The organism is Ensifer sp. Root127, from assembly GCF_001425225.1.
Lineage (GTDB): Bacteria > Pseudomonadota > Alphaproteobacteria > Rhizobiales > Rhizobiaceae > Ensifer > Ensifer canadensis.
In genome coordinates, this window is the sequence record NZ_LMDX01000021.1 from 1 (window position 1) to 57671 (window position 57671).

Here is a 57671-nt window from a genome sequence, read left to right on the forward strand (position 1 = left end):
CACCGGCCACACCACCATCTTCGTCACCCATGACCAGGAAGAGGCGCTGGAGCTTGCCGACCGGGTGGTGGTGATGAGCAAGGGCACGATCGAACAGGTCGGCACTCCCGACGAGATCTACGACCATCCGGTCTCGCCGTTCGTCTACGGCTTTATCGGCCAGTCGAACGCGCTGGCCGTCACCTTGCAAAACGGCGAGATCTGGTTTGAGGACCGGCCGATCGGCCTCAGAGCCCCGACCGAGCCCGATGGCCCGGCCACCCTCTACTTCCGCCCGCACGACATCGAGCTGATCGATGGCTGCGGCGGCTGTCTTGCCGGCCTGGTCACCGCCAGCCGCCGCGTTGCCGGCACCCGCCATCTCGAACTCGACCTCGGCCGCAACCACCCGCATGCCGAAATCGAACTGCCGCCCGAACGCACCACAGCACAGGATCGCGCAAGGGTCGCATTCCGCCCGACTAAGTGGAAACTGTTCAGGGATGAGAAGGCAGTCGGCGAACTGGCGAGCGCAGACGTCGACGCGGAAACGCAGGTCCAACAATTTGAACTGGCGCGTACCGGCACCTGACGGCTTCTCAACCGTCCGATCCCACCCTGGTTTCAAGCCGTTTCCCGTTTCTGCCGAGATGCGCTACAGCACCTCATGCGGTGAGAGAAGCGGGAGACGAGGCGCATGTCCGTTATTGAAGATCTGAAACAGGCACTCGGCGATGCCGTGCTGACCGGCACTGACATCGGCGAGCGCTATCGCAGCGACGCCAGCCTCACCGGACGTTATCTTCCGAAGGCCGTCATCCGCCCTTCCAACACAGAGGAAGTCGCAGCGACCCTCCGCATATGCAACGCCCATGGCCAGGCGGTCGTCGTACAAGGTGGGCTGACCGGCCTTGCCGGCGGCGCGAACCCGGACGAGGACGCGATTTCCATCTCGCTCGAACGCCTGACCGGCGTTGAGGAAATCGATCCGCTTTCCGCAACCATGACCGTCCTTGCCGGCACGCCGCTCGAGGTCGCCCAGCGCGCCGCCGACGATGCAGGCTTCCTGTTGCCGATCGACCTCGGCGCACGCGGCTCGTGCCAGATCGGAGGCAATCTCGCCACCAATGCCGGCGGCATCCGCGTCATCGGCCATGGCGTCACGCGTGACAACGTCCTGGGGCTTGAAACCGTGCTTGCCGATGGCACGATCCTCTCGTCGCTCAGCAAGATGATCAAGAACAACACCGGCTATGATCTGCGCCAGTATTTCATCGGTTCGGAGGGCACGCTCGGCGTCATCACGCGCGCCGTCCTGCGGTTGAAGCCGCGGCCGTTCGGACGGCTGACGGCGCTCTGCGCGCTTCAGACCTATGACCAGGTCGTCGCCTTCCTGACGCGAGCGCAAAGAGGACTTCCTGGCCTCTCGGCCTTCGAGGCCATGTGGGAAGACTATTTTCACTTCAACTGTGAGGCGGAGGGACAGCGCTTTTTCGAGACGTCCCCCGCCTTTGCGGTGATCCTGGAACAGGATGTCCAAGGCCACGAGACCGACAGCGAGGAATTTGAGACCTTCCTCGGCGCCGCGCTGGAAGACGATGTCATCGTCAATGCTCTGATCGCCCAGTCGGACAAAGAAAGCCGGCTGTTCTGGCAGGTGCGCGAGGGCCACGCGATGGACCGTCTGCTGCCGGCGCTGATCAATCTCGACGTCAGCCTGCCGATCGGCGAAATCGGCCGCTTCGCAGCGGAATGCGGGCCGGCGCTCGCCGCCCGTTTCCCGCAGGCGCACATCTCCTTCTTCGGTCATGTTGCCGACAGCAATCTGCATATCGCCTTTTCCACGCCGGGAAGCGACGAGCACACACAGCACGCGGTCGACGGCATCGTCTATGACATCGTTCGCCGTTATCGCGGCTCGATCTCCGCCGAACATGGCATCGGCACCTTGAAGCGGGAGTTCCTCGGCCATTCTCGAAGTGCGGCTGAGCTTGAAGTCATGCGCCGGATCAAGCACGCGCTTGACCCGAAGGGCATCCTGAACCCCGGTAAGGTTCTTTGACGCACGCGAATCGGCTTTAAAGCCAGGACGCCGGTGCCCTCGGCTAACGGCTCACGGAAGCGGTACCTGTCGCCAGGAGGGCTCGCGCCGCTCGAAGAAGGCGGCAACGCCTTCGCGCGCCTCATCGGACTCCCAGCAATCGGCAAGCTGCTCGATCGTCGCGGCAATAGTCTCTTCGGTGATCGGCTGTCCGAGCGAACGGGCAAGCCGTTTCGCCCGTCCGGTCGCACCGGGCGCCGTCTGGAGATAGGGTTCGACCTCGGCCGCAATTGCCGCATCAAGCGCATCGGGGGCAGCAATGGCCGTCACCAGACCGGCATCCCTTGCCTCTTCGGCGCTGAACAGGCGTGCGGACATGAACAGAGGCCGCGCCCTGCCCTCGCCGATGCGGGCAACGACGTAGGGGCTGATGGTCGCCGGAATGAGGCCGAGCCGGGTTTCGGTCAGGCCGAAGCGCGCATCGGACGACGCAATGACGGCATCGCAGATGCTCATGAGGCCGACGCCGCCGCCGAAGGCATTGCCGTGCACCCGTGCGATGACCGGCTTGGCGATCTCGTTCAGCGCCTTGAACATCAACGCCAGACGGGTCGCCTCGGCGATCCGGGTCGGCCGGTCCGCGTCGAACTGCTCGCGCATCCAGCCAAGATCGCCGCCGGCGCAGAAACTGCGGCCTTCGGCATCGAGCACCACGACGCGGACGGTGACATCCGCTGACAGTCGCTCCGCCGCCTCAGTCAGTTCACCGATCATGATTGCGGAGAGCGCGTTGTGCTTCTGCGGCTGTGCCAGCGTCAGCCGGGCGACGCCCTTCGCATCGACGGCGTATCGGATCGTTTCGAACATCAGCCAGCACTCCTCAGCGATCGTGCGAAAGCGGCGGCATCTTCAAGCCTTGCCGCATCCAGCCCCGTCGAAAACCCGCGCCCGGTGACAAAGGCGTTGACATCAAGCGTATCGACATTCCCTGCCGCACCCGGCGCATAGGGGCAGCCGCCAAGGCCACCGGCCGAAGCGTCGAAGACACGCAAGCCGCGCTCGAGCGCGACCCCGATATTGTCGAGCGCCCGCCCGGAGGTGTCGTGAAAATGGCCCGCTAGTCGCGCGGGTGGCACATGAGCCAATACGGCCACCAACATCGCATCGACCGCCTCGGGCGTGCCGCGCCCGATCGTGTCGCCAAGGCTGATCTCGTAACAACCAAGCACCATCAAGGCGGCGGCCACTTGGGCAGCGCTCTCCGGCGCAATCGCGCCTTCATAGGGGCACTCGACGACACAGCTGACATAACCTCGCAACGGCACCGCACTGGCGCGGCAGGCTTCGGCGACCGGGCGAAAGCGCTCGATGCTTTCGGCGATTGAGCAATTGATGTTCTTCTGCGAAAAGGTCTCAGACGCCGAGGCGAAGATCGCAACCTCGTCGGCCTTGGCCGCCAGAGCCGCATCGAAGCCCTGCATGTTCGGCGTCAGCGCCGCGTAGCGTGTACCCGGTCGACGCTTTATCCCGGCCATCACCGCCGACGCATCCGCCATTTGCGGCATCCATTTCGGGCTGACGAAGCTCGTCACTTCGATGCGCTCATAACCGCAACCCGATAGCAGATCGACGAGGTGGATCTTGTCGACCGTATCGACAAGCCGCTTCTCGTTCTGCAGGCCGTCGCGTGGCGCCATTTCGACAATCGTCACATGCTCCGGCACCGACGCGCTCATTCGCTGCGCTCCGGCTGCAGCACGACGAGGATCGCGCCGGCGCTCACCTGTTCGCCTGGCGATACCAGCGCGCTCTCGATGACGCCCGCACGCGACGCTGCCAGCGTCAGCTCCATTTTCATCGCTTCCATCACCACGAGCGGTTGGCCCTTCGTGACCACGTCGCCGGCGCGAACATGGATGAGCTTGACGATGCCGGGCATCGGAGCGGCAAGCTCGTCCTCCGCCGCCTCACCGGCGTGGGCGGTGGCGAGCGCATCGGGAAGGCGAAGAACGAAGGTCTCGCCACTCACGAAGAGCGTGATGGTTTCATGCTCGCGCAGGAAGCGGAAGACGCGTTGCTCGCCGGAGATCTCCACACGGGCGCCATCGTCGAACCGATCGAGCACAAGCACCGGAAAGGTGCTTTCGCCAGCCCGCACTGCGAACTGATCGCGCCCGCGCGCGGCAAGCGTGACGACCGATCGCCCGCCGGCGTGGTCGACGGCAATGCTTCTATGAGCATCCCCCCAGATCTGCCAGTGACCGAGCGACGACCAGGGATCGTCGGATTTCATCGGCTGCAGCACGCCGGTGGCGGCGATCGCCGCCAGTGCCAGCGCCTCGTCACTCGGCACCACAGGCGTCGTCAATTGATCGATTGCCCGGTCGATAAGGCCGGTATCCGGCCGCCCGGCGCGAAACTCAGGCTCTGCAGCGAGGCGGGCCAAGAAATCGAGATTGGTGATGGTACCGCCGATACGGCAGGCTTTGAGGGCGCTCTCCAGCCGCGCCAGCGCCGACGAGCGGCTCGGCCCGTGTACGATCAGCTTGGCGATCAGCGGGTCGTAGTAGGGGGCGATGACGTCGCCCTGCCGGACGCCGGCATCGACGCGGACGCCGTCTACAGGAAAATCGAGCGTTGCGAGCCGCCCGGTTGCCGGCAGGAAGCCGCGCGCCGGATCCTCGGCATAGATCCGTGCCTCGAACGCCCAGCCATCAATGGCGATTTCATTCTGTCGCTTTGGCAGGGCCTCGCCGACAGCGGCGCGCAACTGCCACTCGACGAGGTCAATGCCGGTGATCGCCTCGGTGACCGGATGCTCCACCTGAAGCCGGGTGTTCATTTCCATGAAATAGAACTGGTCCGGCCAGAGCCCGTTGGTGACATCGGCGATGAATTCGACCGTGCCCGCACCGACATAGCCGATGGCGCGCGCAGCCTTGACCGCGGCCTCGCCCATGGCGCGGCGAACCTCCGCCGTCATGCCGGGCGCCGGCGCCTCCTCGATCACTTTCTGATGGCGGCGCTGCAGCGAGCAGTCGCGCTCGAACAGATGCAGGATATTGCCGTGGCGGTCGCCGAAGACCTGGACTTCGATGTGACGCGGCTTGGTCAGGTATTTCTCGATGAGCACCGCGCCGTCGCCGAAGGCGGCTTCGGCTTCGCGGCGCGCTGCTTCAAGGGCCGCAGCAAACTCGTGCGGCTGCTCGACCTTGCGCATCCCCTTGCCGCCGCCACCGGCGCGCGCCTTGATGAGTACGGGAAAGCCGACGTCAGCCGCCCGGTCCGCCAGGAAGGATGGCTCCTGCTCGTCGCCGTGATAACCGGGGACAACAGGCACGCCGGCCTGTTGCATCAGCGCCTTGGCCGCATCCTTCAGCCCCATCGCGCGAATTGCTTCCGGCGACGGGCCGACGAAAGTCATGCCCGCGGCCTCGACCGCCTCGGCAAAATTGGCGTTTTCCGACAGGAAACCGTAGCCCGGGTGAATGGCATCCGCGTTGACGGACCGGGCCGCAGCCACGATCCGCTCGATCGAAAGATAGCTCTCGGAGGCCGTTGGCGGTCCGATGCGGATCGCCTCGTCAGCCAACGTCACATGTAAAGCGTCGACATCGGCATCGGAATAAACGGCGACAGTGCGGATGCCCAGGCGCCGGGCCGTGCGGATGACGCGGCAGGCGATCTCACCGCGGTTGGCAATCAGAAGCTTTGAAAACATCGGCATATGGCCCGCCCTATTGTGCCGCGATCACTTCGACTTCGAGCAACCAGCCAGAATCGAAGATGCCGGCAATCACCACGGTCATCGCCGGCGCGAGCGGACCGAGATATTCGGCACGGGCCGCGCGGTTGGCCATGGTGTGGTTGCGATCGGCGAGAAAGGTCGTCACCTTGACGATATCGGCCTTGCTCATGCCGGCGGCCTTCAATTGGGCGTCAATGTTCAGCCAGACCTGGCGCGCCTGTGCCTCGAAGCCGTCGGGCAGCACGTCGTCGGAATTGAGCGGCACCTGGCCGCTCACGAAAACCAGCCGCTCGAAACTCTCGAGCCGCACGGCTTGCGAATAGCCGCCGCGCGGTTGCGGCGCATTCTTGGCGTTGACGTTTTCGCGCTTCATCGCGATCTCCCTACATTCTGAACAGGCCGAAACGCGTATCTTCTATTGGCGCATTGAGCGCCGCCGACAGGGACAACCCGAGAACGTCGCGGCTCTTGCGCGGGTCGATGACGCCGTCGTCCCAGAGCCGGGCCGAGGCATAAAGCGGATGGCTCTGGCGCTCGAAGAGATCGAGAACCGGCTGCCGGAACTTGGCTTCCTCTTCCTCGTTCCAGGGCGTTCCGGCGCGCTTCAGCGCCTCGCCGCGCACCGTCGACAACACGCCGGCCGCCTGTTCGCCGCCCATTACAGAAATCCGGCTGTTGGGCCAGGTCCAGAGGAACCGCGGCGAGAAGGCGCGACCGCACATGCCGTAGTTGCCGGCACCGAACGATCCGCCGACCAGCATGGTGACTTTCGGCACCTGCGCCGTCGCCACGGCCGTGACCAGCTTGGCGCCGTGCTTGGCGATGCCTTCGGTCTCATATTTGCGGCCGACCATGAAGCCGGTGATGTTTTGCAGGAACACCAGCGGGATCTTGCGCTGGGCGCAAAGCTCGACGAAGTGCGCACCCTTCAGCGCCGATTCCGAAAAAAGCACGCCATTGTTGGCGATGATGCCGACTGGAACGCCGTGGACATGCGCGAAACCGCAGACCAGCGTGGTGCCGTAGCGCGCCTTGAACTCGTCGAAGCGGGAGCCATCGACAAGACGGGCGATGACTTCGCGGATGTCATAGGGCGTGCGCAGGTCCGCCGGCACGATGCCGGCGATCTCCTGCGGATCGTAAAGCGGCGGCTCCGGGCTCTGCAATTCCACCGACGTCGGTTTGCGGCGGTTGAGTGCGGCGACCGCACGACGGGCAAGCGCCAGCGCATGCGCATCATCGCGCGCCATATGGTCGGCAACACCGGAGAGACGCGTGTGTACGTCAGCGCCGCCAAGGTCCTCGGCCGAGACCACTTCACCGGTCGCTGCGCGCACCAGCGGCGGGCCGGCCAGGAAGATCGTGCCCTGACCCTCGACGATGATCGTCTCGTCCGACATGGCCGGCACATAGGCGCCGCCTGCGGTGCACGATCCCATGACAACGGCGATCTGCGGAATTCCGGCCGCCGACATATTGGCCTGGTTGTAAAAGATCCGACCGAAATGCTCACGGTCGGGGAAGACCTCGTCCTGGTTCGGCAGGTTGGCGCCGCCGGAATCGACCAGGTAGATGCACGGCAACTGGTTCTCGGCGGCAATCTCCTGCGCACGCAGATGCTTCTTGACCGTCATGGGATAATAGGTCCCGCCTTTGACGGTCGGGTCGTTGCAAACGATCATGCATTCGCGGCCGGACACCCGGCCGATACCGGTGATGAGACCCGCTGCCGGCGCATCGCCGTTATACATGCCGTGTGCGGCCGTCGAGCAGATTTCGAGGAAGGGCGTTGCCGGGTCGATCAGCGAGGCGACGCGGTCGCGCGGCAGCAGTTTGCCGCGGCTGACATGGCGCTCGCGCGCCGTCTCGCCTCCACCGCCGGCCGCCATCTTGACGGCGTCCTCCACAGTCGTAATCGCCTCCGCCATCGCCGCCTGATTGGCCTTGAACACGTCGGACGAGGGCGAGATGTGAGATTTCAGAACAGTCATGAAGTCCTCATTCGATCGAGCCTGATTGTGGCTTCGGAGGTCTACCCTGGCGTCTATCTGGTCTCGGTGAACAGCTCGCGGCCGATCAGCATGCGGCGGATTTCACTGGTTCCGGCACCGATCTCGTAGAGCTTGGCGTCACGCAACAGCCGCCCGGCCGGATAGTCGTTGGTGTAGCCGTTGCCGCCGAGCGCCTGGATGGCTTCGAGCGCCAGCGCCGTTGCCTTCTCGGCCGCATAAAGAATACAGCCGGCCGCGTCCTTGCGGGTGGTCTCACCACGATCGCAGGCTGCAGCCACCGCATAGACATAGGCCCGCGCCGCGTTCGCCGTCACATACATGTCGGCGAGCTTGCCCTGCATGAGCTGGAACTCGCCGATCGCCTGGCCAAACTGCTTGCGCTCGTGGAGATAGGGGACGACGACGTCAAGGCAAGCGGACATGATGCCGAGCGGTCCGGCGGACAGGACGACACGCTCATAGTCGAGGCCCGACATCAGCACGCGGACACCGCCGCCTTCGTTGCCGAGAATATTTTCGGCCGGCACCTCGCAATCCCGGAAGATCAACTCGCAGGTGTTCGAGCCGCGCATGCCGAGCTTGTCGAGCTTCTGGCCGGTGGAAAAGCCGGCAAAGTCTTTTTCGACGAGGAAGGCGGTAATTCCACGCGGACCGGCACTTGGGTCCGTCTTGGCGTAGACGACCAGCACGTCCGCATCCGGGCCGTTGGTAATCCACATCTTGCCACCGTTGAGAACGTAGCGGTCGCCGCGCTTCTCGGCCCGAAGCGTCATGGAAACGACGTCGGAGCCCGCTCCCGGTTCGGACATGGCGAGTGCGCCGACATGTTCGCCGGAGATCAGCTTCGGCAGATAGCGCGCCTTCTGCGCCTCGTTACCGTTGCGGCTGATCTGGTTGACGCAGAGATTGGAATGGGCGCCGTAGCTCAAGCCCACGGAGGCGGAGGCGCGGCTGATCTCTTCCATGGCGACGCAATGGGCGACATAGCCCATGCCCGCACCGCCATAGGCCTCGTCGGCGGTGATGCCGAGCAGCCCGAGATCTCCCATCTCACGCCAGAGTGGCGTCGGGAAAGCGTTGTTGCGATCGGTTTCCGCCGCCAGCGGCGCGATACGCTCAGTCGCAAAACGGCGCACGCTATCGCGCAACGCGTCAATGTCCTCGCCGAGCGCGAAGCTCAATCCGCCCTGAAACATCTCTCGTCTCCTCCCCTCGACCCTATCAGTGATCTCCTCACCACCAACTGGCCGGTCTGCGCTCCATCCTCTACGCGCAACGCGGCGATTGCAATGATATCAACGCCGCGATGTCGAGCGACGATAACACCGCGTCCCGCTAATTTCCTTCCAAAGAGGAAATCCGGGAAGCACGATCTGCAAAGTTTAGGAACGTTTGGCGATACATCCGCTGCGCGAAGCTGCTTCGGCCAATCTGGCTCGCGGCAACTGTCGTGTCGCGACGGAATCGCGTGCGAAGCGTTTACTTGTTCGGCCAGATTTCCTGCGCCTTGCCGACATCGGCAAGGCCGCGCTGCGCGTCGCGATTGCCGGTGGCAGCGACTGCCTCGAAGATGCGCCGGGCTTCGGCGTAATACTTGAGATTGAGATAGGCGTAGCCGCGCAGCACCATCAGGTCGGACCGCTGCGTCGAGATCTGCCCCAACTGATCAAGGAAAATCAGCGTTTCGCGATAACGTTTGGCATCGAAAGCGGCAATCGCCCGGTCGGCGAGGATCGCGCTCTGGAGTTCTTCGGCGCGACCACGGCTCTGTGTTGATTTCGTAGCGGCGACCGCGGCCTTGTTGGTCAGCCCGGCCCTGAGATAGGCGAGGCTTTGTCCGTAGGCAGCATCCTCGCGCATTTGTGATGCCGGCGCCTGCAGGGCGACCTCGAAGGCTTCGGCCGCTTCCAGCGGGCGGTTCAGATCCATCAGGCACCAGCCGCGCGTCAGCGCCGCCTGCGGCGACAACCGCGCCGGGTTGATGGTCGTCCGGCATCCCGTTACCGCCCTGCCGGCCGCTTGTGGTCGGCGAGCAACGGCAACCGGCTGCTCGACCACATAGCGTGTCGTCGTTCGTGGCGCGGCCTCCGTCACGACTGCAGGTGACCTTCGCTCCGCATCAGCTATCGGTGCCGGCTCTCGCGCAAGCGGCTGTTGTTGCCGGGCGATGGCGTCGCGCCGTTCCTCCTCGGTCTCGCCGAGGAGGGCGATGCGCTCCGAGCGCCCCGCCCAGAGCCGCTGGATCTCGGCGACGCCGGCAGCATCGCCCAGCTGGTTGCGGCTGAGCGCCAGGCCATAGGCCGAAGGTTCGTCATCGGGCTTCCAGCGAAGCCCGGTGGCAAACCATTGTGCGGCCGTCGCCGGTTGTTCCATGGCACTGGCATACCAGCCGAACTGCTGCGCCGTGGCCGGATCACGCCCTTTGGTCGTCTCCTGCGCGATCCGGGTCAGTACTTCCTCGCTCAGCGTGACCGGTGGCTCGATCGCCAGCAGGTTTGCCGTCGCGGCAAAATAGGTCGCCTTGGCATCGGCCGACGTATCGCGCCAGGGATACAGTACTTTTTCCGCATCCTCATGCGCCTTGCGGGCGATCAAGGTCAGCGCCAGGCCTTGCGACGCGGAGGCTGAATCTTCCTTGTCGTGGGCGCGACGGAACCATTGTTCGGCGGCGCTGATATTCTCCCGGCGAAGCTGGTACCAGCCCAGGAGCAGCGCGTCACTCGCCATGCCCTCGGTTTCGACCAAGCGTTCGAGGCGCTGGATATATTTGGGATCGACCGCCAGCTTGCCATCCGCGTCGCCTTCCGCAACGAAGCGGCGCGCCAGGTCGTCGCGAATGCTTTCGAACTCGGCAGCGCCTCCAGGTGCTGTCCGTTCGTGGGCCAAAATCTCCTGTGCCATCTCATAGGGCAGTCCGGATACCGCCTTCTGCACCGTCGCCAGCCGCTCCGGAGCGTTCTCGCAATTCTTCAGCACGTAGAGATAGGCGTCTCGGGCGCGATCGGGACGTTTGGTCTCGGTGAAGGCACCCGCCACCCGCCACAGCACATCCACTTCCGAGCACGTCAACAGGCTCGGCGTGCTCGCCGCAACCTCGATGACCGTCTCGTACTGCTTGAGGTCGGAGGCATTCACCAGGCGCGCCCGCGCTTCGGCGACGCTCAGCCGCTCGAGCAGATCGGCCGGCGGTTTCCAGGCGGCCTCGCTTGCCTGGCGCTCGGCGATCGCCTTTCGAACCTCGGCGTAGCGCCCCTCCGAATAGAGCTGCCACATCGTTTCGAGCTGGACATCCTTGTTACGCGGAACCGCAAGTGGGTCCTTGGGCGGCGTCCAATCGGGATAGAGCGCCCTCAGCCGTGATATCTCGGCCTGCAGTCGAGCGGTATCACCCTTGCTGGCGAAGTAGCGCAGTGCCGATTCGTCTACCACCGGCGCCGTTGCCTGCGACCGCCTCGCATCGGCGGGCTGCGTATTCTGCGTGACCTGCCGAAACTCAGGCGCTGCGCCTCTCGAACCTCTGTCCACGACACCGAACGACGCCTCGTCGGGAAGCGCGCCTCCGTCAGGGCCCGTCGCTGGCGCACCGGCGTTGCCGGCCAAATTCTTGCGCAGAAGCCCATCGTCGGTAAATCCGACAATCCCGACCGCCGTGAGGATGATTCCGGCGATGACAACGGTTGAGGACTTCATAGACACTCCGGACGCTTCTCCTTCGCATAAGACAACCCGAGGAGGTGCAGTGTCGAAGGGTAATATTGCGTCGGGCTGAACACCTTGACGCTGTCGGGCAACGGAGCCCGCTCCATGAGACAGGCCAGAATATGGTTAACAAATTGATAACCGGGGTCCGTCAGCGTCGCCCGAACAGCCCCCGTCGTTACGTCGCTGATGAGCAATTCGCCATTGGCACCAAGCATGCCCTGCCGCAATCTTGAAAGCAATTCGGCGTCATCGATGTCTGCCCGAACCAGGTAGAGCGGAATGCGCAGCGAATTGTAGCCGAATTCCGCCGGGAAGCCCTGCGCCGCCTTCAGGCGCGTTTTGGCGCTGATCCAATCGGCCGGCATCTTTCGCGGGCCGAGCTGCAGTTGATCAAGCATCTTGCGACCATCATTCGCCAGCGCCGCCCATATCGGCGAAGGCGCGACCCGATCAAGGACAGGGAAGGCCTCGAAGATCCAGTAGGAAGGGTTGACGACGGGACCGTCTTCGCGATCGGTTGCGGAAAAACCGGCAACCCCCGGCAGCAGCAAGGTTCGGCCGCCGTAGTCGATCACGGTCCGGTCGAGGATTGCTTTCGCGATCTTGGAGGCCGCCGAGAGGTAGTCCTTTCGCTTCCACCGTTCGCCGGCAAGCGTCAGCGCATAGGCGATCAGGATATCGCCGTCGGTCGCATTGTTGATATCGATCACATGCGGCTTTTCGCTCGGGCTCCATTTCCAGGCGGCAAGTCCGTCGTCGCGCAAAAGCAGCTCGCGACGGGTAAAGGACCAGATCAGCTCGAAATCGGCAGCGCTGCCGGCAAGCACCGCCAGCCACAAACCATAACCTTGTCCCTCGCTGTGGCTGATGCCGCCGTTACCGTCATCGATAATGCGCCCACCGGGATCGAGGAACTTTGTCTTATACTTCTGCCAATCCTCGGCGCTCACGGTCTCGCCCCGTCCCTGGGCTGCCGCGCGCGTCTGAGGCAGAGCGACGACAAGAGCCAGGGTGAGGAGAAGAACCGTGCGCCAGATCATGGGCGGCGCCCGAGCCGACTGAGCATGGATGACGTGGCGAGGCCCAGCAGCACCGATAGTGTTACGAGCAGCACGGCGTAGAAAAGAATGTTGCTCGACAGCCAGTTGGCAATGATCAGCCGGTAATTGCCAAACGAGGCCGGCCTTGTCTGCACGAAACTGAAATTGGCGACCGGCACCACCTTGACGGCGTTGGTTGCCGGCTCGTAGGTCGAGATGTGCCCGGCGATCTCTCGCCATTGATCGATGTCGGCAAGTGCCGACACCCCATCGCTCAACTGTTTGGCGGACGGCGCTGCAACCAGCGTCCACGTGGCGTCATCCGTGGGGTTTGCCCCTTGAGCGAGGAGCAAGGTTGCCGTTTCCGGAGGGACAAAATCGCTTTGTTCCTGCGGCAGAATGCGTAGCGAACTCAGGGAGATGTCGAACTCCTGCTTTACCCAATCCTGAAGAGCCGTGATCTGGGTGCGCCAGGCGCCGCCACTCAGGCGCGTCTGCCATTCATCGATCGCCTTCTGGGTATCCGCGCCGCGCCCGACGGCCTGTGCGCTGCCCCAGGACATCTGGCGGCTGGGATCGATACCGACTTGCGTCAGCACAGTTTTCGGCAATTCGGGCAACGTACCGATGAAGAGCGCATTGCGCGTGCCAGCGGCCAAAGGCGAGGCAATCATCTCGACCGCGATCGGCCTCCCGCCGGCCACCGCCAACCGTGCCAGGAACGTGGCTGCGGCCGACAAGGTGTCGGCATCGGCCCGGTCAATGAAGAGCGGGATCACGCCGGCGCTGTTGCGGTAGGGTGCCGCCGCGCCCGACATCGCGGCGAGATTGGGCCGCCGACCGATCCGCGCGAAGTTGGGCATATGAAGTTCGGACGTGTCGAACAGTGCAAAACGCGGATCCGTCGAGGCTGGCGCACCCGGCGCACAGGCCTTGTCCTGCTCCGTCAAAAGCACGGCCTCGAGCTCGATCAGGTTGGGCCCGGGCTTGAAATGGCGCATGGTCACATTGATCGGCAAATGCCGCAGGATGCCGCCGGTCGCCGAATCGAACGGGACCGTCGAGGCGATGTTGCCGTTGACATAGATGTCGATCCGGCTGCCGGGCCGCACCGTCTCGGTATAGGCCGCATCCAGCAGGATCGTCGCCTCGCCATAGGCGTCCGCATAGAAATCCGACGGGACCGCCACCGAAAACCTGGATCGGAAGCGGCGACCGGTGAATTCACTGGTCTCGACGCCGAGCTCGGAGAAGCGCAAGCGCGCGTTGCCGGCAACGACAGGTGTTTCCGGCAAGAGCCAACGTTCGGTGTTGATGACGTCGCGAGGGACATCGCTCGGCCGGTCCATTGGCTCGGCGACAGCCTCGATTGCGGCCTGAACGGCCGGCCAGTCGGGGCCGCTGAGAACCAGAACCGGTGCATTCGTCTCGCCATCGCGGACGAAGGCCGCGACCGACCCGCTGGCAGCGCCATCGGGCAGCGAAGGGAGCAGCGGCGATACCTCATCGACGGTGCCAGCAACCACGGTCAACTCACCGGGCTTGCCCAGCTCCGGCAGTCCTTCGCTGAGAAAGACCCGCTGCGCCGGCATATGGCCGCGCAGGGCCAAGCCCTGTGCAAGCCGCATCAGGCTTGCAGCGCGGCTCGGCTGCTGCATTCCCGGAACGACAAGATTGAACTGCGTGTGTCCCCTGTCGTCCAGACCGACGGCGCGGATATCGTCCACGCTCGCAAATGCCGCGCTCTGCGCATCCGCAAAGCTGATGAAAGCCGTCTCCGGCGCGATTTCGGTCCAGAGTTCATAGGTGGATTCGATGGTGCAGTCGGTACGGTGGTGCTGCTGCGCCCGAAACCTGATGTCATTGGAACCGGCCCGCAGCAGACCGGCAGGCAGTGCGTAACTCCGGGTCTCGGCGGTGCCCGACGCCTTGATCGGCCCCTCGCCGACCAGCTCGCCGTTGACGAAAACCGAAAGGGACGAAGCCTCCGGCGCGATCACGATCGCATTCTGATAACCGAAATTCAACGTTGCAGCCGATTGTGCCTGGGCCGGCGTCAGATACATCGACCAGGCGCGTTCGTCGACCTCACCGGTGAGCGACAGCGCGCTGAAGGGAATGATGTACCGCCTGAAACCATCGGGCTCGCCGCCAACCGCTGCGGGACTGCTTGCGTCCGCGCCGGGCTCGCTGGTCGGCTGGCCCTCATCCGTCCCTTCCGGCAGTTCGATAGGCGGCTCGACGGCCGGCCGCTCCGGCGACATGTCGAACGGGTTCGACTGCGCGAACGTCTGTGTCGTCGCGGCAAGGAACATGATGAGGAGGGCAACCAGCATCCGGTTCATCGCCGCGCCTCCGCTTGCCTGTCGGAGGAGCGCAAGCTGCGCGCGAAATAGATCAGGCCGCGGCTCATCTGATAGAAAGCCAGCCACAGGAACCAGGCCGTGCCTGCGACCAGTCCTGGGTTTCCGCGCCGCGCCCTCTGGAATTCGCTCCATTGCTGGGAGTTCGCAAAGATCAGATCCGCCACCAGACTGTGGTGACGCGCGACCTGCGGCAGATAACGGCAGCCGATCGTGGTGATGTCGCCGGCACTCTCCTTGTTCTTGATCGCGACCGGCAAGGTCTCGGAGGTGCCATCGCCACTATAGGGCTCGAAACGAATGAGCCCGTCCGTGTCGACAGGTAGCGTCGCCGCATCGACGCCATAGACCTGAATTCGGGCGCCGTTGGCCGATACGTCTTCGATCGTTGCCGGATACCATTGATCTGCGACACCGAATTCGCAGCGCCGGCTGACCTTCACGCGCCGCGATGACGCCTTTTCCCCGCGTTCCGAGACCACGCCGAGCGCGCAGCCCGCCATGATCAGATTGAGGAGGTTCCAACCTCCCACGACCAGGGTTACGTCAGCCTTGTAGGGCTCGGTGTAGACCCGGTAGACCGTCATCAGAAGGGCGATGAAAAGCACGGCGAAGATGACGAAGAACGGTCGGCTGATTTCCGACAGGCGGCTCTCCAGGATCGACTCGTCCTTGGCCGTCACCTTGAAGGTCGGCCGGCTCGGGCGCATCAGGACCGAGATGACCGCCGGCAGCAGATGCACGGTCTGAGCATATTCGTAGAGTTCCGAGATCCACGGCCAACGGAAGGCGCCGTAGAGATAGTTCTGCATCATCAGATTCACGAGCATGTAGGCGAGCGTATAGGCAAGGAACTCACCACCCGACGCGGTGAAGATTTCCAGGTCGAAGAACAGATAGAACAGCGGCGCAAACAGAAAGATCGTGCGCGACACCGGGAAGAGCCAGAACAGCGTCGACGACATGTAGCAAAGCCGCTGCGGGATCGACAGCCCGCGCTTGAACAGCGGAAAACGGAACAACAGGATCTGCATCATGCCCTGCGCCCAGCGACTGCGCTGGCCGATGAAGCTGGCAAAGGTTGCCGGTTGTAGCCCGGCGATCAGCGGCCGATCGACATAGATGCTGTTCCAGCCGCGGCCGTGCAGCGCCAGCGCCGTTTCGCAGTCCTCGGTGATGCTCATGCCGCTGAAGCCGTCGGTATCATCGAGCGCCTTGCGCCGGAGCACGGCAGCCGAGCCGCAGAAGAAGGCCGCGTTCCACTTGTCGAGGCCGCGCTGGATGATGCCGTAGAACATTTCGTTCTCACTCGGCATCTTTTCGAAGGTTCGCAGATTGCGCTCGAGCGGATCAGGATTGAGAAAGAAGTGCGGCGTCTGCACCAGGAAAAGCTTCGGGTCGCTTTCGAAATAGCCCACCGTTTCCAACAGGAAATCGCGAGCTGGCGCGTGGTCGGCGTCAAAGACGGCGATCAACTCGCCGTCTGAATGCAGCATGCCGTTGTTGAGATTACCGGCCTTGGCATGTTCGTTGCGCTCGCGGGTCAGGTAGCGCGCACCGAGATCGTCGCAGAGAGCCTGCAATTCCATATGCCGGGCCGAGGCGCGCTGCGCCTCCACCAGATTCATCGAGTAGCGCTTTTGCTGGGTGCCGCCATCATCAAGCAGCCAAACCTGCAGCTTGTCGGCCGGGTAATCCATGCCTTTGGCGGCAGCCAGCGTATTGGCCAGCAACCCTGCATCCTCGTTATAGGACGGCACGAAGACGTCGACCTTCGGAAACGCCCCCGGCGAGATGGCCTTGGCCTTGCGTGGCGGCAGCGGCATCGCGACGACGAACAAGCTCAGTGATAGCATCATCACGCTGTACATTTCTGCGAGATAGAGCAGGAAGCCGGGAATGAAGTTCTCAAGCTGGTTCAACGGCGGCAGCGTGCTGGTCGTGCGCCAGTAGACATAGCGAAGCACGATAGCCGTTCCGAAGGCGAGCGCGATCAGGCGCCAGCGACCTTCGGCCTTGATGAGCTTCAGTATCGCCATGAACGTAACGACGAGCACGCTCACGATCAGCTGGGTCTGAAGATTGACCGGCAATGTGATGACGGCAATGACGCAAAGGGAGAAAAACGCCCACGCTGCAACGGGACCGATCTTGCTCATTCATTCTGCCTTCCAGCATTCGGCATCATGCCACTGGTATCGCTTGACCTGACTTCATCTGGGCTTTTGCAAGCCCGATACGAGCCCATACCAAACGATGGTTAGGAGCTGATTAAGGACAATTGCCCCCCGCCGGTGCATCGCAGGCAGGTAACGGCACAATCACGGTCGCTCCAGTCTTTGCCGCGCCACCCGGTTCCGGCAACCTAATCGAATTCGCCGTCGCCGGCACGGCGACTGGCTGCTGACGCGCCGGTTGCTCGACGCGGACCACGCGCCTGGTCGGCGCAGGCGCCGTCATCACGGTCACGGGTCGCGTGTCGGTGGGCGCCGGCTCCTTGCGGTAAATCGGGTTGCCAACGCGGCCGATGCCCGCCTCCAGCGGCGGCGGGGCGCCGTAAGGGTTCCAGGCGGGGTCGCCGAATGTGCCGACGATCGTATAGCCATAGACGGGCGCGAGAAGGTCGTTTTCGCTTGCGCCAGTTGCGCAATAGCGGAAGCGGATCTGAATGGTGCCGTAGCCTTTAAGGGGAGAACGATGATTTTCCGCCCCGCGGATCTGCTGCCAGGCAAAAATGCAGGCGTCGCCGCCGCGGCCACGACCATAGGCATAACCGAAGGGCCCGTAATTGTTCTGCAGAAAGTCCGACGACTGCGCCAACGACACACCGGGAAGCGCACGCCGCGCCTGCCGCATCATCTCGGAACTCCTAACCGCCACGTAGCCGCTGCTCTTCTGCTGGTCGAACCTGGTCTCCATCGGCCCGAAGAATTGCGCGCGCAGGAAGTTCTGCCCCGGCGTCGCGGCCGAAGTGTAGAGGTAGATATCCTGCTCGATGGCGTTGGTTCTTCGCCGCTCGACCACATTCAGAACGGCGGGCCCGCCGGGCGGCGGCAGGATCAGCGCATTCTCGGCCGGAACGATCGTCGCATTGGTCGGCGTGCCGACGTCATTGTGCGTCGCGCAGCCGGACATGAGGAGGCCTGCCGCAAGCAGAGTTGCAGGCGCGACCACGCCCAGCGGCTTGTTGGTGATCGTGGAGCGGTCGTTCGATACGTCGAATCGCCTGCTGAAAAATCGTCCTGCCATGCCCGAGCATTAGGTGATTCAGGCAATTTCGCAAACCCGCAAAGGATAGGGGATGGCTTTTCGAGCTCTGGTGGTGGTGTGACCGTTGCAGCTATTACCGTTGGCACCGTAGCGGCCCGCGAAAATGCGTCCATCAGCAGTCGCCAACTCGGGCATTCCGGCGCCACCTACAGCGCCATTTCAGATCAGCCGCCGCGAGCCCGCCGCAATGTTGAAAAAGGCGACATAAACGGCTCTATCGCCGAATAGTTGGCGCACCTCATATACAAAGACTGCGTGAAAATCGGAAAAATACCCAAATAAATTCTCTCACAACATAGGTAATAATAGAAAACATCAGGCGCGACGCAATCCATGAAGATTTGCAATAGTCAGATGTTTACTTATTAATATCCGAAGCGCAGGATGGAAAAACTTTCTGCGTACAAATTATTTGGCGACGCTCATCTGTGACAGAAATCCGCGCCGAGATTTACGCTGGAATAGATTTGATCCGCCTGATCGAATTCTTGAATGAGCCAAAGCCTCTGCTGCGGGTTCCTTTGAGGCATTTTCGTCATCGCAGCGCGCTGCCCGCACCTTCCGGCGGCCGTCGCAAGCAGAGTGAAAATTGGAGCTCGCCATGAGAAACCTACTTCCCGCCCGTTTCCATGACTACGATTTCACCCCCATCTTCGTGGGTGCCGGGTTTACTCTCGCGATCGCCGTCATCGCCTACGGCTCCTTGTTTGGTCGCATCCTCTAGCGAGGCGCACCAACGGCGCGACGTCACCGGCAGGGCAAGCAGCAGACCTGTTTATGCGATCTGCGCCTTCAGGGTTGCTCGCATCAAGACGGCTAGCGGTACTGCCGGTTCACGGTCGGGACTGGCGCACTCGACGGTACCGTTCCGACACCCCGGTCGGAGTTGACACAGCAATTGCTGGAGATCCAGATGCCGATGGCGAAAGCGGTCTAGCGCGACCCGAAACCGGAATCAGATGACGCCGCATTGTTCGACAAACCCAGGCCGTCGAGTGCGGCAAGCGTTGCCTTGATCACGTCGGCAGCGGGCTGATCGACATCAACGACGACCGTCAGGGGCTCGCCGATCGGTTCTTCAAGCGTCGCCAGTTGCGTGTCGAGCAGCGATGCCGGCATGAAATGCCCTTCGCGATGCTGCATCCGGCCGGCGAGAACATCGCGGCGGCCATGGAGATAAACGAAGACAAGATCTCCCCCTGCACTCTCGCGCAACAGATCGCGATAGCTCCGCTTCAACGCCGAGCACGAAACGACGAGCGGGTCGGCGCTCGAGGAAAGCTGCCGTCCGATCTCACGGAGCCAGGGCCATCTGTCCTCATCGGTGAGCGGGATGCCGACGGACATCTTGGCGATATTGGCTTGCGGGTGCAAAGCATCGCCTTCGATGAAGCGATAGCCAAAGGCCCGCGCCACCGCCTCGCCGACAGAAGTCTTGCCGCTGCCGGAAACGCCCATGACGACAATCGAGCAAGGGAACTTCGGCGCATGACCACGGGATGACATGTCGGGGCTCGCCATGGATCGCTCGTCTCTCCGGTGCTGATTGCGACTGACATCGCTGATAGCGCCGCCCCATCAACGACACAAGGCCAGCTGACGCTCGTGCGGTTCCCGTTGAGACGGAACCGCGGCAACGCTCTCCAGCGCCGTGCGTCCTATTAGACGCGCAAAGGTCACTGTAGCACCTTGATTTGCTGCCTGTTTTTACGCATTTCCTAGGACGGAAAACCGTTTCGCACTTTTCCTGGAAATTCCTAGCTGGCGACCCGCGGGCGGGCGATGTCGTTGACACCCTCATCATCGGGTGCCTGGCCATAGCTCATCCGGCGCATCTGGGCGATGACCCGCTCCATCTCATCGTCGGGCAGAACCGGCGGCTCGCCGAGCGTCAGGGCCTGGACATACATGCGCGAGAGGGTCTCGATTTCGATCGCCATCCACAATGCCGATTCCAGCGTCTTGCCGAGCGAGATCTGACCATGCTGACCGAGCAGGCAGGCGGTGCGGTCCTTGAGCGCCACCAGCGCGTTGTTGGACAGCGCCTGGGTCCCGAACGTCGCATATTCGGCGCAGCGGATCGTCGTGCCACCGGCAATGCCGGTCATATAGTGGAAGCTGGGGATGGTTTTGTGGTGGCACGCAAGCGTGGTGGCATAGATAGAGTGGCAATGAAGAACCACGTTGATATCCGTGCGCTCGCGCAGGATATCGCGATGGAAACGCCATTCGGATGACGGTCGAAGGCCTGTGTAGTTGCCCTTAAAATCCATCTCGACCAGATCTTCCGGCTGCATCGTCTCATAGGCGAGCGACGAGGGCGTGACCAGGAAACCATCGCCGATGCGCACCGACAGGTTGCCGGCCGTCCCCTGGTTGATGCCGCTCGAATTCATCCGGCGGCAGATATCCACCATCTCGCGGCGAAGGGAGAGTACATCGGGCTGGTTCATCAGTCGTTCCTTTCGAAGTGTCAGTGGAAAACGGGTTCGGCTGGCTGACGCGCCCTCGCACGCCACTCAGTCGCGTAGTCGGAGATCGCAGCCGTGAGTGATGCGACATCGCTGGCCTCGGCCAGCGAAAGCGGCGCTGGCCGCCTGCGGGAATGTTGGCCGGCAAGCAGGGCCGCGCCGGATGCAACGCCGTAGGCATCGAGATTGAACCGGACCTGTCGGTCCGGCAGCAGTGCGGCGACAAGGCGGGCATAAAGCGGGTCGCGCAGGAAGCTGCCGTCGAGAACGACCAGAGGACCCGCCCCCAGGGCCTCGATGCATTCGGCGGTCAAGAGCGCACAATAGACGAGCGCCACCGCCTTGCGCTCCGTGGCAGTCTCCGGCTTTGGCCCTGATATACGTCCCTGCCCGGCGCTGCCCGGAAACAGGCCGTTGTCGTCGCCGAAGGAAGGCAGCGCCATCGTCCGGTCGGCGATCAATCGCCGGATGGTCTGTTCAGGCACAGGGTCGCTCGGTTGCCCGGGCCCGGCCACCAGCGAGAATTCGCGCCCGCCCATGGTCAGCACGCCGCCGAGCGGATTGCCGAAGACGTCGCTGTTCAAGGTCATGCCCCTGTTTTCGTCGAGCCTGTCGAGCGAGGTCTGACCGGAAAAACCGACAATCCAGGTGCCGGTGGAAATGACGGTGAACTCGTGCAGCCCGGCGGCATGATAGCGGTAGTGGTTGAGGCTGCTGTCATGCGCACCGACCAGGATACGAAGCCCCTGCGGCAAGCCGTGACGCCGCGCCAAATCTGCGCGCACCGGCCCGAGATCCTGCCAGGCGTCGGCGAAGGGCGGCATCAGCCGGCCCCAGCCACGCGCCGCGACGATCGGTGCGAAATGCCGCTCCGCCACGTTCCAGAGATGCGACTGCGCGCCAAGCAGGCTCGCCTCCGAGGTCGCCACACCCGAAAGCCGCCATGCCCAGTATTGCGGCAGACCGAGATACCAGCGCGCCCGCGAGAAGGCTTCCGGTTCGCACTCCTGCATCCAGTAGAGCTGCCGGGCCTGATGGGTTGCCGCATGCATCGTCGCGCTGCCGCGGTCGAAGAACGATCCGGAGAGCGGGACATAACCGGCTTTGATCGCCTCCGGCAGCGGCTGTTCATAGTCGATCATCGGCAGGGTGGCGCCCTCGCCGATCTCGGGATCGTCACCAACAAGGACGCCTCCGGAACCGTGTCCGGAGGCAACGAAGGCCGAAAGTGGGTGACGCCGGCAGAGTTGTCCGATGCCGGAAAAGACCCACTCGCTAATGGCGCCGAGATCGTGATGGCGCCAGGGTGGTCCGGGCAGCACCGGGTTGGGGATGCTGAGCGTCTCAAGCACGACACCATCTGCCGTGACGGCATTGAGCTTGACGTTGGTCTTGCCGACGTCGAGCACCGCGATCGTGCCCTGCTCGTTGCGTGATGGTGTTGGCATGATACCGCGCCTTCCGTCACTCCGTCACTTCCGGACCATGAAGGACCCGGATCGCCGCCCAATTTGAGCGTTTCCGGTTTAAACGGAGCCCCGGAAACGCTCTATCTCTTTGTTTTTACGCATTTCCAGACGGAAAACCGCTTCACACTTTTCCTGGAAATGTTCTAGATCAGCCCGTACTGTCTGGCCTTGTTGCGCAGGAACGGCAGGCCGTTGCCCATCACCTCTTCCTCGTCCCTGGCGACGGGGCGCCAGACGGCGAGGCCATAGGCGACTTCCGGCGGCATGTTGATGAAGCTCTCCATGGCAAGGCCACCCTTGAAGCCGATCGCCGCAAGCGTCGCAAAGATCTCGTCCCAGGCGCAATTGCCATAGCCCGGCGTGCCGCGATCGCTTTCGGAGAGGTGGATGTATTTGATGTGCTCGCGCGCATCCAGAATGCCGGTGCCGATGCCCTTTTCCTCGATGTTCATGTGGTAGGTGTCGAGATGCACGAAGACATTGTCGGCGCCGACGCGCTTGATCATGTCGACGGCCTGCCTGCCGGTGTTGATCAGGTGGTTTTCGTAGCGGTTCACGGCCTCGACGCCGAGTTCGATGCCGCGCGATTTGGCGTGTTTTGCCGCCGCCGTCAGCACGCGGGCGATATTGTCGTATTCGGCTTCGGTCGGCGGTACGCCGGTACGCTCGCCGATGCCGCCATAGATGACGCCGGACAGCGCTTCGCCACCGAGATCGGCCGTCTTGTCGATCGCGACCTTCAGGTGCTCGATCGCCGCATCGGGCCGGACGGAAGCCCAGGCGCGCTCGGGCAGGCCGAGCGAGCAGACCGCACGCAGCTTGTTCTTCTCCAGCAGCGCCTTGGTGTGGGCGGTGTCGACGGCCGGCGGATTGAGCATGGGGATCTCGATGAAGTCGACCTTGTACTTGACCGCCGCTGCGACCGCACGCTCGGCACCGGGCCGGTCCCAATTCATGGTCCACATGCTCGTATGGACGCCAAAACCCTGCATGATCACGTTCCTTTTCTGACAAATGAAATCTTGAATTTGGAAGCGGCGAAGCGCAGCACCATGACGCCGACGAGCAGCAGGCCCCAGACCGCGGTGGCGAGATGCTGGTTGGCGCCGATGAGGTTGAGCCCCGATGACAGCAGCTGCAGCACGACGAGCGCCACGAACACCGGGATGACCCGGCCAAAGCCGCCGAACGGATTGACGCCGCCGAGGAAGCAGGCAAGCACGGTGATCAGCAGATAGGACTCGCCATGGCCGATGCGCACCGAGTTGAACCGCGCCAGCATGATGATGCCGGCGATCGCGCACATGGCGCCCGAGAGCGTGTAGACGAGCACGATCACCTTGCGGGTGTTGATACCGGAATAGCGCGTTGCCTCAAGGTTTGAGCCGATCATGTAGGTGTTGAAGCCGAGCCTGGTCCGGGTCAGCAGCACATGCCAGGCCAGCACGCAGACGATGAAGACGATCAACGGCACCGGTATGCCAGCAATCGAGCCATGCCCGAGCGGCCCGATGAAGGCCGGAAAACCGGAGACGTCGCCGCCGCGCGTCAAAAACTCGCCGAGACCGCGCAGGAAGATCATCATCGACAACGAGACGAGGATCGGGTGTGCGCGGGTAAAGGCAATGACCAGGCCCATGACGATGCCGCTTGCGGCCCCGACTGTGACAGCGAGCACACAGCCGAGCGCAAAGGCACCGGCACCGGCATCCGCGCCACCGTTTGCCTGCAGCACCCAGGCAAGCGTCAGCCCGGCAATGTTGGCGGTGAAGGTTACGGCAAGGTTGAGGCCACCGGTCAGGATCGGCAGCAGCATCGCCAGGGTCAGCAACCCAAGTTCGGGCAGCTGGAACGCCACCGAGCCAAAGGTCGCGGCACTCAGAAACTGAGGCGACGCCAGGCCGAACACCAGGATGACGGCAACCAGCGCCAGCCCCGGCCCTGCCATTTCCGGTCCGAACCACGCCTTCAGGCGATCCGAAAAGCTTGTCATCGGCGTGCACCTTTCTGGCTTGCGAAGGGCAGGAGCCGTTCGATGCTGGTATTGGAAAGGGTGATGGCGATCAGGATGATGGCGCCGACGATCATCTTGAAGGCAAAGGGGGAAACGCCCATCAGGTTCAGCCCGTTCTGGGTGATCGCGATCAAGAGCACACCGAGCACGCAGCCAAGCACCGAGCCCTTGCCGCCGCCGAGTCTGGCGCCACCGAGAACGACGGCGGCGAGCACGTCGAGTTCTCGTCCGTAGAGCGCGTTCGGCACGACCTCCTGCGCATAGTGCGCCTGCACCAGCCCGCCGATGCCGGCCATCAGGCCGAGCCAGCCGAAGGCGATGAACTGCATGGCACCGATGTTGATGCCGAAGCGGCGCGCGCCTTCCGGATTATCACCGAAGGCATACAGCTGGCGACCGGTGGTCGTGCGGGTGATCAGCACCCAGGTGGCGATGACGCACAGCACCATTACCAGCACCGGAAGGGTGATCTCGATCCAACTGCCGTCGGCCATTTCATGCTCGAAGAGCACGACGCGATCCGTCAGCCATTCCGGCAGATCGTAGATCGACACGCCCTTGGTGAAGAACATCAGCAGGCCGAAGTAGATATTGAAGGTCGAGATCGTTGCGACGATCGAAATGATGCGGAAACGGTGGATCAGCAGCGCATTGATGGCGCCAAGGCATATGCCGATCGATCCGGCGATGATCAGGCCGGAGATCCAGCCGCCGCCGCCGATCCAGCCAAGCGCGATCGCCGTACCGTACTGCACCACCGAGGCGGCAACAGCGAAGGAGATGTCGATGCCGCCGGCGATGAGCACGACCAGCAGGCCGACGGCAAAGATGATGTTGACCGAACTGGTGTTCAGGAGATCGAAGGCGTTGCCGAGCGAGAAGAAATTGGCCGTCGCCAACGACAGCACCGTGCAGATGATGGCGATGACGGCGAGCAGCGCGACTTCCGTCGCGTGGGTGCGGGCGAAGCTATGCATAGACCGCCCCCTCGATTTCGGCGAGCGGAACGCTGCGGGGATCATAGCTGCCGACGATGCGACCCTGCGCCATGTGCAGGACGCGGTCGGCGTTGAAATAGACCTCCGGAACCTCGTCGGAGATCAGAATGATCGCAAGCCCCGTCTCGGCGAGCTTGGCGACGATGTCGAAGATACCGGCGCGTGCGCCGACGTCAACGCCGACGGTGGGCGCGTCGAGGATGAGCAGCTTCGGATCGGTCGCCAGCCACTTGGCGATGGCGATACGTTGCTGATTGCCGCCTGACAGCGTCGAGATCGCGTCGCCTTGCAGGCCGATCTTGACGCCGAGATCGGCAATCCAGCCGGCGACGAGCTTGCGCTTGCGCTCATCCGAAAGAAAGCCGCCCGAAACGATCTTGCCGAGCGAGCTGATGACGAGATTGTCGGCGATCGACTGCTGCTGGATGAGGCCGAGCGACAGCCGGTCTTCGGAGAGATAGGCGACGCCCGCCTTGATGGCATCGCGATTGGAGGCGAAACGGACCGGCTTGCCCTCGAGCGTAATCGTACCGGCCACCGGTTGCAGCATGCCGAAAAGCGTCTGCGCGAGTTCGGTTCGACCGGCGCCGAGAAGACCGGTAATCCCCAGCGTCTCACCGCGCCTGACGGTCAGCGATATGTCATCAAACTGGCCGGGGCGGCTCAGGCCCTTTACCTCCAGCACGACGGGCTGATCCTGCCCGGATTTGGCGCGGACCTGCTGGTCGAAGGTCTTGCCGGTCATCAGTTCGGTGATGCGCGATTGCGTCATGCCGGCGGCGGGGTAGACGCCGACCAGCGCACCGTCGCGCAGCACGGTGATGCGGCTTGAAATTTCCAGTACTTCCGCAAGGCGGTGGCTGACGAAGACGACGGCGACGCCGGAGGCCGAAAGGCCGCGAACGATGTCGAGCAGATGATCGGTCTCCGACTGGGTCAGCGATGCGGTCGGCTCATCCATGAAGACGAGCTTCGCTTCGCCGACAAGGGCGCGGGCAATGGCCACGATCTGGCGCTGGGCAATCGCATATTCCTTGAGCGGCAGGTCGACGTCGAGCGCGATGCCGAGGCGCTCAAGCGCATCCATCGCGATCTTGCGCATGCGGCCATAATCGACCAGCTTCGGCCAACGGCCGAGAACGGTCTGGAAGGCGATGTTTTCAGCGACGCTCATTTCGGGGAAAAGCGCCAGGTCCTGCCAGATGACCTGAATGCCGCGATCCTGAGCGGTCACCGGCGACATGTGCGAATAGGTCTCGCCGTCATATTCGATCGAGGCGCCTTCGGCCGGGCGGTAGACGCCGGTAATGATCTTGATCAGGGTGCTCTTGCCGCAACCGTTTTCGCCCGCGAGGCAATGGACCTCGCCCGGACGAACGTCGAAGCTCACATTTTTGAGCGCCTTGACGCCACCGAAAGTCATGTTGATGTCGTGCAGGGACAGAAGCGGCATTTCGCTGCCTCCCGCGGTCGCAAGCTGATGCATGAACGTGTGCCCCGAATACCGTTTTGAAGGGACGTGCCAGGCCGGCCGAAGCCGGCCCAGCAGCCGGGAGAACCCACTGCATGTTTCCTTAAATCGCTGCCGATCTAGGGATAAAACATGCAACAATTCATAGCGTTACAGCGGTCTTTGCGCGTCCAATAGGACGTGCGACGCTGTAGCGGGTCAGAGACCCATGGCCGCAAGGTCCGCGACTGTATCCTTGTTGATCGGCACGAGCTGATCGACGATGATGTTGTGGTTCTCGAAGTCCGGCTTGACCTTGCCGAGACCTTCGATCTCGTCGCCGTCCTTGACTTCCTCACCCTTCATCAGCTTGTCGGCGAGCGTCACGAACACTTCGCCCGCCTGCTTCGGATTCCACATGAAGCCGCCGGAGATCGCGTCCGACTTCACCAGCTTCTGCCCCTGGCCCGGCGAGAACGGGCCGAGCACGAAGATCTCGCCGACCTTGCGGCGCTCTTCGACGGCGCGGCCTGCCCCGATCGGTCCCTGACTGCCGAAGGCAAGGAACCCCTTGAGATCCGGATGGGCGGAAATCAGATCGAGCGCGGTCGAGCGGCTCTTGTCGACGTCTTCGGCAACGCCGTAGCGTTCGCCGACCAGCGTCATATCTGGGTGGTTCTTCTTGATGTATGCAATCGCTGCATCGGCCCAGGCATTGTGCAGCGGCACGGTCAGCGAGCCGACGAAGACGGCATATTCGCCCTTGCCGCCCATCTTCTCGGCGAGCAACTTGCCATGCGCTTCGCCGAAGCCGGTCGAGGACGCCAGCTCGAAATCCCAGTCGGCGCCCTTCTGGCTCGGCGATTCATGCGTAATGACGATGATGCCCTTTTCCTTCGCCTTGGTCAGAACCGGCTCCAGAACCTTGGCATCGTTGGGCACGACGCCGATGACCTTCACGCCCTGGGCGATCAGATCCTCGATGGCGCGTACCTGCAGCGCCGGGTCGGCGCTCGTCGGGCCGACCATGAAGGCGTCGATGCCGAGCTTTTGGCCACGTTCCTTGATGCCGGCCTCCATGGCGTTGAACCACGGAATACCGCCAATCTTGACCACGACGCCGACCTTTCCGGCGTCCTGAGCGAATGCCGCAGCCGCGCCGGCAAGCGACAGCGATGTCGCCAGGGCGGCGACCAGAATTTTCTTGATCATGTCTCTCCTCCACTCGTCCCCCATAGGGAACACGCCCGGCTGCGAAAGCGCCGGCCTCCAGTTTCAAATCGCAACTGGCTAGGAACGAATTCCCGCCTCCCTGATCGCCGCCTCCTCAGACGACACCATCGCATGCACAATCGATATTTCTTGTTTGCACAATCGATGGTGCAAAGACTATTGTGCAGACTTAATCTTTCGTCAAGGGGAAATCGGCACTAAGACGATGAGGGAGGCACGTGGATGACGAAGAGCAGCAAGAAGAAGGCGACGATCTACGACTTGTCGGTGCTATCAGGCAGTTCGCCTTCAACCGTGAGTGCGGTTCTGAACGGGACCTGGCAGAAACGGCGGATCAAGGAGAGCACGGCGGCGCTGATCCGGGACCTGGCCGAAACCCACCAATACACCGCCAACCGCCAGGCACGCGGCCTGCGCAGTTCGCGCTCGGGCCTCATCGGCCTGCTGCTGCCCGTCCATGACAACCGTTACTTCTCCTCGATGGCGCAGACCTTCGAAGCGCATGTCAGAAGCAAGGGACAATGCCCGATCGTCGTCAGCGCCAGTCGCGACCCGGAAGAAGAGCGCAGGACTGCAGAGACGCTGATCTCCTACTCGATCGATGAGCTGTTCATCTGCGGAGCGACAGACCCGGACGGCGTGCACGAAGTCTGCGAGACCGTGGGCCTGAAGCATATCAATATCGACCTACCCGGCACCAAAGTTCCGTCCGTCATCAGCGACAACTACGAAGGCGGCCGAATGCTGACCGAGGCGATCATCCGCCATTTCCCGGCGGATCAGCCACTGCGGCCGGATGAGCTCTACCTCTTCGGTGGCCGCGACGACCACGCCAGCCGCGAGCGCATCCGTGGCTTCCGCGCCGTGAAGCGTGAACTTCTGGGCGACGACCCGGACGGCTGCATCCAGCCGACCGGCTACGCTCCCAACAATGCCAGGATCGCCTTCGAAGCCTTCCACGAAAAACACGGCAAGCTGCCCCGCGCCCTGTTCGTCAACTCCTCGATCAACTTCGAGGGGCTGCTGCGCTTCATGGCCGGCCACCCGCATGAGAACTTCGCCGGCCTCACCGTCGGCTGCTACGATTACGACCCCTTCGCGTCCTTCCTGCCCTTCCCGGTCATCATGATCAGGCAGGATGTCGAGGGCATGATCGCCAAGGCGTTCGAGGTCATCGAAGAAGGGCGGCCCCAGCCACGCATTCACCTGATCAGCCCCGAGCTGGTCCAACCGCGCACGGCGCTGACCGGCCCGCTCGATGCCCTCAAGGACATCGACTGAGCTACGATCTCCGTTGATTTTTCGGCTGCGCAATATTTCCACCGATGATTTTTCTGTACATCTATTCTATTTCCACGTATTCATTGGATATGGACGAAATAGACAGAAAAATCATTGGAATTCTCGCGCAGGACGCCCGCCGGTCTTTGACCGACATTGGTGCTGCGGTCGAGCTTTCGCCCTCCTCGGTCAACGAACGTATCCGCCGGCTCGTCACTAGCGGGGTGATCCGCCGCTTCACCATCGACGCCGACCATAGCGCGCTCGGGCTCGACGTGCTCGCCTATGTCTGGGTCGGACTATCCCCCGATGCGGATGAAGCCGCGTTTCGCACCTTCATGGCCGATCACCCCTCGGTTGCGGAGTGCCATCACGTCACCGGCGCCTGGTCCTATTGCGTCAAGGTACGCATGCCATCGCTCGGCGATATCGAGCCCTTCCTGGCAGAGCTCAAGCACCGCCGCTTCCTGGCTCGTAGCGAGACGGTGATTGCCTTGTCGACTGTAAGGGAAACCCAGTTCACCAGCCCGGAGCGCTGATCCATGTCTGCATTGCTGTTTGGAAAAGGCCTGTTGCTCGGCCTGGCCATTGCTGCCCCGCTCGGCCCGATCGGTGTGCTATGCATCAACCGCACGCTCGAGCGCGGCTTCTGGGCCGGTGTCGCCGGCGGCTTGGGCACGGCGCTTGCTGACGCCAGCTATGCACTGCTGGCGGCCGCCGGCTTTGCTGCCTTTGCGACCCTGCTCGCCACGGTATCGACACCGCTCAGCCTGGTCGGCGGCGCCTTCATGATTTGGCTTGGCTGGCGTGGGCTTCAACCGAGCCCGGTCACAGCCGCGGCCCAGGTCGGTGCGCGCGACCTCATCCAGACAACCGCGGCGACCTTCGCGCTGACGATCGCCAATCCGCTGACGATCCTGTCCTTTGCCGCTTTCTTCGCCGTCCTCGGCCTGGCGAAAGCCGGTGGGCTTGCGAACGCCGCCATCGTCGTTGCCGGCGTATTCCTCGGTTCACTCGCCTGGTGGATGCTTTTGAGCGGCGGGATCGCCCTTGCCCGGCAACGCCTGCCCGACCGTTTTGTCAGCTGGGTCTCACGCCTTTCGGGTATCGTCCTGATTGCCTTCGGTGCGATAGCCATCGGCTCGGTCGTTGTGAACCTCGCCTCAGATTAAGAGCTACGCCAACAGCTGCCAACGGCTATTCAGCCGCTGGCTTGACGCATTCGACATGCCACCATTTCGGTCGTCCGCCGCGGTAGCTATGCGAGACCGGGATCAGATCAATGGCACCGGTCTTGTCGAAACACCCGAGCACCAATGCCACGACGGGTGCGTCATCGAGCGCACCGATCGTGCTCCCGCACTTCCCGCAGAAGGCGCGACTGGAATAGTCCGAGGAGCGATAGGTCGAGGGCGCACCGCCCGGCCCGATCCAGGCAACAGCTTCCGTTGGGAATTCAACCCAGGCGACGGTCAGTGCACCCGAATGCCGCTGGCACAGTTTGCAGGAGCACGTGTGCGGCTTTCCAGCCGGCCCCTGCGCCTCAAAACGGATCGCCCCGCAAAGGCATCCACCAGTATGTGGTTTCATCCTCTTGGTCACGGCTCTTGTCACTCTTTACCCTCAGTTGCAGTTTCGATTCGCACAACATAGCGTGCAGCACGCAACTTGGCGTAGCGCTGTATTGACACACTCCGTCAGAGGTCCAGGAAAAGAGCAGTCATGCGCCGGCGGTCAGTAGAACCACGCGCCGATGTCGCGAAACGCACGTTTGCTCTGGTCGCGCCTGTTTCCGCCTTGCGCGGCCTGGCCCTCGCCGATCGGAAGACTGAAGCCGAACGGATCAGACGGCTCGCCTCCCCTGTCGCGCCAATAGGCATCGAGATCGGCCATCATCATCCGGCGGCGTTTGCGCCGCCTGCGATTGATCACATGCCTTTCGTTGGAGACGGCATAGACGTGCGGAGCGTTGCCCTCGGAGGCGAGCCCCTGAAGCGTCAGCAAAACGGCGTCCTTGGGCCGCAAACCACCAAGATCGCGGGTCGCGGTAATCAACGCACGTTTCGCATCGCCTCCGCGCGGCCCCTGCATACCGCCGATCGCCAGGCTATAAGCGCCTTCACCGCAGCGCACGAAGGCAAAACTGACGGTACACAGCGCATAGCGATCGCTTTGCCGGCTGAGCCTGATCGCAAAGGCGCCCTCATGGCGGCCGCCGCAGTGGTCGGCCAGCAGCAACTGGATGCGATAGTTTTCGTCGCGCCCGCCAACGGTGCCCATTTCCATCGGTGTGCCGCGCCAAAGCGCCATCAGCGAGCGGCGGGACAGGACTTCGCTCGCCACATCGAAGTGGTCCATCAACAGTTCAAGACGCCGCCGCGAGGACGCGCCATGCAGCAGAAAGGTCGGGACCGACTTGCGGATGAGATCGTCATGCGGAAGCCCCAATTTGTAGCGATCGCCGAACGCGCCGAGAAAGGCGAGCCAGCGCGTCGTCAGCACCGGCTGAAGCAAAAGGCGCATCGAGAACACGGCCGCTCGCTTCAACGTGAGCCGCCCGCCGAGTTTGAGGACCTGCCACAGGATCTGCCGGCCCGAGCGACCGCGCTCCGGCATATTGGCGGCAGCGACAAAGCCCACCGATGGCGGCAGGGCCTCTACTGTGTCACCGCCATCTAAGGGGAGCGATGGCAAACCCGATCGAGCGCTGTATTCCTGCAAACGACCTTCCAGGGACATGATGCAATTCCTTGAAAGCAAATGCTTGTCCAAGCATCGCCGGGATATCCGGCGCCGCTGGGTTTGCCTTCTGTTTGTCAAGGGAATGCGGAGATGTGATCGGGAATTGAGCGCCGTTTGTGGCGCATCCATCTCCGCGTGCAAATCGCCGCTCGGCTTTCGCCGAACGCTGCACAGGACCTGACCCGGCCCTATTCAAGGTCATTCTGATAGTGATCAGGCGGCGCTTTCGCGCGGCAGCATTATGGTGATCATCGCTCCGCCGCCGGGGCGCGCTGCGAACTCCAGCCGGCCGCCGTGGGCCTTGGCAATCGCCTGCACGACGGAGAGGCCAAGGCCTGTTCCGCCGGTTGCTCGCGATCGTGACGCATCGCCGCGCCAGAACAGGTCGATCGAATGGGTCGACACGTCGTCCGGGAGCCCTGGCCCGCGATCGAGCACGCGGATGAAGGCTTCATCGGCTCCACGCGCACCGGTTTCGCAGCGAAGCACGCCACCGGAGGCCGCATAGCGGCAGGCATTTTCGACGAGCGCGAGCAGGGCCTGGCGCAGGCGCTGGGAATCGCCCGACACGACCGCTGGTTCGAGCGCTGCCTCAAGCGAGAGGCCTGCGGATGCCAGAATGGTGCGGGAGGCGCCGAGCACCTGTGTCGCCTCGGCAGAAAGATCGACGGCGCTGCGCTGGGTGACCAGCTTCTGGCCCGCCGCCAGCGAGAGTGTGCGCAGATCCTCGACCAGGGCGGACAACCCTTCCACCTGCACGAGGAGCTGCCGCACACGCTCCTGTTCCAGCGGAAAGACCCCGTCGGCCATGCCCTGCAGATTGCCCTGCAATATCGTCAGCGGTGTGCGCAGTTCGTGGGCCACGGCCATCGTGTTGAAGCGCAGACGGCTTTCCATGCTTTCAAGTTCCGCCGCAAGTTCATCGAAAGTCCTGATCAACGTCGCCACTTCCTTCGCCCCCTTCCGCACGGATCCAACACGGACTGCGAAATCGCCCGCGCGCAGATCCTCGGTTGCCTGCGCGAGCAATTCCAATGGGCGGCTGATTTTGCGGGCAAGCCAATAGCCGATCAGGCTGCAGGTTGCCGCAGCGATGACACCGAACGTGATGATCGACAGGTCGATCTCGTTGTTGCCCCATTCCTCAATCTGCGGGATGTTGGTGACGAGCGACCGAAGGTGCTCCTCCTGAGGCATGCGGCCGGCATTGAGGTCGGTATATGCCTGGGCCGCGCCAGACGGCATCCGCTTGAGCATCCGCTCCTCAAGGTCCGACTCGACCCACATGACCCCGAAATAGACGATACAAACACTGACCACGAGCAGGACCGCCTGAAGCATGGCGGTGAGAACGCTGAGCGGCAGCCGCGACATTCTGATTTTCATCTCGGCTCCACGAACCGGTAGCCGACGCCGCGAACCGCGGTGAAGAATCCGCAGGCTCCGAGATCCTCAAGCTTGCGCCGAAGGTTGGCGACATGGGTATCGACGGTGCGCGCCAGCGCGTCACTATCCGGAAGGCAGGCGTCGAGTATGTCGGCCCGATCAAAGGCGTGCGTCGGGCGGCGGATCATGTGGGCCAGGATACGGAACTCGCTGAGCGTCAGCGGCAGGGACCGGCGCTTGCCGCTGTTGTCGATAAAGGCGGCATGGGCGTCGAGGTCGACCTCGACGTTTTCGAAGCGCAATATCGTGGCGCCGGCGCCGTTTCGCGTCCGCCGCAGCACCGCATTGACGCGAGCCACGACCTCCTGCGGATTGAACGGCTTGACGACATAGTCGTCGGCGCCGAGCCTAAGGCCAGCCAGTCGATCGAGATCCTCGGCAAGGGCCGTCACCATGATCGTTGGAGTGTTGCTTTCGCGACGGATGCGCGCCAGCACTTCGAAACCGTCGAGCCGCGGGATGCGCACGTCGAGAAGAATGAGGTCGGGCGAAAGCACGGAATGGTGGGTAAGCGCGGTTTCACCATCCGCAGCACGCACAGTCCTGAAGCCATCGCGCACGAGATAGGCATCGAGGATCTGCGCGATCTCCGGTTCGTCCTCGACCAAAAGGATGAGCCCCTTGTCGACCATCTGCAAATTCCTCGCGCATGTGTTGTGGTCTCGAGCTTATGGGACGAAAAAATCCGGCATGCAATTCATCCGAGCAGTGCTCGACAGCATCACAGAGCGTTCCGCATCAAGCGTTCTTCGTTTCTCCGCCATTTCTTGACAAATCGAACCGAGTGTCCCCGCCGACGCCCCCGGACCATAGCTGTCGAGCACGGTGCATGTGCCTTGCGGCCCCATCCAACACGACCGATCGAAACTGCACACGCCTGGCTCGCTCATCCGGATCGGGCCGAATGGCGGGCCGCCACCTCTTCTCGCATGGCCGGACGCGGGCCAACCATTAAAAACCACAAGGAAACTTTCATGCCTCTTGAAACGAACGATCTTACGTCGGCCGACATTGCCAGGATTCTGCAATGCATCCCGCATCGCTATCCATTCCTGCTCGTCGACAGGCTCGTCTCGATCCGTGGCGAAGAAAGCTGCGTAGGGATCAAGAACGTTTCGATCAACGAGCCGCAGTTTCAAGGGCATGTCCCAGGCAATCCGGTATTCCCCGGAGCGCTCATCATCGAGGGCATGGCGCAGACGGCGGGCGTCATGTGTGCCGCCTCCAAGCTGGCGCAAGGGTTGACGCCCAAAATCATCTACATGCTGACGGTGGACAAGGCACGGTTCCGCAAGCCCGTCCGCCCCGGCGACGCCATCGCTTATCACATGACCAAGCTCGCCTATCGCCGCAATATCTGGCGTTACCGCGGCGAGGCCCTGGTCGACGGCGCGCTCGTTGCCGAGGCCGAGATTTCGGCATACCTGGAGACCGAAGGGAAGCAATCCGTGGCGGCGGCTTGAGCTTGCGATGACAGCCACGCGTGGCGATCCGATGGGTCGCCCGTTTCTTATCGATGCTTAGGTTAACCGCTTAGCAGCCACTTTGGCCCTCGCGGTGGCGCAGCCTTGCCCAGCGCCGCGTGGGGAGGAATGCCTGCCCCAGCGGCCCTAAGCACCACTTCGAATGGTTGATTTTCCGTCCGCTCCGAGCCTTCTCGAGTTCCCCGCCCTTCCTTGACAGACAACCGCAACTCTCCCGCTCGCACCTCCTCAGATTTTTTCATCGCGAGCATTCGGAATGTCCAGCTTCCTGCAATCCACCACCACACCTGCCGCCGGCCGCCGGTGGCAGGCTGCCAATCCCCAGACATGGCTTGCGCGATGCTACGCCTACGTCCAGGAACAGCCGATCCAGGCAGCCGCATCGGCAACGATCTTCGTAGGCTTCAGTTTCATGGCGTTTCCCGGCATCGATCTCACCGTGTCTCGCTGGGCGGCGGCCGGTGACGCGGATTTTCCGCTATCGCGAGAACACGCGCTGCGTTTGCTGCGCGATTTCAACCGTCTGATCCCGTTTCTGATCCTGCCCGCCGTGGCGGCGATGCTTGCCGTGCAGATGCGCGCGCCGCGCGCCTGGTTGCCACGCCCGCACAAGATGTTGTTTTTCCTGACCTTCTATGCGCTCGGCCCGGGCCTTGTCATCCAGCTTCTGAAAAGACTGGTCGGTCGCGCCCGCCCCTCCGAGATCATCGAGTTCGGCGGAACCCTGCCGTTTACGCCCGCCTGGCAGGTCTCCGGCGCCTGCTCGCGCAGTTGTTCGTTTGCCTCCGGCGAGGCGGCGACAGCGATTGCGTTGATGCATTGGTGGTCTTTCTACCAACACGATGGCGCTTGACGACGATAATCGCCTTGATCCCCGTCGTGCTCGCCTTCTCGCTCAACCGCATCGCCTTCGGAGCCCATTTTCTCTCGGACGTCGTGCTCGCCTGGTCGCTGATGCTCTGGATCATGCTGTGGCTATGGTCGGCCTTTGCAGCCCATGGCACGCGCATCGATGCCGCTCTGACACGTGGCCGACGCCCTCTTGAAAGCTGACGTCGGCGACAGCTTTGCTGCCGCCTATCCCGGTGTGGTCAGGCGCTGCGCACGGACCGGCGCCAGACGAAGGGGGCGTTGAGCCGCAGCGATTGCGATTGCCCGACATCATCACTCATCAGCCACGCGACCGCAGCTGCCGCGATCTCCTCGATCGGCTGGGCAAATGTCGTCAGGTCATAGGAGTTCCAGGCAGCTTGCGGAATATCGTCGAAGCCGACGACGCAGAGATCGTCGGGGATCGACAGCGAAAACTGGTGCCGGGCCGCGTCCATGAAGCCGAGAGCCACGAGATCGGTGACGCAGAAGACCGCATCCGGGCGCTCGCGGCGGGTCATCAACCGCTGAGCGAGAACCTTGCCGCTTTCGTAACCCGTCGGGCCGAAGCGCTCGACGGTCACATCGAGCCCCTGCTCCCGCGCGGCGGCAACGAAGCCCACTTCGCGCGCCATGAGGCTTGGCGTTCCCGCTTCCGAATTGGCAAAGGCGAGACGGCGGCAGCCTGCCCGCAGGAACGCCGTCACGACGCTCTGCGCCGTGTCGTCCTCGTCGAGGTTTATCCGGAGCGGTCCCTGATGCTCGTCGTTTCGATTGATCAGGACCAGCCGCTGGCCGTTCCTGACGCAGAGATCGACGAGCGACTTGTCCGGCATGCCGGACAGCACGATCGAGGCATCGGCCCGGTACCGGATCGCCTGCCGCAACGCCATATCGACACGCTCGTCGGAGCGGTCGGTGTTGACGAGCATCGCAATCTTGCCGGCGTTCTGCAGTTGCTGCGTCAGCGCCTTGATCAGCGCAGAACGATAAGGCGTGCCCATATCGGAAACGACGAGGCAGACGATGCCGCTTTCGTTGCGCATCAGTCCGCGGGCAAGATGATTGACGTGATAGCCGAGCGCTTCAGCCGCCTCCATGACCTTGCGGCGCGTCTCCGGTGCAATGCTTGCACCCGCTGTAAACGCGCGTGAAACGGCGGACCGGGAAACGCCGGCCTTCCTTGCTACTTCCTCGGCACTGACGAATATCTTGTCGCTCATCGGGAACCAATCTTGCACGGCCTTGCAAACTTCTTGCAACAAATCTCAAGTCTGTGCAAGCTCGATCAAACCCAATAGATTAAACTTTCCGTATTTGTTTGGACTTGGATTGACAACATTCCAATCCATGTGACACCTTGCACGCGCTTGCATTACTGCGGTGTGGAGGCATCGCATCATTGGGAGGAAGTTATGAAAGCTGTATCCATTTCGGTTGCGCTCGCCGCAACCGGCCTAGCATTCGCGGCGTCTGAGGCGCAGGCGGCAGGCAGTCTCAATCTGATTTGCTCGGCAGACGTCGTCATTTGCGAGCAGATGACCGCCGATTTCGAGAAGGAAAGCGGGATCAAGGTCAACATGGTTCGCCTGTCTTCTGGCGAAACCTATGCCAAGGTTCGCGCCGAGGCGCGCAACCCCAAGACCGATATCTGGTGGGCAGGCACCGGCGACCCGCATCTGCAGGCCGCATCCGACGGACTGACGCTCGAATACAAGTCGCCGATGCTCGACCAGCTCCAGGATTGGGCGAAGAAGCAGGCCGAAGGCTCGGGCTACCGCACCGTCGGCGTCTATGCCGGCGCGCTCGGCTGGGGCTACAACACCGAGATCTTCCAAAAGAAGGGCTTCAAGGAGCCGAAATGCTGGGCCGATCTGCTCGATCCTTCGCTGAAGGGCGAGATCCAGATGGCAAACCCCAACTCGTCGGGTACAGCCTATACGGCGCTTGCATCGCTGGTGCAGATCATGGGCGAAGACCAGGCGTTCGATTACCTGAAGAAGCTCAACGCCAACGTCGCGCAATACACCAAGTCAGGCTCGGCGCCGGTCAAGTCGGCAGCACGCGGCGAGGCCGGCCTCGGCATCGTCTTCATGCATGATGCCGTCGCCCAGACGGCCGAGGGTTTCCCGATCAAGGCGATCGCCCCTTGTGAAGGCACCGGCTACGAGATCGGCTCGATGTCGATCATCCGCGGTGCCAAGAACCTTGACAATGCCAAGGCCTGGTACGACTGGGCGCTGAAGGCAGACGTTCAGTCGCGCATGAAGGACGCCAAGTCCTTCCAGCTGCCGTCCAACAAGAGCGCGGAAGTGCCGAAGGAAGCACCCAAGTTCGAGGATATCAAGCTGATCGACTACGACTTCGCCACCTATGGCGATTCCGAAAAGCGCAAGGCACTGCTCGAGCGCTGGGACCGCGAAGTCGGCGCCAGCGCCAACTGACGGCATTCGGTTTGCAATCGGCCGGATCGAACGATCCGGTCGATCACATCTCGAAAGACCGCACGCGTTTCCGGCGGCCGAAAGCCGGCCCTGCAACAAATCGACATTCCAATATTGAAGAGACGCGAGGACCGTGATGGAACATCGCAACCGTAGGCTCGACCTCACACTCGGGCTCGGGCTGGCCGCATTCCTGGCTGTGCCCTGGTACCGCATCGAGGGAGGCTTCTTCGGGCTTGGCTGGCTTTCCGGCTTCCCCTCCGATGCTGCCGTGGCACCCGGCCTTGCGCAAATCTTTGCCCACGGGCGTTCATGGCTCGTCGTCGCGCTCGTCCTGCTCGGCATCTGCGCGGTTGCCCGGCTCGTCCGCGATCCGGCCCGCCGCGGCCTGGTGTTGGCGGCAGCCGGCGCGCTCGGCCTTCTCTTCATTGCGGCCCAGGGTCTGGCGATCGGCTTTACCGGTTGGACCTGGACGATCAGCGAAAGCCTGTTCGGCCCGCTTGCCGACGGACAGCCCTCGATGGGCGCCGGCGCCGTCCTCGCTTCCCTCGCCTTCGTCCTCATCTTCGCATTTGGGCTGGCGGAGCGCGGCGTCATGAAGGGCGATGCCTTCATCGTCGCCTCGATCGCGCTGCTCGTCTGCCTCGTCGTCGTCTTCGTCTTCTATCCCGTCGGCAGCATGTTTGCGGCTTCAGTCCAGGACTTCGACGGTTCGTTCAAGCCTGATGGTTTCCTGCGCAACATCCAGGACGGCTCGATCTGGAGCCTTGGCTGCGTCACCGGGGGCGAGCGCTGCGGCGTCGCCTGGCGCACGCTGTGGCTGGCGCTGATGACCGCTTCCGGCTCGACCTTGCTCGGCCTAGCGTTTGCCCTTGTCGCAACGCGCACCCGCTTCCCCTTCAAGAAGGGTATGCGCATGCTGACGGTGCTGCCGATCATCACGCCGCCCTTCGTCATCGGCCTGGCGCTCACCCTGCTCTTCGGCCGCGCCGGCGTCATTACGGAGTTCCTGTCCGATGCTTTTGGCATCGAACCGGGCCGCTGGCTCTACGGCCTCACCGGCATCTGGATCGCGCAGGTGCTGTCCTTCACCCCGATCTCGTTCCTGGTGCTGATCGGCGTCGTCGAGGGCGTCAGTCCCTCGATGGAAGAGGCATCGCAGACGTTGCGGGCCGACCGCTGGCGGACATTCTGGAACGTCTCGCTCCCCCTGATGAAGCCGGGCCTTGCCAACGCCTTCCTGATCGGCTTCATCGAGAGCATGGCCGATTTCGGTAATCCGCTCGTGCTTGGCGGCAGCCATGGCGTGCTTTCGACGGAAATCTTCTTTGCCGTCGTCGGCGCGCAGAACGACCCGTCACGCGCCGCCGTGCTCGCCATCATCCTCTTGTGCTTCACTTTGTCGGCGTTCCTTGCCCAGCGCTATTGGCTGGCGGGCAAGAATTATTCGACCGTGACCGGCAAGGGCGATTCAGGCTCGCATATCGCTCTGCCCCGCTCGCTGTCGATCGGCGTCCACGCCGTGGTGATCCCGTGGATGATCTTCACGGTCGTCGTCTATGGCATGATCCTGTTTGGCGGCTTCGTGAAAACCTGGGGTCTCGATAACTCGCTGACGTTTGAGCACTATATCAAGGCCTTCTCGTTCTCGGTCACCGACGGCGTCATCGCCTGGACCGGCGTCGCCTGGAATTCGTTCTGGACGACGATGGAAATCGCGCTGATCTCGGCGCCACTGACGGCCCTCGTCGGGCTGTTGACCGCCTACCTGATCGTCCGGCAGCGATTTGCCGGGCGGGATATCTTCGAATTTGCCTTGATGTTGAGCTTTGCCATTCCCGGCACGGTCATCGGCATCAGCTACATCATCGCCTTCAACCTGCCGCCACTCGAAATGACCGGCACGGCACTGATCCTCGTTGCCTGCTTCGTCTTCCGCAACATGCCCGTCGGCGTACGTGGCGGCATCGCGGCGATGAGCCAGCTCGACAAAAGCCTGGACGAGGCATCGCTGACGCTGCGGGCCACCAGCTTCCGCACGCTGCGCAAGGTGATCCTGCCGCTCTTGCGTCCGGCCATCGTCGCCGCCCTCGTCTACTCCTTTGTCCGGGCGATTACCTCGATCAGCGCCGTCGTCTTCCTTGTGAGCGCCGAATACAACATGGCGACGTCCTATATCGTCGGCCTCGTCGAAAACGGCGAGTTCGGCGTGGCGATCGCCTATTCGTCGGCCCTCATCGTGGTGATGATCACCGTCATCACCGGCCTGCAACTGCTTGTCGGCGAGCGCAAGCTCCGGCGGGAGAACCGCGTCTTCGGCGCGGCTCCGGTCCGCGCTGCCACCAAGACCCTTTCCCAGGAGAACCCCGCATGAGCACCCCACGCACCGGCTCGGTCGTCTTCCAGAACGTGCGCAAGCAGTTCGGCGCCTTCACCGCCATCCACGATCTGTCGCTGACCATCGAACCCGGCACCCTCGTCACCCTGCTCGGGCCATCAGGCTGCGGCAAGACCACCACGCTGCGCATGCTCGCCGGCCTGGAGCATCCATCCGCCGGCCGAATCCTGATTGGCGGCAAGGACGTCACCATGCTGCCGGCCAACGAGCGCGACGTGTCGATGGTGTTCCAATCCTACGCGCTGTTCCCGCATATGACCTCGCTCGACAATGTCGCCTACGGGCTTGAATCCTCCGGCATGAAGAAGAAGGAGGCGCGCGATCGGGCCGAGGAAGGCCTGAAGCTCGTCGGCCTCGGCGGCCTGGGCCAGCGGCTTCCGGCCGAACTCTCCGGTGGACAGCAGCAGCGCGTCGCCGTCGCCCGCGCGCTGGTGCTCGAGCCGCAGGTGCTGCTGCTCGACGAACCGCTTTCCAACCTTGACGCGCGGCTGCGCCGGCGCGTCCGCACCGAAATCCGCGAGCTGCAACAACGGCTCGGCTTTACCGCCGTTTACGTTACGCACGACCAGGACGAGGCGCTTGCCGTCTCCGACAGGATCATCGTCATGAAGGATGGCGAGATCGCCCAGGAGGGGGCGCCGCGCGAACTCTACGAGGCGCCGGCATCGGCCTTCATCGCCGACTTCATGGGCGAGGCCAACGTACTGCCGTGCGAAATCACCGCATCCGACGCCGGCCTTGCCACCATCCGTGTCGGCGGGCTCGAACACAGGCTGCCGTCGCGCGATGCCCGGCCGGGCCCGTCGAAGCTTGCCGTGCGCCCCAATGCCGTGACGCTGACGCCGGCGACTGGTGCAGCACTGCCCGGTACGATCAGTACCGCCGCCTATCTCGGCGGCCACATCGAGTATGAAGTTGAAACACAGAATGGATTGCTATTCGTGGTTGATGATGCGATCGAGGAGATGTTATCTCCCTCGACCGAAGTCGCCATCGGCTTCCGCAACCGCGGCCTTGCTTTGATTACTGCATAACTCCTTAAACCCGCATCGGGTTTCGGGAACATTATGCAGCAAATTTAGAGCGTTACAGCATCTTTTGCGCGTCCAACTGACGCGCGGCTCTGTAGCGTATGATGTCTTGAGATCGACACAGGAAGGACTATTGCATGACTTCGCCAATCGCGGGCCTTGAAGCTCGCTTCGCGCTCACCAAGACCATTGCCGAGGAAGCCGGACGGCTTGCCCATGACTACTTCCTGCAGCGCGAAACGCTGGTCATCGAAACCAAGGCCGACGCCCATGACGTTGTTTCAATCGCCGACCGGAACGTCGAGACGCTGATCCGCGATCGCATCAGCGCCTCGTTCCCGGACGACGGTGTGCTCGGCGAAGAACACGGCCTTGTCAGTGGCACTTCGGGCTTCACCTGGGTGATCGATCCGATCGATGGAACGACGCCCTTTGTCAACGGCATGCCCAATTGGTGCATCTCGATCGCCGTGCTTTATGCCGACAAACCCGTGATCGGCGTGATCCAGTCGCCGTGTCACGACGAGCTCTATGCGGCTGCTTCCGGACTGGGCGCGACACTGAACGGCAAGACCCTGCGCCTCGATGCGACACGGACGATCCGCGATGCCGTGACAGGACTTGGCGCCAACAATCACGTGACGCCGGCCGAAGTCGCGGGGATCGTCGAGCGCCTCCTTGCCGCCGGCGGCAACTTCATGCGCAACGGTTCGGGCGCGCTGATGATCGCCTATGTGGCCGCCGGTCGGCTCGTCGGCTACTACGAGCCCTACATGCATGCCTGGGATTGCCTGGCCGGCTATTGCCTCGTCAACGAGGCAGGCGGCTGGTCGCTGCCCTTCCCGACACAGGGCGAAGCCCTGACGCGGGGAAGCGCTGTTCTGGTCGCAGCGCCCGGCGCGATCGACGACCTGCTCAAGGTCGCGCAACTCGAACGCAAGGCAGCCTGAAACATCGAGACCCCAAACGTGATCAGCTCGTCGACTTATCGACCTTGGCCGTCAGCAGGTTGACGAACTCCATCGGGAACGGAAACACGATCGTCGAGTTCTTTTCGCCGGCGATCACGTTCAAGGTGCTCAAATAGCGCAACTGCATGGCTTCGGGCTGCCGGGCGAGGATCTCGGCGGCCTCGAGCAGCTTGGCCGCCGCCTGCTGCTCGCCTTCGGCGTTGATGACCTTGGCGCGGCGTTCCCGCTCCGCCTCCGCCTGCCGAGCGATCGCCCGGACCATGCTTTCGTTGATGTCGACATGTTTGATCTCGACCGTGGCAACCTTGATGCCCCAGGCATCGGTCTGACTGTCGAGGATCTTCTGGATGTCTTCGTTCAGGCGGTCGCGTTCTGCCAGCATCTCGTCGAGGTCGTGTTTGCCGAGTACTGAGCGCAATGTCGTCTGGGCGAGCTGGCTCGTCGCCATCATGAAATCCTCGACCTGGATCGTCGACTTTTCGGCATCTATCACCCTGAAGTAGATGACCGCGCTGACGCGGACCGACACGTTGTCGTGCGAGATGACGTCCTGGCTTGGAACATCGAGCACGCGGGTTCTAAGATCGACCCGCACCATCTGCTGGACATAGGGAAGAAGCAGGATCAGCCCCGGACCCTTGACGCCCGTGAAGCGACCGAGTGTGAAGATGACGCCGCGCTCATATTCGCGCAGGATCCTGATCGCATAGGCGATGACGATCAGGAGGAACAACAGGATCGCGAGATAGGGAGCGAGGCTCCCAAGCATGTCCATGATCTTTACTCCTTCTACCGCATGCGTCAGGCCTTTGCCTCGTCGCGCGCGACCTCAAGCGTCAGCCCGTTGCGGCCGACAACTTTCACATTTTCTCCCGCATCCAGTGTCTGGCTGCTGACAGCCTGCCACCGTTCGCCGTGGGCGATCACATAGCCGTTTGCGCCGGACCAGCTATCGACCTTGCCCGGCAGCCCGATCATCTGCTCGCCGCCGGTCACCACCGCATGGCGCCGCGCGCTGAAGGCGAGACGGGCGACGAGCAGGCTGAAACCGAGGCTGGCAATGCCGACGCCGGCAAGCATCGCCCATGAGACCTGCAGCCCCGGAGTGTCGGTATCGAAAAGGATCGCAGCGCCGAGAACCAGCGCCAGGGCGCCGCCGGCACCGAGCACACCGAAAGAAGGCGAATGCGCCTCCGCGACCATCAGGCCGATACCGAGCAGGATCAAACCGAGACCGGCATAGCTGACCGGCAAGACGGCCAGAGCGTAGAGCCCGAGCAGCAGGCAGATCCCGCCGACGGTGCCGGGCACGACCGATCCGGGGGTCAGGAACTCGAAGATCAGTCCATAGACGCCGATCATCATCAGAATGATCGCGATGTTCGGATCGGTGATCACCCCAAGCAGGCGCGTGCGCCAGTCGGGCACAAAAGTCTCCACGCCGAGCCCAGCCGTTTCTAGCGCGATATCCGTCTGCCCGACACGGACAATTCGTCCCTGCGCCCGCTTCAGCAGATCGTCGACCGAAGTGGCCGTGAAATCGACGACTTTCTCCTGAACGGCAGCCGCCGCAGACAGGCTCGCAGCCTCGCGCACAGCCCGTTCGGCCCAATCGGCATTGCGCCCGCGCAACTCGGCCAGCCCGCGGATATAGGCGACGGCATCGTTGATGAGCTTGGCCTCGATTGTCGTCTGGGTTGGCCGAGATTGGGCAGCAGTATCTTTGTCGTTCTCGTCGGGACGCTCGTCCTTCTGGCCGCCGAACATGTCTCCGCCGATGGCGATCGGCGTTGCCGCCCCGAGATTGGTTCCCGGCGCCATGGCAGCGATATGGCTTGCATAGAGAATGTAGGTGCCGGCGCTTGCCGCACGTGCTCCGCTGGGTGCAACGAAGCTCGCGACTGGAACGGATGATGCCAGGATCGCCTGGATGATTTCGCGCATGGAGGTATCGAGACCACCCGGCGTATCCATTTGGAGAACGACAAGCGGCAGGTGCCGATCATTGGCCTTCTGCAATCCGCGTTTGATATATTCAGCCGATGCCGGACCGATCGCCCCCTTCAAAGACAGCACCAAAACAACCTTCTCGGTTTCTGGCGCGGACGCGGCGGGAAACACGAATGCTGATAACAGCGACAGCAACAGGGTGAGGACTCGCAACATCTGTCGTCAAAGCCTCGGATACCGGGCGCCCTCCGGCGAAGGCCGCCCACGCAGCAATATTAACACACCATAAAGTTAAGACGAAGCACAACGCACCACCGCGCTGCGACCGGACAACCGGATGACAAAGCCCCGGATCGGGGCTATCTGCATGTCAGAACAATTGCCCCGGCTCGCGTAACAAACGACCATGGCGGCACTTGCCAGGACGAACCGCCTTCGATCTCGACAGGAACCCATCCGCTTGGAGACAACACTTTATCTTCCGATCAAGCGCTTCCTCGAAGAGGCGGGATACTCCGTCAAAGGTGAGGTCGGGGGCTGCGATATCCTTGCGCTCAGCGACGACGAGCCGCCGCTCGTCGTTATCTGCGAGCTGAAGCTGACGTTCAATCTGGAACTGGTGCTGCAGGCAGTGGATCGCGCCAATGCCGGTGACGAAGTTTGGATCGCAGCGCGTGTCTCGGCCAAGGGCAAAGGGCGGGAGAGCGACCGCCGCTTTCGCGATCTCTGCCGCCGGCTCGGGTTCGGCATGCTCGCCGTTGCCGACAACGGCACGGTCGACGTGATTGTTGCGGCATCGGCCGCCATGCCGCGCGGGAACCTGAAAAAGCGAGCGCGTCTCATCAAGGAACACCGCCGTCGCAAGGGCGACCCGACGCTCGGCGGCAGCACGCGCGCGCCGATCATGACCGCCTATCGCCAGCAGGCCCTCGCCTGCGCGGCGGCATTGCAGGATGGCAATCTACGTCCTCGCGACCTGCGTGAGGCCGCACCCGATGCCGCCAAGATCCTGCAAGGCAATGTCTATGGCTGGTTCGAACGGGTCGACCGCGGCATCTATGCGCTGACCGAAATGGGAGCTGAAGCACTTCGGCGCTGGCCGCAAGGCCGAGTATCGGGTGAGAATGATACCGCGGCGATGTCGACATGTTCCGAAGATTGACCCGGCTTGGAGACCAGCTATGAACCTTCCTCTTCGGCTGCTCTGTCTTGGTCTTGGATGGCTGATGATCGGTTTCGCCGTCGCCGGCATCTTTTTGCCGATCTTGCCAACCACGCCCTTTCTTCTCCTGGCGGCCGGCCTGTTCGCTCGCGCGTCGCCGCGACTTGAGCGCTGGCTGCTGGAACACCCGACCTTCGGTCCATCCTTGCGGCTCTGGCGGGAAAAAGGTGCGATACCGGCACGGGCAAAGATCATAGCCATTTCGCTGATGGCGACGAGCTTCGCCTTCTTCTGCATAGTCAGCAAACCGAGCCTGCCGCTTGCGACGGTTGTCGCCGGGGCGATGCTGCTCCCGGCCCTTTTTATCATCACCAGGCCGACCGCCTGAGGGGTCACCCCCTTCGCGGCGCATTTGTCGGAAGCGACGATCAGAGATTGCTGGCGTGAAGCTCCATCATCGCGCGGCGAAGATCGTCGATCGGCGTCATGCCCGAGGTGCTTGTGCCTTCCAGCTCCTTCGGCATCTTCCAGCCGGGATCGATGCCCTGCATGTTCGGCAGTTCGTGCGCGATACCCTTGTGGCAATCGATGCAGGTCGCCTTGCCCGACAGCAGGTAGCGCGTGTGAATGGTGGCGGCGCGCTCCGTCTGCTTTTGCAGATCCATGGCAACGGAGGAATGGCAGTTGCGGCATTCCAGGCTGTCGTTCGCCTTCAACCGCGCCCATTCGTGCTGGGCCAGTTCAAGCCGTTTTTCCAGAAATTTGGGGCGGGTGTTGATGGTGCCGAAGATCTTCCCCCAGACCTCCTTCGACGCCTGCATCTTGCGGGCGATCTTGTCGGTCCACTGATGCGGAACGTGACAATCTGGACAGGAGGCGCGCACGCCGGAACGATTGGAGAAGTGGATCGTGCGCGTCAGTTCCTCATAGACGTTAGCTTTCATCTCGTGACAGGAAGTGCAGAACTTCTCGGTATTGGTGATCTCCAGCGCCGTATTGAAGGCGCCCCAGAACATCACGCCGCCAATGAAGCCGCCCAGCGTCAGAAAACCGAGGCTGAGCGTTCCCGCCGGCGTGCTGACAAGCCGCCACGCCCACAGGATAAGTCGTCGGATCCGCTCCATGGGCTCACTCGCTTCCGGCCGGCTTGACGCCGAGTTCGCTCATATCCTTGAAGACATTGTCGACCAGCGGGCGAACATCCGCCTGCGGCACATGACATGCCGTGCAGAAGTAGCGCCGAGGCGAAACGTCGGCGATCATCTGCCCGTCGCGCGTCATGTAGTGCGTCACGCTGATCATCGGCGCGCCGCTATCCTGCGTGAACTCGCGTTTGTGGCAGGAGAGACAGCGATTGGTATTGACCGAAAGCTGATAGCCCTCGATCGAGTGCGGAATGATCGGCGGCTGATCCGGATAGGCGCGCATCTTGCGTTTGTCATCGACCACCCATTTCGGCAAGCTCGCGGCAGCCCCGGTTTCCATCTGTGGTGTCGGGCCTTCAAGCTGCGGCACCATTTGCTGGACGACCTGGGCAATCGCCGTCGTAGTGACAAACATGGCGAGGCCGATGGCAACGACCACCCATTCTGGTCGCTTCAAGCGACTGAGACGATCTTGACTGCGCATTTTTTGAAATCCGTCTGTTTGGAGATGGGATCCGTTGCGTCGAGTGTCACCTTGTTGATCAACTGGCTCGCATCGAACCACGGCACGAAGATCACGCCGGGCGGCATGCGATTGCGTCCGCGCGTGTCGATGCGTGAGCGGATCTCGCCGCGCCGCGACATGATCCGCACCTCCGCTCCCTGATTGATGCCGCGCTTGCGGGCGTCATCCGCATTCATGAAGCAGCGGGCGCCCGGAAAGGCGCGATAGAGCTCCGGCACACGCATCGTCATCGAACCCGAATGCCAGTGTTCGAGCACGCGACCCGTCACCAGCCAGAGATCGAATTCCTCGTCGGGTGATTCCGCCGGCGGCTCGTAGGGCACCGCAAGAATGACCGCCTTGCCGTCCGGGCGGCCGTAGAATTTCACGCCCTCGCCGGCCTTGACGTAGGGGTCGTAGCCCTCGCGATAGCGCCAGCGTGTCTCCTTGCCGTCGACCACCGGCCAACGCAGACCGCGTTCCTCGTGGTATCGGTCGTATGGCGCGAGATCGTGGCCATGGCCGCGACCGAAGGTGGCATATTCCTCGAACAGGCCCTTCTGGAGGTAGAAGCCGAAGGCTTCGGCCTCGTTGTTGGCGTAGTCGCCGCTGACTTCGCTTAAGGGGAAGCGGTTGACCTCACCGTTCTGGAACAGGACGTCATGCAGGCTCTTGCCCTTGAACTCTGGGTTGGCAGCGAGGATTTCGGCCGGCCAGACTTCGTCGGTTATGAAGCGTTTGGAGAACTCGACCATCTGCCAGAGATCCGAGCGCGCCTCGCCCGGCGCCTGCACCAGCTGGTGCCAGACATGGGTCCGCCGCTCGGCATTGCCGTAGGCGCCTTCCTTTTCCACCCACATGGCCGCCGGCAGGATGAGGTCGGCGCTCATGGCCGTGATCGTCGGATAGGCATCCGAGACCACGATGAAATTCTCCGGGTTTCGATAGCCTTGGTAGGTTTCGTTGCTGGTATTGGGGGCGGCCTGGACGTTGTTGTTGACCTGAACCCAGTAGAAGCTGAGCTTGCCATCCTTGAGCATGCGATCCTGCTCGACAGCGTGATAGCCGGGCTTTTCCGGGATGATCCCATGCGGAACGCGCCAGATCTCCTCGGCGTGCTTGCGGTGCTCCGGATTGGTCACGGTCATGTCGGCAGGCAAACGGTGGGCGAAGGTGCCGACCTCGCGCGCGGTGCCGCAGGCAGACGGCTGGCCGGTCAGCGAGAACGGGCTGTTGCCGGGCTCCGAGATCTTTCCGGTCAGAAGGTGAATGTTGTAGACCATCTGGTTGGCCCAGACGCCCCGCACATGCTGATTGAACCCCATGGTCCACAACGACATCACCTTGCGCTGCGGATCGGCGTAGAGTTCGGCGAGTTCCTCCAGAAACGCCGGGTCGACACCGGTCATCTCGGCGGTCTTCTCCAGAGTGTATTCCGAGACGAACGCCTTGAACGCCTCGTAGTCCATCGGTTCCATCTTGCCGGGGTCGGATGAATTGGCAGCCTTAACTTCGATGGGATTGTCCGGACGCAGGCCATAGCCGATATCAGTGACGCCGCGCATGAAGGTGGTGTGTTTGCGAACGAAGTCCTCGTTCACCCGGCCCTTCTCGATGATGTAATTGGCGATGTAGTTGAGGATCACCAGGTCGGTGCCGGGCTTGAACACCATCGGAATGTCGGCGAGGTCCATGCTGCGGTGGGTGAAGGTCGACAGGACGGCCACCTTCACATGCGACTGGCCCAGGCGGCGATCAGCAAGCCTGGTCCACAGGATCGGATGCATCTCCGCCATGTTCGAGCCCCAAAGCACGAAGGCGTCCGCATGCTCGAAGTCGTCATAGCAGCCCATCGGCTCGTCCATGCCGAAGGTTCGCATGAAGGCGTAGGCCGCCGAGGCCATGCAATGGCGGGCATTGGGGTCGAGGTTGTTGGAGCGGAAGCCGGCGCGCATCAGCTTCGTCGCAGCATAGCCCTCGAAGATCGTCCACTGGCCGGATCCGAACATGCCGACCGCCGTCGGCCCCTTTTCCTTCAGCACCTTCTTGCACTGTTCGGCCATGACGTCGAAGGCTTCGTCCCAGCTCACCGCCTCGAACTCGCCGTCCTTGCTGTAGGCGCCGTTCAGCTTGCGCAGCATCGGCGTCTTCAGCCGGTCGGAGCCATACATGATCTTGGAGAGGAAATAGCCCTTGATGCAGTTGAGGCCGCGGTTGACCTCGGCCTGCATGTCGCCATGGGTGGCAACGACCTGCCCCTCCTTGACGCCGACCATGACGCCGCAGCCGGTGCCGCAGAAGCGACAGGGCGCCTTCGACCACTTGATTTCGAGCGCGCTGATACCGCCGGGCACCGGTTGAGCGGCGGCGGGCAGTGCGATGCCGGCGGTGGCGGCGGCGATGCCGGCCGCGTGCGCCTTCAGGATATCACGCCGCATCAGTTCGGTGGTCATCGTCCGTCACTCCTTCCGTTTCGACATGTTCGAAAACCATATTGGCCGCTACCACGCCCTCGAGCGTGGAGATCGTCGACAGGCATTCGCCAAGCATGCCGGTACTCGTTCCCTCGATGACGACGACAATCTTGCCGCCCTCATGGCCGTAAACCTCGACATTTGCCATGCGCGCCAGCGCGGCAAGGACAGCATCCTTCATCGCCGGAAGAGCGACGACGACGGCGCTTGAGATATGATATTGCCGGGAGGGATCAGGCATGGACGCCCTCCTGAACCCGATCCGCAATGCCGATTGCACCGACAGGACAGACGCCGATGCAGGCACCGCATCCGCTGCAACTGTTGACATCCACCTCTGGCAGGAACGGCCCGCCGGTCCGCGGCCGAAATCGGATCGCCTGCTGCGGACAGGCATCGCGACAGGATTGGCAGGCGACATTGTTGCGCGCGAGGCAGCCGTCGCCGATCGCAACGACATGGGCAAGCCGCGTTACGGCCTCCGCTGCGAATACCTGCTCCGGACAGGCCCGTGCACAACCGCCGCAGAACGTGCATTCGCCGCCTGAAAAATCGAGCGACGGACGTTCGTCAAGCAGCACGATGATTTGGGTGGGACACTTTTCCACACATTGGCCGCAGCCGGTGCATGCCGTCAGGCTTTCAAGCGTGACGCCCGGCGGCAGGACGCGCCTCCGCTCCGCCTGCCGGCCCAGGAACAATCCTCGTCTGGTTGTCATCGCCCCCATGGATCACCTCAATGCCCAAGCGGGCCGGGAGGGCCGTAAACGATCTGCAGCATCCATACGATGAAGCCGTAACCGCCGACCACGCCGACGGCCACCAGCGGCCAGATGCCAAAGGCAAGAACAAGAAATGTCAAAAGCTCCTGGCGCCGGCGAGATCGCGGCTCCTGCTCGGTCAAGTGCTGTGGAGGTAACTCTGACACGCCTGGCTCCCGGGCTCGTTGAACCGAAAGCATAGTAACAATCCGTGACGGAAAATAAAGCGGAACAAACTCTACTTTTGTAATCAAGAATAAAAATAACATCTGTCAATTCAATGAGATATTTGCCCTGGGAATTGCAGTGGTTCCTTGAAAAAAACAGCGAAAATCAAACTTAGTATTTTTGTAAATTACAATATGAAAAGAACAACAAGAGAACGAAGAGCGGCGGCGACAGCTTGGCGCATGTGCTGGCAGTGCGCGCATGTTCAGTCTCGAAGCCATTGGTTTTTGAAGGCAACTCGATGATTCGTCGTTTGACCGCCGACGAGTTCGCCGGAGCCAAGGCTCTGTGGCGCGATAATACTATGCGCAGCCGACTGTTCTCGCTGCCATCATGGTGAAGCGTCAACCCTCCCACCCCATCGCCACGATTGCCGGTTGACAACCCGCCGGAGATGAGGACACATATTGCATTACAAAGGGATCAATTCCTTAATAAGGGAATATACGGAGGACTAGGGGTGCCGGACTTGCTTGTGAGCTTGTATTCGCCGACGCTCGCCAATCTCAAGCGGAAAACCGACACGACCGGCATTCGCATTCGCCCGGCGCTGCCGCCCGAAATGCACGTCGTCGTCGACTGGGTAAGGCAGAACTTCAGTGAGAATTGGGCGAGCGAGGTTTCGGTCGCCTTCTCCCGCCAGCCGATCGCCTGCCTGATCGCGGTGGAAGGTGGTAAGCTGCTCGGCTTTGCCTGCTACGACACGACGGCGCGCGGTTTCTTCGGCCCGACCGGGGTCGCCGGCGAGAGCCGAGGGCGCGGTATCGGCGTTGATCTGTTGACCGCATCGCTCGAGACCATGAAGACGCTCGGCCATGCCTATGCCTTTATCGGCGATGCCGGCCCGGTCGATTTCTACGCCAAGACCATCGGCGCCGTTGCCATCCCCGCCGCCGACAAAGGCATCTACGAAGGCATGCTTCGTAATCCATCCAAATAATCATCTGAACATCGGAGCTCTCCAATGGCATCGACACCGCTCGCCCTCTTCGTCGGCCTACCAAACCCAACACTCTCGGACGACGAGTTCGCCCTGTTTCGCGAAACCAACCCGCTCGGCCTCTTCGTCGGCCGACGCAATCTGCGCGAGCCCGGCCAGGTCAAGATCCTGATCGAGCGCTTCCGCGAGGCCGTTGGGCGCGACGACGCACCTGTCTTCACTGACCAGGAGGGCGGTCGCGTCCAGCATCTCGACGCCGGTCCCTGGCCGCTTTTCCGCAGCTTCGGCCAGTTTGCCGAACTGGCGCGCCATGACCTTGCGCTCGGCAAAAAGGCGCTTCGCCTGTCGTCCCAGGCAATGGGCACGATGATGAGCGAACTCGGCCTCACCAGCGGCTGCTCGCCGGTCCTCGATCTCGTCTTCGAAACGACCAGCGCCGTCATCGGTGCGCGCTCCTTCGGTTCGGATCCGGACTTCATCGCCGCCCTCGGCCGCGAGGTGGTCGATGGCCTGCTTGAGACCGGCAACATGCCTGTCATGAAGCACATCCCTGGGCATGGCCGCGCGACACGTGATTCCCACAAGGAACGGCCCGTTGTCGACGCATCGCGCGAAACGCTTGTCACAACCGACTTCAAGCCCTTCGTTGCCCTCAAGGACACGCCCTGGGCGATGGTCGCGCACGTCGTCTACTCCGCCTATGACAGCGAGCTGCCGGCCTCGATCTCGCCGACGATGCATGAAGTGATCCGCAACGACATGGGCTATGAGGGCGTGCTGGTGTCCGATTGCATCTTCATGGAATCACTGCGCGGCACCTTGCCCGAGCGTGTGAAGCAGGTGCTCGACGCCGGCTCCGACGTCGCACTTCACAGCCACGGCGATCTGGCCGAGAGCGAGGCTGCCGCCAAGGCCGCCCGTCCGCTGACAGAGGCAGCCCAGAAGCGTATCGCCGCCGGCCAGAGCCGGCTCGGCAAGCTCAAGGTCGACATTCGCGCGGCGCACGCCGAAGTCGAAGAGATGTTCAAGAGCGTTCTCGTCGCCTGACGAGACGCCACTCACCAATCAAGAGGGGAGAAACCATGAAAAAATCCATTCTCTGGGCAGCGACCGCGCTGACCCTTTTCGCTGCACCGGCCGTGGCGCAGTCGATCCTGACGGTCAATATCGAGCCGGCCACGACCTGGGTTCGCAACTTCAACCCGTTCAACCAGACGTCGGCGCGCCAAAGCACGCTCGACTTCATCTACGAGCCGCTGGTCGTCTTCAATCGCTTCGATGACAACAAGCCGGTCTTCCGCCTCGCCGAAAGCTTCAAGCTTGCCGACGATCTGAAGAGCATCGAGTTCAAGCTGCGCCCAAACCTGAAATGGTCTGATGGCAAGCCGCTGACGGCTGCTGACGTCAAGTTCACCTACGACTACCTGAAGAAGTTCCCGGCGCTCGACTTCGTCAGCATCTGGACCTTCATCACCGGCGTCGAAGCCGTCGACGGCCAGACCGTTCGCTTCACGCTCGCCAATCCAAGCTCGCTTGCTGCCGAACAGCTTGCCCAGCTGCCGATCGTGCCGGAGCATGTCTGGAAGGACATCGCCGAACCGGTGACCTTCGCCAACGAAACACCTGTTGGCAGCGGCCCGATGACGGAGATCCCGCGCTTCACCGGCCAGACCTACGACCAGTGCCGCAACCCGCACTATTGGGACGCCGCGCTCAAAGTCGATTGCATGCGCTTCCCGCAGCTTGCCGACAACAACCAGATTCTGACCGCGACCGCGTCGGGCACGCTCGACTGGGGCGTTTCCTTCATCCCGGATATAGAGAACGTCTACGTCGCCAAGGACCCGGAGCACTACCATTTCTGGTATTCGCCGAGCAGCATGGTGGCGTTCCTCTTCAACCAGGAAACCGCCAACGAGAACAACCGCAAGGCCTTCAACGACGTGAAGTTCCGTCGTGCGGCCAGCATGGCGCTTGATCGCGGCACCATGGTCGACGTCGCCGGCTACGGTTATCCGACACTCAACGAAGACCCTGCCGGCATGGGCGAACTCTATAAGAGCTGGGCGGATCCGTCGGTCGCGACCGATTTCGGCACCTACGGCAAATACGACGCCGATGCCGCCAAGGCCCTGCTCGACGAGGCCGGCTATGTCGACAAGGACGGTGACGGTTTCCGCGACAATCCGGATGGCAGCAAGATCGCCTTCTCGATCATCGTTCCGAGCGCCTGGACTGACTGGATCGACACGGTCACGATCGCCGTCGAGGGCCTGCAGGCCGTCGGCCTCGACGCCAAGATCGAAACGCCGGAGGAAGCCGTATGGACCGGCAACCTCATCAACGGCACCTTCGACGCGGCGATCAACAGTCTGCCGGCCTCGGCCTCGCCCTATTATCCCTACAAGCGCGCCTTCAGCGCTTCGGACAAGGGCAAGACGCGCTTTACCGCGCAGCGTTGGTTCAATGACGATGTCGAGAAGCTTTTGACCGAGTTCACCCACACGGCTGACCTCGCCAAGCAGAAGGAAGCCATGAACAAGGCTCAGCGCATCGTCGCCGAGAACCTGCCGATCATGCCGGTCTTCAACAATCCAAACTGGTACCAGTACAACACCAAGCGCTTCAAAGGCTGGGTGACGGCCGAGACCCCGTTCGTCAATCCGTCGATCTCGCGGACCAACCCGGCGCGCCTGCTGCATTTGCTGGCACTCGAACCGGTCAACTAAACACCCCCAGGACTGGCGGGAGTGGCTCATCACCGGGCCGCTCGCGCTTTCGCGCCGGCCTCGGGAGCACAATAGCTCCGCGATTAAAGGCTTGCGCCATTTCAAAGCGTTTCTGCCGCCTTTCCTGCCGGTAACAGGGCCAGGGCGCAGTCGATGGAGTCCCCATGGCTTTCCTGCTTCGCCGCCTATGCTTCTATCTGGCAGCCTTCGTCGCGGCGGCGACGATCAACTTCTTTTTGCCGCGGCTGATGCCGGGCGATCCCGTGCAGATCATGTTTTCGAGCGCGGGGGCGGAGCTTCCACCCGAAAGTCTGCAGGCGCTGAAGCTCACCTTCGGCTTCGTCGATGGCCCGCTCTGGCAGCAATATCTGACCTATCTCGGCAGCATCTTCAGCGGCGACCTCGGCCGCTCGATCAAATATTTCCCGCTTCCGGTGACGACGGTTCTCGGCAACGCGCTGGTGTGGACGGTCGGCCTGATGGGCACGGCGACCATCATCAGCTTCACGCTGGGAACCTTCCTCGGCATTCTCGCCGCCTGGCGCCGCGGCAGCCTTTTCGATGTCATCGTTTCGGTCGGTGCGATCTTCGCGACCTCGGTTCCGGCCGTCGTTACGTCGCTGATCGTCGTCTTCTTCTTCGGCTTCACGTTGAATTGGTTCCCGACGGGCTACGCCGCCGACCCGGCACTCGACCCGGCCTTTACGCTGCAATATCTCGGTAGCGTGCTTTATCACGGCATTTTGCCGATGCTGACGCTCTGCACGGTCTTGACCGGCGGTTTCGCCGTCACCATGCGCAACAACATGATCAACCTGCTCGGCGAGGATTATATCGTCATGGCCCGCGCCAAGGGCCTGTCGGACGGCCATGTGATGCTCTGGTACGCGGCGCGCAATGCGCTGCTGCCGACCGTGTCGAGCCTTGCCATCGCCATCGGCACGATCCTCGGCGGCTCGCTGGTGACCGAAGTCGTGTTCAACTATCCAGGCCTTGGCAACATCCTCTACCAGGCGATCCTTGCCCGCGACTACCCTGTCATCCAGGGGCAGCTGCTGATCATGACCGCGACCATGCTGGTTGCCAATTTCATCGTCGACGTCAGCTATGTGCTGCTCGACCCCCGACTGAAGAAGGCGTGAGATGAAGACCAACCCCTTCGGATTGATCCGCAATCGCAAGGCTCTGGTCGGCGTCGCCATCATCGCCTTCATCCTTCTCGTGGCGATCGCCGCACCACTGCTCACCCCCTACGATCCAGGCGCCCGCGTCGGACGGCCGCATCAGGCGCCGTCGCTTGCCCACTGGCTCGGCACCACCCGCATCGGCCAGGATGTGTTCACGCGGCTGATCTATGGCGCCCGCACCTCGCTTGCCGTCGGCTTCGGCGCAGGCCTGCTCATCACAATCGTCGGCACGGCGCTCGGCATTCTCGCCGGCTATCGCGGCGGCAAGGTCGACGAAGTCATCAGCTTCTTCACCAACATGGTGCTAGTGGTTCCCAACCTGCCGCTGCTCCTGGTGCTCGCCGCCTTCATCGGTCAGGCCAGCCCCTGGGTCATCGCGCTGATCCTTGGCGGAACCTCCTGGGCCTGGGGCGCGCGCGTCACCCGCGCCGAGACGCTTTCCGTCAAGCAAAAGGACTACGTCAAATCGGCGGAGATGATGGGTGAGCCACGCTGGCGCATCATGACCTTCGAGATCTTCCCCAACCTGATCTCGATCGTCGGCATCAACTTCATCGGCAGCGTCATCTTCGCGATCATCACCCAGGCGACGCTAGAGTTTCTCGGCCTCGGCGACCCTAAGGTCGTCTCCTGGGGCACCATGCTCTATGCCGCGCAGAAGGCCTCGGCGCTTTCGGTCGGTGCCTGGTGGGACATTCTCACCCCCTGCTTCGCGCTTGCCTTTCTCGGCATCGGCCTGTCGCTTCTGAATTTCGCCGTCGACGAAATCGCCAATCCGCGGCTGCGGACCGGCAACCGTCTCGGGCGCTGGTCCGCGCTCATCCGCTCCGGGGAGGGTCGCCTGTGACCGCACCATTGCTATCCGTCAAAAACCTCACGATCGACTATATCGGCGAGGAAAAGGACTTTCGTGCCGTCGACAATGTCAGCTTCGACGTCGCCCCCGGCGAAGTCTTCGGCCTTGCCGGCGAATCCGGTTGCGGCAAGAGCACCATCGCCTTCGCCATCAGCCGCCTGCACAAGCCGCCGGCGCTCATCCGGCGTGACAGCACCATCCTGCTCAACGGTCGCAATGTGCTCGACCTTGATGACAAGGGCCTGCGTGATTTCCGCTGGCGCGAGGTCGCCATGGTGTTTCAGAGCGCGATGAACTCGCTCAATCCGGTGCTGCGCATCGAACAGCAATTCTATGACGTGCTGAAGACCCACAAGGGCATGAGCCGTGCGCAGGCGCGCGACCGCACCTCCGAAATGCTGAAGCTCGTCGATATCGCGCCCGACCGCATGCGCGACTACCCACATCAGTTTTCCGGCGGCATGCGCCAGCGCATCGTCATCGCCATCTGCCTGGCGCTCGATCCGAGGCTGGTGGTCATGGATGAACCGACGACGGCGCTCGACGTCGTCGTCCAGCGTGAAATCCTCCAGCGAATCAACGAATTGCGGCGAACCCTCGGCTTCGCCGTTCTGTTCATCACCCACGATCTCGGGCTGATGGTGCAGTTCTGCGACCGGATCGGCATCATGCTCGCCGGCAAGCTCGTCGAGCAGAACACGGCGGAGGCGATCTACGGATCGCCGCAGCACGACTACACAAAACAACTTTGGGCCTCCTTCCCGTCGCTCCATGGAGGTGTCCTGCTATGACCGCCCAGCCAACCCCGATCCTTGCGCTTGACAGGGTCACCAAGACATTCGGCCACGGTCCGGGCGCAGTCCATGCGGCCCGCTCGATCTCGTTTTCGCTGCATGCAGGCCGCGCACTCGCCCTCGTCGGCGAGTCAGGCAGCGGCAAGACCACCTGCGCCCGTATGGCGATGCGCGAATATATGCCGACGGAGGGAAAGATCCTCTTCAGGGGCGAGCCGGTCGACGGCGCCAGCCCGGCCGAGACGGTCCTCTACCGACGCGCGGTGCAGATGATCTTCCAGGACCCGTTCGCCTCGCTCAACCCGGCTCATACCATCGCCTATCATTTGAAGCGGCCGCTGCTGCTGCACCGCCCGGATATCAAGCGTTCCGAGATCGACGCGACGGTTCGTGCGCTGCTGCAACAGGTGAAACTCGACCCCGACCTCGTCGCGCCCAAATATCCGCACGAGCTTTCCGGCGGCCAGCGCCAGCGCGTCAATA

Annotated in this window: 54 protein-coding genes (1 of these 54 running past the window's edge); 22 read left to right on the forward strand and 32 right to left on the reverse strand. The window is 62.6% G+C overall.

Annotation, left to right across the window (positions count from 1 at the left end; genetic code table 11):
* On the forward strand, positions 1-571 hold a 571-nt coding region (locus ASD03_RS21670; RefSeq protein WP_200957345.1), incomplete at its 5' end, for a TOBE-like domain-containing protein.
* Positions 572-676: 105 nt separating this feature from the next.
* The gene (locus tag ASD03_RS21675) at positions 677-2041 is read left to right on the forward strand and encodes an FAD-binding oxidoreductase (RefSeq protein WP_057216162.1); all 1365 of its coding nucleotides are present in this window, start codon (positions 677-679) and stop codon (positions 2039-2041) included.
* A 51-nt stretch (positions 2042-2092) separates the two neighbouring features.
* Here ASD03_RS21675 and ASD03_RS21680 read toward each other — a convergent pair whose 3' ends face one another.
* From ASD03_RS21680 to bcsN, 11 genes are all read right to left on the reverse strand, one after another.
* Positions 2093-2890 (reverse strand): crotonase/enoyl-CoA hydratase family protein, encoded by a 798-nt coding sequence (locus tag ASD03_RS21680; protein WP_057216164.1) that lies wholly within the window; start codon positions 2888-2890, stop codon positions 2093-2095.
* Positions 2887-3756, reverse strand: a complete 870-nt coding sequence (locus ASD03_RS21685; RefSeq protein ID WP_057216167.1) for a hydroxymethylglutaryl-CoA lyase — start codon at positions 3754-3756, stop codon at positions 2887-2889. Before ASD03_RS21685 ends, ASD03_RS21680 begins: the two co-directional genes overlap by 4 nt.
* Entirely contained in the window at positions 3753-5741 is a 1989-nt protein-coding gene (locus tag ASD03_RS21690) for an acetyl/propionyl/methylcrotonyl-CoA carboxylase subunit alpha (protein ID WP_057216263.1), read from the reverse strand. The genes ASD03_RS21685 and ASD03_RS21690 overlap by 4 nt, the downstream gene beginning before the upstream one ends.
* Before the next feature lie 16 nt (positions 5742-5757).
* Complete coding sequence (locus ASD03_RS21695; RefSeq protein ID WP_057216170.1) at positions 5758-6141, reverse strand: RidA family protein; 384 nt, start codon at positions 6139-6141, stop codon at positions 5758-5760.
* A 10-nt stretch (positions 6142-6151) separates the two neighbouring features.
* Positions 6152-7759 (reverse strand): carboxyl transferase domain-containing protein, encoded by a 1608-nt coding sequence (locus tag ASD03_RS21700; RefSeq protein ID WP_057216173.1) that lies wholly within the window; start codon positions 7757-7759, stop codon positions 6152-6154.
* A gap of 53 nt (positions 7760-7812) precedes the next feature.
* Positions 7813-8976, reverse strand: coding sequence for an isovaleryl-CoA dehydrogenase (locus ASD03_RS21705; protein ID WP_025428458.1), 1164 nt, complete (start codon positions 8974-8976; stop codon positions 7813-7815).
* A gap of 283 nt (positions 8977-9259) precedes the next feature.
* Positions 9260-11470, reverse strand: a complete 2211-nt coding sequence (locus tag ASD03_RS21710) for a hypothetical protein (RefSeq protein WP_057216176.1) — start codon at positions 11468-11470, stop codon at positions 9260-9262.
* Positions 11467-12522 (reverse strand): glycosyl hydrolase family 8, encoded by a 1056-nt coding sequence (locus ASD03_RS21715; protein ID WP_025428456.1) that lies wholly within the window; start codon positions 12520-12522, stop codon positions 11467-11469. Before ASD03_RS21715 ends, ASD03_RS21710 begins: the two co-directional genes overlap by 4 nt.
* Positions 12519-14867, reverse strand: coding sequence for a cellulose biosynthesis cyclic di-GMP-binding regulatory protein BcsB (locus ASD03_RS21720; protein WP_057216178.1), 2349 nt, complete (start codon positions 14865-14867; stop codon positions 12519-12521). Before ASD03_RS21720 ends, ASD03_RS21715 begins: the two co-directional genes overlap by 4 nt.
* Positions 14864-17044: a UDP-forming cellulose synthase catalytic subunit gene (gene bcsA, locus ASD03_RS21725; protein WP_057216181.1), complete on the reverse strand. Its 2181-nt coding sequence runs from the start codon at positions 17042-17044 to the stop codon at positions 14864-14866. The genes ASD03_RS21720 and bcsA overlap by 4 nt, the downstream gene beginning before the upstream one ends.
* Positions 17045-17156: 112 nt before the next feature.
* Positions 17157-18134 (reverse strand): cellulose biosynthesis protein BcsN, encoded by a 978-nt coding sequence (gene bcsN, locus ASD03_RS21730; RefSeq protein ID WP_082555724.1) that lies wholly within the window; start codon positions 18132-18134, stop codon positions 17157-17159.
* Positions 18135-18756: 622 nt separating this feature from the next.
* On the opposite strand from bcsN, the gene ASD03_RS41165 reads away from it, so the two are divergent.
* A complete protein-coding gene (locus tag ASD03_RS41165) occupies positions 18757-18879 on the forward strand; it encodes a hypothetical protein (protein WP_277996373.1) in 123 nt (40 codons plus the stop codon).
* A 209-nt stretch (positions 18880-19088) separates the two neighbouring features.
* Here the strand turns inward: ASD03_RS41165 and ASD03_RS21735 are convergent, their stop codons facing one another.
* From ASD03_RS21735 to ASD03_RS21770, 8 genes are all read right to left on the reverse strand, one after another.
* Positions 19089-19676 (reverse strand): gluconokinase, encoded by a 588-nt coding sequence (locus ASD03_RS21735; protein WP_057216184.1) that lies wholly within the window; start codon positions 19674-19676, stop codon positions 19089-19091.
* 236 nt (positions 19677-19912) lie between these two features.
* The gene (locus ASD03_RS21740) at positions 19913-20608 is read right to left on the reverse strand and encodes a class II aldolase/adducin family protein (RefSeq protein ID WP_057216187.1); all 696 of its coding nucleotides are present in this window, start codon (positions 20606-20608) and stop codon (positions 19913-19915) included.
* Positions 20609-20628: 20 nt separating this feature from the next.
* The gene (locus ASD03_RS21745; protein WP_057216190.1) at positions 20629-22074 is read right to left on the reverse strand and encodes an FGGY family carbohydrate kinase; all 1446 of its coding nucleotides are present in this window, start codon (positions 22072-22074) and stop codon (positions 20629-20631) included.
* Positions 22075-22238: 164 nt separating this feature from the next.
* Positions 22239-23087 carry a sugar phosphate isomerase/epimerase gene (locus ASD03_RS21750; protein WP_057216193.1) on the reverse strand — a complete coding sequence of 283 codons (849 nt, stop codon included), beginning with the start codon at positions 23085-23087 and terminating at the stop codon, positions 22239-22241.
* Positions 23088-23089: 2 nt separating this feature from the next.
* Positions 23090-24088 (reverse strand): ABC transporter permease, encoded by a 999-nt coding sequence (locus tag ASD03_RS21755; RefSeq protein ID WP_057216196.1) that lies wholly within the window; start codon positions 24086-24088, stop codon positions 23090-23092.
* Complete coding sequence (locus ASD03_RS21760; protein ID WP_057216198.1) at positions 24085-25086, reverse strand: ABC transporter permease; 1002 nt, start codon at positions 25084-25086, stop codon at positions 24085-24087. Before ASD03_RS21760 ends, ASD03_RS21755 begins: the two co-directional genes overlap by 4 nt.
* A complete protein-coding gene (locus ASD03_RS21765) occupies positions 25079-26593 on the reverse strand; it encodes a sugar ABC transporter ATP-binding protein (protein ID WP_057216201.1) in 1515 nt (504 codons plus the stop codon). The genes ASD03_RS21760 and ASD03_RS21765 overlap by 8 nt, the downstream gene beginning before the upstream one ends.
* Positions 26594-26776: 183 nt before the next feature.
* The gene (locus ASD03_RS21770; protein ID WP_025428444.1) at positions 26777-27769 is read right to left on the reverse strand and encodes an autoinducer 2 ABC transporter substrate-binding protein; all 993 of its coding nucleotides are present in this window, start codon (positions 27767-27769) and stop codon (positions 26777-26779) included.
* Between the two features lie 243 nt (positions 27770-28012).
* Between ASD03_RS21770 and ASD03_RS21775 the strand changes: the two genes are divergently transcribed.
* The 3 genes from ASD03_RS21775 (at position 28013) to ASD03_RS21785 (ending at position 30243) form a co-directional block, all read left to right on the forward strand.
* Complete coding sequence (locus tag ASD03_RS21775; protein ID WP_057216204.1) at positions 28013-29071, forward strand: LacI family DNA-binding transcriptional regulator; 1059 nt, start codon at positions 28013-28015, stop codon at positions 29069-29071.
* 89 nt (positions 29072-29160) lie between these two features.
* Positions 29161-29610 (forward strand): Lrp/AsnC family transcriptional regulator, encoded by a 450-nt coding sequence (locus ASD03_RS21780; RefSeq protein WP_057216269.1) that lies wholly within the window; start codon positions 29161-29163, stop codon positions 29608-29610.
* Between the two features lie 3 nt (positions 29611-29613).
* Entirely contained in the window at positions 29614-30243 is a 630-nt protein-coding gene (locus tag ASD03_RS21785; RefSeq protein ID WP_057216207.1) for a LysE family transporter, read from the forward strand.
* 25 nt (positions 30244-30268) lie between these two features.
* Here the strand turns inward: ASD03_RS21785 and ASD03_RS21790 are convergent, their stop codons facing one another.
* From ASD03_RS21790 to ASD03_RS21805, 4 genes are all read right to left on the reverse strand, one after another.
* The gene (locus ASD03_RS21790) at positions 30269-30661 is read right to left on the reverse strand and encodes a GFA family protein (protein WP_057216210.1); all 393 of its coding nucleotides are present in this window, start codon (positions 30659-30661) and stop codon (positions 30269-30271) included.
* 144 nt (positions 30662-30805) lie between these two features.
* Positions 30806-31810, reverse strand: coding sequence for a DUF535 family protein (locus tag ASD03_RS21795; RefSeq protein ID WP_244494680.1), 1005 nt, complete (start codon positions 31808-31810; stop codon positions 30806-30808).
* A gap of 216 nt (positions 31811-32026) precedes the next feature.
* Positions 32027-33199 carry an ATP-binding protein gene (locus ASD03_RS21800; protein ID WP_200951741.1) on the reverse strand — a complete coding sequence of 391 codons (1173 nt, stop codon included), beginning with the start codon at positions 33197-33199 and terminating at the stop codon, positions 32027-32029.
* A complete protein-coding gene (locus ASD03_RS21805; protein ID WP_057216216.1) occupies positions 33196-33891 on the reverse strand; it encodes a response regulator in 696 nt (231 codons plus the stop codon). Before ASD03_RS21805 ends, ASD03_RS21800 begins: the two co-directional genes overlap by 4 nt.
* A gap of 342 nt (positions 33892-34233) precedes the next feature.
* Between ASD03_RS21805 and fabZ the strand changes: the two genes are divergently transcribed.
* The 3 genes from fabZ (at position 34234) to ASD03_RS21820 (ending at position 35796) form a co-directional block, all read left to right on the forward strand.
* The gene (fabZ, locus tag ASD03_RS21810; protein ID WP_057216220.1) at positions 34234-34722 is read left to right on the forward strand and encodes a 3-hydroxyacyl-ACP dehydratase FabZ; all 489 of its coding nucleotides are present in this window, start codon (positions 34234-34236) and stop codon (positions 34720-34722) included.
* 277 nt (positions 34723-34999) lie between these two features.
* Positions 35000-35596: a phosphatase PAP2 family protein gene (locus tag ASD03_RS21815; RefSeq protein ID WP_057216223.1), complete on the forward strand. Its 597-nt coding sequence runs from the start codon at positions 35000-35002 to the stop codon at positions 35594-35596.
* On the forward strand, positions 35593-35796 hold the full coding sequence (locus ASD03_RS21820) for a hypothetical protein (RefSeq protein ID WP_156408039.1): 204 nt from the start codon (positions 35593-35595) through the stop codon (positions 35794-35796). Before ASD03_RS21815 ends, ASD03_RS21820 begins: the two co-directional genes overlap by 4 nt.
* 38 nt (positions 35797-35834) lie before the next feature.
* On the opposite strand, the gene ASD03_RS21825 is transcribed toward ASD03_RS21820, so the two are convergent.
* Positions 35835-36836, reverse strand: coding sequence for a substrate-binding domain-containing protein (locus ASD03_RS21825; RefSeq protein ID WP_057216274.1), 1002 nt, complete (start codon positions 36834-36836; stop codon positions 35835-35837).
* Positions 36837-37028: 192 nt separating this feature from the next.
* On the opposite strand from ASD03_RS21825, the gene ASD03_RS21830 reads away from it, so the two are divergent.
* From ASD03_RS21830 to ASD03_RS21845, 4 genes are all read left to right on the forward strand, one after another.
* Positions 37029-38057 carry an ABC transporter substrate-binding protein gene (locus ASD03_RS21830; protein ID WP_057216229.1) on the forward strand — a complete coding sequence of 343 codons (1029 nt, stop codon included), beginning with the start codon at positions 37029-37031 and terminating at the stop codon, positions 38055-38057.
* Between the two features lie 136 nt (positions 38058-38193).
* Positions 38194-40431, forward strand: a complete 2238-nt coding sequence (locus ASD03_RS21835) for an iron ABC transporter permease (RefSeq protein WP_057216230.1) — start codon at positions 38194-38196, stop codon at positions 40429-40431.
* Positions 40428-41489, forward strand: a complete 1062-nt coding sequence (locus ASD03_RS21840; protein ID WP_025428431.1) for an ABC transporter ATP-binding protein — start codon at positions 40428-40430, stop codon at positions 41487-41489. The genes ASD03_RS21835 and ASD03_RS21840 overlap by 4 nt, the downstream gene beginning before the upstream one ends.
* 134 nt (positions 41490-41623) lie before the next feature.
* Entirely contained in the window at positions 41624-42436 is an 813-nt protein-coding gene (locus ASD03_RS21845; protein WP_025428430.1) for an inositol monophosphatase family protein, read from the forward strand.
* Between the two features lie 22 nt (positions 42437-42458).
* On the opposite strand, the gene ASD03_RS21850 is transcribed toward ASD03_RS21845, so the two are convergent.
* Both ASD03_RS21850 and ASD03_RS21855 read right to left on the reverse strand, forming a co-directional pair.
* A complete protein-coding gene (locus ASD03_RS21850; protein WP_057216233.1) occupies positions 42459-43232 on the reverse strand; it encodes a slipin family protein in 774 nt (257 codons plus the stop codon).
* 26 nt (positions 43233-43258) lie between these two features.
* Positions 43259-44623, reverse strand: a complete 1365-nt coding sequence (locus ASD03_RS21855) for a nodulation protein NfeD (protein ID WP_057216236.1) — start codon at positions 44621-44623, stop codon at positions 43259-43261.
* Between the two features lie 244 nt (positions 44624-44867).
* Between ASD03_RS21855 and ASD03_RS21860 the strand changes: the two genes are divergently transcribed.
* Together ASD03_RS21860 and ASD03_RS21865 are read left to right on the forward strand one after the other, a co-directional pair.
* Positions 44868-45569 (forward strand): DUF2161 family putative PD-(D/E)XK-type phosphodiesterase, encoded by a 702-nt coding sequence (locus tag ASD03_RS21860; RefSeq protein WP_057216240.1) that lies wholly within the window; start codon positions 44868-44870, stop codon positions 45567-45569.
* A gap of 19 nt (positions 45570-45588) precedes the next feature.
* Complete coding sequence (locus ASD03_RS21865; protein WP_057216243.1) at positions 45589-45957, forward strand: YbaN family protein; 369 nt, start codon at positions 45589-45591, stop codon at positions 45955-45957.
* Positions 45958-45997: 40 nt separating this feature from the next.
* On the opposite strand, the gene ASD03_RS21870 is transcribed toward ASD03_RS21865, so the two are convergent.
* The 6 genes from ASD03_RS21870 to napE are packed head-to-tail and all read right to left on the reverse strand — an operon-like array spanning position 45998 to position 50597.
* The gene (locus ASD03_RS21870) at positions 45998-46693 is read right to left on the reverse strand and encodes a NapC/NirT family cytochrome c (RefSeq protein WP_057216248.1); all 696 of its coding nucleotides are present in this window, start codon (positions 46691-46693) and stop codon (positions 45998-46000) included.
* Positions 46694-46697: 4 nt separating this feature from the next.
* Positions 46698-47198, reverse strand: a complete 501-nt coding sequence (locus tag ASD03_RS21875) for a nitrate reductase cytochrome c-type subunit (RefSeq protein ID WP_057208915.1) — start codon at positions 47196-47198, stop codon at positions 46698-46700.
* On the reverse strand, positions 47168-49672 hold the full coding sequence (napA, locus tag ASD03_RS21880; protein ID WP_057208913.1) for a periplasmic nitrate reductase subunit alpha: 2505 nt from the start codon (positions 49670-49672) through the stop codon (positions 47168-47170). Before napA ends, ASD03_RS21875 begins: the two co-directional genes overlap by 31 nt.
* On the reverse strand, positions 49647-49934 hold the full coding sequence (locus ASD03_RS21885) for a chaperone NapD (protein WP_025428422.1): 288 nt from the start codon (positions 49932-49934) through the stop codon (positions 49647-49649). The genes napA and ASD03_RS21885 overlap by 26 nt, the downstream gene beginning before the upstream one ends.
* The gene (gene napF / locus ASD03_RS38030) at positions 49927-50412 is read right to left on the reverse strand and encodes a ferredoxin-type protein NapF (RefSeq protein ID WP_244494681.1); all 486 of its coding nucleotides are present in this window, start codon (positions 50410-50412) and stop codon (positions 49927-49929) included. Before napF ends, ASD03_RS21885 begins: the two co-directional genes overlap by 8 nt.
* 17 nt (positions 50413-50429) lie before the next feature.
* Positions 50430-50597 (reverse strand): periplasmic nitrate reductase, NapE protein, encoded by a 168-nt coding sequence (gene napE, locus ASD03_RS21895; RefSeq protein WP_038577795.1) that lies wholly within the window; start codon positions 50595-50597, stop codon positions 50430-50432.
* A gap of 545 nt (positions 50598-51142) precedes the next feature.
* Between napE and ASD03_RS21900 the strand changes: the two genes are divergently transcribed.
* From ASD03_RS21900 to ASD03_RS21930, 7 genes are all read left to right on the forward strand, one after another.
* Positions 51143-51622: a GNAT family N-acetyltransferase gene (locus tag ASD03_RS21900; protein WP_057208907.1), complete on the forward strand. Its 480-nt coding sequence runs from the start codon at positions 51143-51145 to the stop codon at positions 51620-51622.
* A gap of 24 nt (positions 51623-51646) precedes the next feature.
* Entirely contained in the window at positions 51647-52669 is a 1023-nt protein-coding gene (locus ASD03_RS21905; RefSeq protein WP_057208905.1) for a glycoside hydrolase family 3 N-terminal domain-containing protein, read from the forward strand.
* A 35-nt stretch (positions 52670-52704) separates the two neighbouring features.
* A complete protein-coding gene (locus ASD03_RS21910) occupies positions 52705-54351 on the forward strand; it encodes an ABC transporter substrate-binding protein (protein WP_057208902.1) in 1647 nt (548 codons plus the stop codon).
* Positions 54352-54515: 164 nt separating this feature from the next.
* Positions 54516-55493, forward strand: coding sequence for an ABC transporter permease (locus tag ASD03_RS21915; RefSeq protein WP_025428416.1), 978 nt, complete (start codon positions 54516-54518; stop codon positions 55491-55493).
* Between the two features lies 1 nt (position 55494).
* Positions 55495-56385: an ABC transporter permease gene (locus tag ASD03_RS21920; protein WP_057208900.1), complete on the forward strand. Its 891-nt coding sequence runs from the start codon at positions 55495-55497 to the stop codon at positions 56383-56385.
* The gene (locus ASD03_RS21925; RefSeq protein ID WP_057216252.1) at positions 56382-57185 is read left to right on the forward strand and encodes an ABC transporter ATP-binding protein; all 804 of its coding nucleotides are present in this window, start codon (positions 56382-56384) and stop codon (positions 57183-57185) included. Before ASD03_RS21920 ends, ASD03_RS21925 begins: the two co-directional genes overlap by 4 nt.
* On the forward strand, positions 57182-57671 hold the 5' portion of the coding sequence (locus ASD03_RS21930; protein ID WP_025428413.1) for an ABC transporter ATP-binding protein. Its footprint extends 419 nt past the window's final position; only the first 490 of its 909 coding nucleotides appear in the window; its start codon is at positions 57182-57184; its stop codon lies off the right edge, out of view. Before ASD03_RS21925 ends, ASD03_RS21930 begins: the two co-directional genes overlap by 4 nt.

Coding starts and splice junctions, on each gene's coding strand:
- ASD03_RS21700 (WP_057216173.1), bottom strand. CDS start 7,759: ATGACTGTTCTGAAATCTCACATCTCGCCCTCGTCCGACGTGTTCAAG.
- napF (WP_244494681.1), bottom strand. CDS start 50,412: ATGACAACCAGACGAGGATTGTTCCTGGGCCGGCAGGCGGAGCGGAGG.
- ASD03_RS21850 (WP_057216233.1), bottom strand. CDS start 43,232: ATGGACATGCTTGGGAGCCTCGCTCCCTATCTCGCGATCCTGTTGTTC.
- ASD03_RS21755 (WP_057216196.1), bottom strand. CDS start 24,088: ATGACAAGCTTTTCGGATCGCCTGAAGGCGTGGTTCGGACCGGAAATG.
- ASD03_RS21855 (WP_057216236.1), bottom strand. CDS start 44,623: ATGTTGCGAGTCCTCACCCTGTTGCTGTCGCTGTTATCAGCATTCGTG.
- ASD03_RS21685 (WP_057216167.1), bottom strand. CDS start 3,756: ATGAGCGCGTCGGTGCCGGAGCATGTGACGATTGTCGAAATGGCGCCA.
- ASD03_RS21740 (WP_057216187.1), bottom strand. CDS start 20,608: ATGAACCAGCCCGATGTACTCTCCCTTCGCCGCGAGATGGTGGATATC.
- ASD03_RS21780 (WP_057216269.1), top strand. CDS start 29,161: ATGGACGAAATAGACAGAAAAATCATTGGAATTCTCGCGCAGGACGCC.
- ASD03_RS21695 (WP_057216170.1), bottom strand. CDS start 6,141: ATGAAGCGCGAAAACGTCAACGCCAAGAATGCGCCGCAACCGCGCGGC.
- ASD03_RS21920 (WP_057208900.1), top strand. CDS start 55,495: ATGAAGACCAACCCCTTCGGATTGATCCGCAATCGCAAGGCTCTGGTC.
- ASD03_RS21675 (WP_057216162.1), top strand. CDS start 677: ATGTCCGTTATTGAAGATCTGAAACAGGCACTCGGCGATGCCGTGCTG.
- ASD03_RS21785 (WP_057216207.1), top strand. CDS start 29,614: ATGTCTGCATTGCTGTTTGGAAAAGGCCTGTTGCTCGGCCTGGCCATT.
- ASD03_RS21750 (WP_057216193.1), bottom strand. CDS start 23,087: ATGCAGGGTTTTGGCGTCCATACGAGCATGTGGACCATGAATTGGGAC.
- ASD03_RS21805 (WP_057216216.1), bottom strand. CDS start 33,891: ATGGTCGACAAGGGGCTCATCCTTTTGGTCGAGGACGAACCGGAGATC.
- ASD03_RS21690 (WP_057216263.1), bottom strand. CDS start 5,741: ATGTTTTCAAAGCTTCTGATTGCCAACCGCGGTGAGATCGCCTGCCGC.
- ASD03_RS21910 (WP_057208902.1), top strand. CDS start 52,705: ATGAAAAAATCCATTCTCTGGGCAGCGACCGCGCTGACCCTTTTCGCT.
- ASD03_RS21905 (WP_057208905.1), top strand. CDS start 51,647: ATGGCATCGACACCGCTCGCCCTCTTCGTCGGCCTACCAAACCCAACA.
- ASD03_RS21720 (WP_057216178.1), bottom strand. CDS start 14,867: ATGAACCGGATGCTGGTTGCCCTCCTCATCATGTTCCTTGCCGCGACG.
- ASD03_RS21770 (WP_025428444.1), bottom strand. CDS start 27,769: ATGATCAAGAAAATTCTGGTCGCCGCCCTGGCGACATCGCTGTCGCTT.
- ASD03_RS21715 (WP_025428456.1), bottom strand. CDS start 12,522: ATGATCTGGCGCACGGTTCTTCTCCTCACCCTGGCTCTTGTCGTCGCT.
- napA (WP_057208913.1), bottom strand. CDS start 49,672: ATGACCACCGAACTGATGCGGCGTGATATCCTGAAGGCGCACGCGGCC.
- ASD03_RS21885 (WP_025428422.1), bottom strand. CDS start 49,934: ATGCCTGATCCCTCCCGGCAATATCATATCTCAAGCGCCGTCGTCGTC.
- ASD03_RS21775 (WP_057216204.1), top strand. CDS start 28,013: ATGACGAAGAGCAGCAAGAAGAAGGCGACGATCTACGACTTGTCGGTG.
- ASD03_RS21830 (WP_057216229.1), top strand. CDS start 37,029: ATGAAAGCTGTATCCATTTCGGTTGCGCTCGCCGCAACCGGCCTAGCA.
- bcsA (WP_057216181.1), bottom strand. CDS start 17,044: ATGAGCAAGATCGGTCCCGTTGCAGCGTGGGCGTTTTTCTCCCTTTGC.
- ASD03_RS41165 (WP_277996373.1), top strand. CDS start 18,757: ATGAGAAACCTACTTCCCGCCCGTTTCCATGACTACGATTTCACCCCC.
- ASD03_RS21815 (WP_057216223.1), top strand. CDS start 35,000: ATGTCCAGCTTCCTGCAATCCACCACCACACCTGCCGCCGGCCGCCGG.
- ASD03_RS21790 (WP_057216210.1), bottom strand. CDS start 30,661: ATGAAACCACATACTGGTGGATGCCTTTGCGGGGCGATCCGTTTTGAG.
- ASD03_RS21915 (WP_025428416.1), top strand. CDS start 54,516: ATGGCTTTCCTGCTTCGCCGCCTATGCTTCTATCTGGCAGCCTTCGTC.
- ASD03_RS21710 (WP_057216176.1), bottom strand. CDS start 11,470: ATGAAGTCCTCAACCGTTGTCATCGCCGGAATCATCCTCACGGCGGTC.
- ASD03_RS21735 (WP_057216184.1), bottom strand. CDS start 19,676: ATGGCGAGCCCCGACATGTCATCCCGTGGTCATGCGCCGAAGTTCCCT.
- ASD03_RS21705 (WP_025428458.1), bottom strand. CDS start 8,976: ATGTTTCAGGGCGGATTGAGCTTCGCGCTCGGCGAGGACATTGACGCG.
- ASD03_RS21865 (WP_057216243.1), top strand. CDS start 45,589: ATGAACCTTCCTCTTCGGCTGCTCTGTCTTGGTCTTGGATGGCTGATG.
- ASD03_RS21870 (WP_057216248.1), bottom strand. CDS start 46,693: ATGGAGCGGATCCGACGACTTATCCTGTGGGCGTGGCGGCTTGTCAGC.
- ASD03_RS21845 (WP_025428430.1), top strand. CDS start 41,624: ATGACTTCGCCAATCGCGGGCCTTGAAGCTCGCTTCGCGCTCACCAAG.
- ASD03_RS21800 (WP_200951741.1), bottom strand. CDS start 33,199: ATGAAAATCAGAATGTCGCGGCTGCCGCTCAGCGTTCTCACCGCCATG.
- fabZ (WP_057216220.1), top strand. CDS start 34,234: ATGCCTCTTGAAACGAACGATCTTACGTCGGCCGACATTGCCAGGATT.
- ASD03_RS21760 (WP_057216198.1), bottom strand. CDS start 25,086: ATGCATAGCTTCGCCCGCACCCACGCGACGGAAGTCGCGCTGCTCGCC.
- ASD03_RS21825 (WP_057216274.1), bottom strand. CDS start 36,836: ATGAGCGACAAGATATTCGTCAGTGCCGAGGAAGTAGCAAGGAAGGCC.
- ASD03_RS21835 (WP_057216230.1), top strand. CDS start 38,194: ATGGAACATCGCAACCGTAGGCTCGACCTCACACTCGGGCTCGGGCTG.
- bcsN (WP_082555724.1), bottom strand. CDS start 18,134: ATGGCAGGACGATTTTTCAGCAGGCGATTCGACGTATCGAACGACCGC.
- ASD03_RS21875 (WP_057208915.1), bottom strand. CDS start 47,198: ATGCGCAGTCAAGATCGTCTCAGTCGCTTGAAGCGACCAGAATGGGTG.
- ASD03_RS21795 (WP_244494680.1), bottom strand. CDS start 31,810: ATGTCCCTGGAAGGTCGTTTGCAGGAATACAGCGCTCGATCGGGTTTG.
- ASD03_RS21840 (WP_025428431.1), top strand. CDS start 40,428: ATGAGCACCCCACGCACCGGCTCGGTCGTCTTCCAGAACGTGCGCAAG.
- ASD03_RS21765 (WP_057216201.1), bottom strand. CDS start 26,593: ATGCATCAGCTTGCGACCGCGGGAGGCAGCGAAATGCCGCTTCTGTCC.
- ASD03_RS21745 (WP_057216190.1), bottom strand. CDS start 22,074: ATGCCAACACCATCACGCAACGAGCAGGGCACGATCGCGGTGCTCGAC.